At 36.0% G+C, this 57671-nt stretch carries 60 protein-coding genes and 2 pseudogenes (2 of these 62 running past the window's edge); 53 read left to right on the top strand and 9 right to left on the bottom strand.

The window, feature by feature from the left end:
- The 16 genes from F0Q01_RS08925 to F0Q01_RS08850 form a co-directional block, all read left to right on the top strand.
- A protein-coding gene (locus F0Q01_RS08925) for a 5' nucleotidase, NT5C type (RefSeq protein ID WP_090488256.1) crosses the window boundary here: on the top strand, nt 1–91 show its 3' portion. The gene continues 431 nt to the left of window position 1, outside the view; the window shows 91 of its 522 coding nt (coding positions 432–522); its start codon lies off the left edge, out of view; the stop codon is at nt 89–91.
- A gap of 60 nt (nt 92–151) precedes the next feature.
- Nucleotides 152–694 (top strand): rubrerythrin, encoded by a 543-nt coding sequence (rbr, locus tag F0Q01_RS08920; RefSeq protein WP_090488254.1) that lies wholly within the window; start codon nt 152–154, stop codon nt 692–694.
- 90 nt (nt 695–784) lie between these two features.
- A complete protein-coding gene (locus tag F0Q01_RS08915) occupies nt 785–1087 on the top strand; it encodes a Dabb family protein (protein WP_090153152.1) in 303 nt (100 codons plus the stop codon).
- 29 nt (nt 1088–1116) lie between these two features.
- On the top strand, nt 1117–2055 hold the full coding sequence (locus tag F0Q01_RS08910) for a D-2-hydroxyacid dehydrogenase (protein ID WP_090153150.1): 939 nt from the start codon (nt 1117–1119) through the stop codon (nt 2053–2055).
- 47 nt (nt 2056–2102) lie between these two features.
- Nucleotides 2103–2279, top strand: coding sequence for a hypothetical protein (locus tag F0Q01_RS08905; RefSeq protein WP_163927207.1), 177 nt, complete (start codon nt 2103–2105; stop codon nt 2277–2279).
- A gap of 72 nt (nt 2280–2351) precedes the next feature.
- Nucleotides 2352–3263 carry a DMT family transporter gene (locus tag F0Q01_RS08900; protein ID WP_090488252.1) on the top strand — a complete coding sequence of 304 codons (912 nt, stop codon included), beginning with the start codon at nt 2352–2354 and terminating at the stop codon, nt 3261–3263.
- 89 nt (nt 3264–3352) lie between these two features.
- Nucleotides 3353–4735 (top strand): sensor domain-containing diguanylate cyclase, encoded by a 1383-nt coding sequence (locus tag F0Q01_RS08895; protein ID WP_242941854.1) that lies wholly within the window; start codon nt 3353–3355, stop codon nt 4733–4735.
- Between the two features lie 50 nt (nt 4736–4785).
- Nucleotides 4786–5976, top strand: coding sequence for a pyridoxal phosphate-dependent aminotransferase (locus F0Q01_RS08890; RefSeq protein ID WP_090488250.1), 1191 nt, complete (start codon nt 4786–4788; stop codon nt 5974–5976).
- A gap of 21 nt (nt 5977–5997) precedes the next feature.
- Nucleotides 5998–7320 (top strand): ABC transporter substrate-binding protein, encoded by a 1323-nt coding sequence (locus F0Q01_RS08885; RefSeq protein WP_090488248.1) that lies wholly within the window; start codon nt 5998–6000, stop codon nt 7318–7320.
- 15 nt (nt 7321–7335) lie between these two features.
- Entirely contained in the window at nt 7336–8271 is a 936-nt protein-coding gene (locus F0Q01_RS08880; protein ID WP_090153139.1) for an AraC family transcriptional regulator, read from the top strand.
- Between the two features lie 240 nt (nt 8272–8511).
- Entirely contained in the window at nt 8512–9867 is a 1356-nt protein-coding gene (locus F0Q01_RS08875; RefSeq protein WP_090153137.1) for an ABC transporter substrate-binding protein, read from the top strand.
- Nucleotides 9868–9957: 90 nt separating this feature from the next.
- A complete protein-coding gene (locus F0Q01_RS08870) occupies nt 9958–10839 on the top strand; it encodes a carbohydrate ABC transporter permease (RefSeq protein WP_176753723.1) in 882 nt (293 codons plus the stop codon).
- 13 nt (nt 10840–10852) lie between these two features.
- A complete protein-coding gene (locus F0Q01_RS08865) occupies nt 10853–11665 on the top strand; it encodes a carbohydrate ABC transporter permease (RefSeq protein ID WP_090153371.1) in 813 nt (270 codons plus the stop codon).
- A gap of 20 nt (nt 11666–11685) precedes the next feature.
- On the top strand, nt 11686–14703 hold the full coding sequence (locus tag F0Q01_RS08860; RefSeq protein ID WP_090488246.1) for a glycoside hydrolase family 2 TIM barrel-domain containing protein: 3018 nt from the start codon (nt 11686–11688) through the stop codon (nt 14701–14703).
- Nucleotides 14704–14807: 104 nt separating this feature from the next.
- Nucleotides 14808–15332: a DUF6106 family protein gene (locus F0Q01_RS08855; protein ID WP_090488244.1), complete on the top strand. Its 525-nt coding sequence runs from the start codon at nt 14808–14810 to the stop codon at nt 15330–15332.
- Nucleotides 15333–15384: 52 nt separating this feature from the next.
- Nucleotides 15385–16554: a galactokinase gene (locus F0Q01_RS08850; RefSeq protein WP_090488242.1), complete on the top strand. Its 1170-nt coding sequence runs from the start codon at nt 15385–15387 to the stop codon at nt 16552–16554.
- A 75-nt stretch (nt 16555–16629) separates the two neighbouring features.
- Here the strand turns inward: F0Q01_RS08850 and F0Q01_RS14025 are convergent.
- Nucleotides 16630–16875: pseudogene (locus F0Q01_RS14025) on the bottom strand (helix-turn-helix domain-containing protein); the annotation flags it as partial.
- 39 nt (nt 16876–16914) lie between these two features.
- Here F0Q01_RS14025 and F0Q01_RS08840 point away from each other — a divergent pair.
- The 10 genes and pseudogenes from F0Q01_RS08840 to F0Q01_RS13880 all read left to right on the top strand — a co-directional run bounded on the left by F0Q01_RS08840 (nt 16915) and on the right by F0Q01_RS13880 (nt 20984).
- Nucleotides 16915–17268, top strand: coding sequence for a hypothetical protein (locus F0Q01_RS08840; protein WP_242941853.1), 354 nt, complete (start codon nt 16915–16917; stop codon nt 17266–17268).
- Nucleotides 17269–17401: 133 nt separating this feature from the next.
- Nucleotides 17402–17806, top strand: a complete 405-nt coding sequence (locus F0Q01_RS08835; RefSeq protein WP_090488239.1) for a BlaI/MecI/CopY family transcriptional regulator — start codon at nt 17402–17404, stop codon at nt 17804–17806.
- Nucleotides 17803–18972: a M56 family metallopeptidase gene (locus tag F0Q01_RS08830; RefSeq protein WP_090488237.1), complete on the top strand. Its 1170-nt coding sequence runs from the start codon at nt 17803–17805 to the stop codon at nt 18970–18972. The genes F0Q01_RS08835 and F0Q01_RS08830 overlap by 4 nt, the downstream gene beginning before the upstream one ends.
- Nucleotides 18973–19066: 94 nt before the next feature.
- On the top strand, nt 19067–19291 hold the full coding sequence (locus F0Q01_RS08825; protein ID WP_090488235.1) for a hypothetical protein: 225 nt from the start codon (nt 19067–19069) through the stop codon (nt 19289–19291).
- 3 nt (nt 19292–19294) lie between these two features.
- Nucleotides 19295–19780 (top strand): hypothetical protein, encoded by a 486-nt coding sequence (locus tag F0Q01_RS08820; RefSeq protein WP_090488233.1) that lies wholly within the window; start codon nt 19295–19297, stop codon nt 19778–19780.
- On the top strand, nt 19773–19994 hold the full coding sequence (locus F0Q01_RS08815) for a hypothetical protein (RefSeq protein ID WP_090488231.1): 222 nt from the start codon (nt 19773–19775) through the stop codon (nt 19992–19994). The genes F0Q01_RS08820 and F0Q01_RS08815 overlap by 8 nt, the downstream gene beginning before the upstream one ends.
- A 24-nt stretch (nt 19995–20018) precedes the next feature.
- Nucleotides 20019–20258, top strand: coding sequence for a hypothetical protein (locus F0Q01_RS08810; RefSeq protein WP_090488229.1), 240 nt, complete (start codon nt 20019–20021; stop codon nt 20256–20258).
- A 24-nt stretch (nt 20259–20282) separates the two neighbouring features.
- Nucleotides 20283–20543, top strand: a complete 261-nt coding sequence (locus tag F0Q01_RS08805; RefSeq protein WP_090488227.1) for a hypothetical protein — start codon at nt 20283–20285, stop codon at nt 20541–20543.
- A 72-nt stretch (nt 20544–20615) separates the two neighbouring features.
- Nucleotides 20616–20666 (top strand): annotated as a pseudogene (locus F0Q01_RS14020) (hypothetical protein); the annotation flags it as partial.
- A 60-nt stretch (nt 20667–20726) separates the two neighbouring features.
- Nucleotides 20727–20984: a hypothetical protein gene (locus F0Q01_RS13880; protein WP_242941852.1), complete on the top strand. Its 258-nt coding sequence runs from the start codon at nt 20727–20729 to the stop codon at nt 20982–20984.
- 47 nt (nt 20985–21031) lie between these two features.
- On the opposite strand, the gene F0Q01_RS08795 is transcribed toward F0Q01_RS13880, so the two are convergent.
- Together F0Q01_RS08795 and F0Q01_RS08790 are read right to left on the bottom strand one after the other, a co-directional pair.
- Entirely contained in the window at nt 21032–21928 is an 897-nt protein-coding gene (locus F0Q01_RS08795) for a PucR family transcriptional regulator (RefSeq protein WP_090488225.1), read from the bottom strand.
- Nucleotides 21929–22088: 160 nt separating this feature from the next.
- Nucleotides 22089–23195 carry an ABC transporter ATP-binding protein gene (locus F0Q01_RS08790; protein ID WP_090153115.1) on the bottom strand — a complete coding sequence of 369 codons (1107 nt, stop codon included), beginning with the start codon at nt 23193–23195 and terminating at the stop codon, nt 22089–22091.
- A gap of 266 nt (nt 23196–23461) precedes the next feature.
- On the opposite strand from F0Q01_RS08790, the gene F0Q01_RS08785 reads away from it, so the two are divergent.
- From F0Q01_RS08785 to dnaB, 3 genes are read left to right on the top strand one after another with little or no spacing between them, the layout of a single operon-like run.
- Complete coding sequence (locus F0Q01_RS08785) at nt 23462–25516, top strand: DHH family phosphoesterase (protein WP_090153111.1); 2055 nt, start codon at nt 23462–23464, stop codon at nt 25514–25516.
- Nucleotides 25513–25959: a 50S ribosomal protein L9 gene (rplI, locus tag F0Q01_RS08780; protein ID WP_090153109.1), complete on the top strand. Its 447-nt coding sequence runs from the start codon at nt 25513–25515 to the stop codon at nt 25957–25959. Before F0Q01_RS08785 ends, rplI begins: the two co-directional genes overlap by 4 nt.
- A 5-nt stretch (nt 25960–25964) precedes the next feature.
- Nucleotides 25965–27314 (top strand): replicative DNA helicase, encoded by a 1350-nt coding sequence (gene dnaB / locus F0Q01_RS08775; RefSeq protein WP_205467967.1) that lies wholly within the window; start codon nt 25965–25967, stop codon nt 27312–27314.
- A gap of 21 nt (nt 27315–27335) precedes the next feature.
- Here dnaB and F0Q01_RS08770 read toward each other — a convergent pair whose 3' ends face one another.
- From F0Q01_RS08770 to F0Q01_RS08755, 4 genes are read right to left on the bottom strand one after another with little or no spacing between them, the layout of a single operon-like run.
- Nucleotides 27336–27911 carry an accessory gene regulator B family protein gene (locus tag F0Q01_RS08770; protein WP_090488222.1) on the bottom strand — a complete coding sequence of 192 codons (576 nt, stop codon included), beginning with the start codon at nt 27909–27911 and terminating at the stop codon, nt 27336–27338.
- A gap of 14 nt (nt 27912–27925) precedes the next feature.
- Complete coding sequence (locus tag F0Q01_RS08765; RefSeq protein WP_090488220.1) at nt 27926–28663, bottom strand: LytR/AlgR family response regulator transcription factor; 738 nt, start codon at nt 28661–28663, stop codon at nt 27926–27928.
- Nucleotides 28664–28690: 27 nt separating this feature from the next.
- The gene (locus F0Q01_RS08760; RefSeq protein ID WP_090488218.1) at nt 28691–30037 is read right to left on the bottom strand and encodes a sensor histidine kinase; all 1347 of its coding nucleotides are present in this window, start codon (nt 30035–30037) and stop codon (nt 28691–28693) included.
- Between the two features lie 4 nt (nt 30038–30041).
- Nucleotides 30042–30740, bottom strand: a complete 699-nt coding sequence (locus tag F0Q01_RS08755) for a response regulator transcription factor (RefSeq protein ID WP_090488215.1) — start codon at nt 30738–30740, stop codon at nt 30042–30044.
- Nucleotides 30741–30901: 161 nt separating this feature from the next.
- On the opposite strand from F0Q01_RS08755, the gene F0Q01_RS08750 reads away from it, so the two are divergent.
- The 18 genes from F0Q01_RS08750 to F0Q01_RS08665 all read left to right on the top strand — a co-directional run bounded on the left by F0Q01_RS08750 (nt 30902) and on the right by F0Q01_RS08665 (nt 50363).
- Nucleotides 30902–31672 carry an ABC transporter ATP-binding protein gene (locus F0Q01_RS08750; protein WP_090488213.1) on the top strand — a complete coding sequence of 257 codons (771 nt, stop codon included), beginning with the start codon at nt 30902–30904 and terminating at the stop codon, nt 31670–31672.
- The gene (locus F0Q01_RS08745) at nt 31669–32388 is read left to right on the top strand and encodes an ABC transporter permease (RefSeq protein ID WP_090488211.1); all 720 of its coding nucleotides are present in this window, start codon (nt 31669–31671) and stop codon (nt 32386–32388) included. Before F0Q01_RS08750 ends, F0Q01_RS08745 begins: the two co-directional genes overlap by 4 nt.
- Nucleotides 32389–32397: 9 nt before the next feature.
- The gene (locus F0Q01_RS08740) at nt 32398–33147 is read left to right on the top strand and encodes an ABC transporter permease (protein ID WP_090488208.1); all 750 of its coding nucleotides are present in this window, start codon (nt 32398–32400) and stop codon (nt 33145–33147) included.
- A gap of 2 nt (nt 33148–33149) precedes the next feature.
- Nucleotides 33150–33440, top strand: coding sequence for a hypothetical protein (locus tag F0Q01_RS08735; protein WP_090488206.1), 291 nt, complete (start codon nt 33150–33152; stop codon nt 33438–33440).
- 115 nt (nt 33441–33555) lie between these two features.
- A complete protein-coding gene (locus F0Q01_RS08730) occupies nt 33556–33702 on the top strand; it encodes a lacticin 481 family lantibiotic (protein WP_090488203.1) in 147 nt (48 codons plus the stop codon).
- A gap of 160 nt (nt 33703–33862) precedes the next feature.
- On the top strand, nt 33863–36595 hold the full coding sequence (locus F0Q01_RS08725) for a type 2 lanthipeptide synthetase LanM family protein (protein ID WP_143096651.1): 2733 nt from the start codon (nt 33863–33865) through the stop codon (nt 36593–36595).
- Nucleotides 36596–36607: 12 nt separating this feature from the next.
- Nucleotides 36608–38653 carry a cysteine peptidase family C39 domain-containing protein gene (locus F0Q01_RS08720; RefSeq protein WP_090488198.1) on the top strand — a complete coding sequence of 682 codons (2046 nt, stop codon included), beginning with the start codon at nt 36608–36610 and terminating at the stop codon, nt 38651–38653.
- A gap of 10 nt (nt 38654–38663) precedes the next feature.
- Nucleotides 38664–39395 (top strand): LytR/AlgR family response regulator transcription factor, encoded by a 732-nt coding sequence (locus tag F0Q01_RS08715; protein WP_090488409.1) that lies wholly within the window; start codon nt 38664–38666, stop codon nt 39393–39395.
- 229 nt (nt 39396–39624) lie between these two features.
- On the top strand, nt 39625–40710 hold the full coding sequence (locus F0Q01_RS13985) for a sensor histidine kinase (protein WP_163927205.1): 1086 nt from the start codon (nt 39625–39627) through the stop codon (nt 40708–40710).
- Between the two features lie 81 nt (nt 40711–40791).
- Nucleotides 40792–40932, top strand: coding sequence for a cyclic lactone autoinducer peptide (locus F0Q01_RS08705; protein ID WP_090488194.1), 141 nt, complete (start codon nt 40792–40794; stop codon nt 40930–40932).
- A 432-nt stretch (nt 40933–41364) separates the two neighbouring features.
- Nucleotides 41365–42702: an aspartate aminotransferase family protein gene (locus F0Q01_RS08700; protein WP_205467966.1), complete on the top strand. Its 1338-nt coding sequence runs from the start codon at nt 41365–41367 to the stop codon at nt 42700–42702.
- Nucleotides 42703–42779: 77 nt separating this feature from the next.
- Nucleotides 42780–43808: a zinc-dependent alcohol dehydrogenase gene (locus F0Q01_RS08695; RefSeq protein WP_090488192.1), complete on the top strand. Its 1029-nt coding sequence runs from the start codon at nt 42780–42782 to the stop codon at nt 43806–43808.
- 11 nt (nt 43809–43819) lie between these two features.
- On the top strand, nt 43820–45163 hold the full coding sequence (locus F0Q01_RS08690; RefSeq protein WP_090488190.1) for an MATE family efflux transporter: 1344 nt from the start codon (nt 43820–43822) through the stop codon (nt 45161–45163).
- 39 nt (nt 45164–45202) lie between these two features.
- A complete protein-coding gene (locus F0Q01_RS08685; RefSeq protein WP_090488188.1) occupies nt 45203–47146 on the top strand; it encodes a beta-galactosidase in 1944 nt (647 codons plus the stop codon).
- Nucleotides 47147–47157: 11 nt separating this feature from the next.
- Entirely contained in the window at nt 47158–48159 is a 1002-nt protein-coding gene (locus F0Q01_RS08680; protein ID WP_090488186.1) for a glycosyltransferase family 2 protein, read from the top strand.
- An 88-nt stretch (nt 48160–48247) separates the two neighbouring features.
- Nucleotides 48248–49123 (top strand): PHP domain-containing protein, encoded by an 876-nt coding sequence (locus tag F0Q01_RS08675; RefSeq protein WP_090488184.1) that lies wholly within the window; start codon nt 48248–48250, stop codon nt 49121–49123.
- Nucleotides 49124–49127: 4 nt separating this feature from the next.
- Nucleotides 49128–49727, top strand: coding sequence for an AAA family ATPase (locus F0Q01_RS08670; protein WP_090488182.1), 600 nt, complete (start codon nt 49128–49130; stop codon nt 49725–49727).
- Nucleotides 49728–49730: 3 nt separating this feature from the next.
- Nucleotides 49731–50363 carry an HAD family hydrolase gene (locus F0Q01_RS08665; protein ID WP_090488180.1) on the top strand — a complete coding sequence of 211 codons (633 nt, stop codon included), beginning with the start codon at nt 49731–49733 and terminating at the stop codon, nt 50361–50363.
- A 62-nt stretch (nt 50364–50425) separates the two neighbouring features.
- On the opposite strand, the gene F0Q01_RS08660 is transcribed toward F0Q01_RS08665, so the two are convergent.
- The gene (locus F0Q01_RS08660; RefSeq protein WP_090153075.1) at nt 50426–50632 is read right to left on the bottom strand and encodes a DUF1858 domain-containing protein; all 207 of its coding nucleotides are present in this window, start codon (nt 50630–50632) and stop codon (nt 50426–50428) included.
- 327 nt (nt 50633–50959) lie between these two features.
- Between F0Q01_RS08660 and F0Q01_RS08655 the strand changes: the two genes are divergently transcribed.
- Complete coding sequence (locus F0Q01_RS08655; protein WP_090153072.1) at nt 50960–51130, top strand: DUF362 domain-containing protein; 171 nt, start codon at nt 50960–50962, stop codon at nt 51128–51130.
- A 151-nt stretch (nt 51131–51281) separates the two neighbouring features.
- Here the strand turns inward: F0Q01_RS08655 and F0Q01_RS08650 are convergent, their stop codons facing one another.
- Nucleotides 51282–52034: an adaptor protein MecA gene (locus F0Q01_RS08650; RefSeq protein WP_090488178.1), complete on the bottom strand. Its 753-nt coding sequence runs from the start codon at nt 52032–52034 to the stop codon at nt 51282–51284.
- A 221-nt stretch (nt 52035–52255) separates the two neighbouring features.
- Here F0Q01_RS08650 and F0Q01_RS08645 point away from each other — a divergent pair, with 221 nt between their 5' ends.
- The 5 genes from F0Q01_RS08645 to F0Q01_RS08625 all read left to right on the top strand — a co-directional run.
- Nucleotides 52256–53572, top strand: coding sequence for a serine/threonine protein kinase (locus tag F0Q01_RS08645; RefSeq protein WP_090488176.1), 1317 nt, complete (start codon nt 52256–52258; stop codon nt 53570–53572).
- Nucleotides 53553–54173, top strand: a complete 621-nt coding sequence (locus tag F0Q01_RS08640) for a hypothetical protein (RefSeq protein WP_090488174.1) — start codon at nt 53553–53555, stop codon at nt 54171–54173. The genes F0Q01_RS08645 and F0Q01_RS08640 overlap by 20 nt, the downstream gene beginning before the upstream one ends.
- A 229-nt stretch (nt 54174–54402) precedes the next feature.
- Entirely contained in the window at nt 54403–56196 is a 1794-nt protein-coding gene (locus F0Q01_RS08635) for a glycosyl hydrolase family 18 protein (RefSeq protein ID WP_163927204.1), read from the top strand.
- A gap of 102 nt (nt 56197–56298) precedes the next feature.
- On the top strand, nt 56299–57360 hold the full coding sequence (locus tag F0Q01_RS08630) for an L-threonylcarbamoyladenylate synthase (RefSeq protein WP_090488170.1): 1062 nt from the start codon (nt 56299–56301) through the stop codon (nt 57358–57360).
- 26 nt (nt 57361–57386) lie between these two features.
- Nucleotides 57387–57671 carry the 5' portion of a phosphotyrosine protein phosphatase gene (locus F0Q01_RS08625; RefSeq protein WP_090153054.1) on the top strand. 168 nt of this gene lie beyond the right edge of the window, so only the first 285 of its 453 coding nucleotides appear in the window; the start codon lies at nt 57387–57389; the stop codon falls past the right edge of the window.

The raw sequence follows: 57671 nt of genomic DNA, 5'->3' as shown, positions 1-57671 counted from the left end.
TAGCCGTATGAATCCTAATGCAATGTGCACCACTATAAAAGGGATTGTGTCTCAATTAATTGCGCAAAACACACTTGCAAAAAGTGCATAGATTAGCGATAATCAATCTTAAAGGGGAGGAGAGTTTTTTAGTGTAAAAGGAGGATAAAAAATGGCAGAGAACAAATACGCAGGCACTAAGACAGAGAAGAACCTTTGGGAGGCATTTGCTGGCGAATCAATGGCTCGCAACAAATATACATATTTCGCTTCAGTTGCTAAGAAAGCTGGATACGAGCAGATTGCAGCATTATTTTTAAAGACAGCTGACAATGAAAAGGAGCATGCTAAGCTTTGGTTCAAGGCTTTAGGCGGAGTTGGAACTACTCCAGAGAATCTTCTCCATGCAGCAGAGGGTGAGAATGCTGAGTGGACAGACATGTATGATCGCATGGCTAAGGAAGCAGATGAAGAGGGCTTCCCAGAACTTGCAGAACAGTTCAGAGGTGTTGGTGCTATCGAGAAGGCTCACGAGGAGCGCTATCGCAAGCTTCTTAACAACGTAGAGGCTATGGAAGTATTCAAAAAGAGTGGCGTAACTATGTGGGAGTGCCGCAACTGTGGTCACATTGTAGTTGGAACAGAGGCCCCAGAGGTTTGTCCAGTTTGCAAGCATCCAAAGGCATACTTCGAGGTTAGAGAAGAGAATTATTAATTCTTAACACTATGGATTTGTTTTCAGGGTCAATGTTGACAAGCTCAGCATGGCCCTGATTTTATAAGAATTTTTTTAGGAGGATAGTTTATGGTAAAGCACGTTATTTTATGGACTTTAAAGGAAGAGTTTTCCCCAGAGGAGAAGGCTAAAATCAAGGCTGGTATCAAAGAGGGTCTTGAGGCACTTCAGGGCAAGATTCCTGGATTAATTGATATAAAGGTTTACACAGAAGGATTGCCAAGCTCAAATGCAGATTTGATGCTTGATTCTTCTTTTGAGGATGAGGCATCTCTTAAGGGATATGCAGTTCATCCAGAGCATGTTGCTGTAGCAGACGGCAAGGTACGACCATACACAGCATCAAGAGTGTGCCTTGATTTTGAGGTATAGATAATAAGTAATACGAAAAGAGAAGCAAAATGAAGATAGTATTCCTAGACAGAAAAACAATTGGAGAAGACATTGATCTCTCTGGGTTTGAGAGATTTGGAGAGGTGGTTATCTACGACTATTCTACTTCAGAGGAAGTCCCTGAGAGAGTAAAAGATGCAGATATTATCGTACTCAATAAGGTGCTAGTTAACGAGTCAACAATTGGTCAGGCAAAATCCTTGAAGCTTGTGTGTGTCACAGCTACAGGTACCAACAACCTGGACAAGGATTATCTTGCCAGCAGAGGCATAGAATGGAGAAATGTAGCTGGCTATTCTACAGAGGCAGTTGCCCAGCATACACTTGCACTTGCACTTCACCTTTATGAGCACCTAAGCTACTATGATGAGTATGTAAAAAGTGAGCGCTATGTTAATGATAGGATGTTCACTCATTTTGAAAAGCATTTCAATGAAATCAGTGGCAAAACATGGGGCATAATCGGACTTGGCGCAATTGGAAGCAGAGTGGCTGAGATTGCAACATGCCTTGGAGCCAATGTAGTTTATTTTTCTACTACAGGACGTAATCACTCAGATATCTACAAGGAAGTGGATTTTGATACACTTTTATCCACATCGGATATCATCACTATCCACGCACCACTTGATGAAAATACACTTCATTTGATTGATAAGACTGCCCTTGAGAAGATGAAAAACACAGCTATTCTGGTAAATGTGGGAAGAGGTCCTATTATTGTGGAAAAAGACTTAGCTGACGCACTAGAGTGTGGACAAATTGCAGCAGCAGGTCTTGATGTACTTGATGTGGAGCCTATGTCTAGCGACAATCCACTTGTTAGAATCAAGGACAGCACAAAGCTTATTATCACACCTCATATTGCATGGGCGGCTGTAGAGGCAAGACAGCGTCTAATGAAAATTATCGAGGGCCAGATAGAGGACATCATTTCTTCAAAATAATCTGATAAACTGAAGTTCCTAAGTAATTAAAAATGGGGACTTGGCTTATGGATTTTAACTTTCAGGATGAAAACAAGCCATACTCATCTGATGATGCGTATGAAGATTTGGAAAAGATTCGCGATATTTTGCATGATGCTCAAATGAGGATAAATAAGGACAAAATTAATAAGGCAAATATCGATGTTAGTATAAACATAGATTTACCCGACTCAAATAAATAGAAAAGGCTGTAACAACAGTCTTTTCTTTATGTTTTAATAGAGGCAAATTTTAAAAAGAAAGAGAGTAATATTATGTGGTTATTTTTCGCTCTTGCGACTACCTTTATATGGGGTCTAGCAGAACTATTTTATAAGAAGGGTGCAAGGCCTGATGAGAAGTTTGCTCATCTTAAAATATGCGTCTGCGTAGGTTTCATAATGGGCATTCATGCCGTATTTACACTTATAACAGGAGATATTGGATACGACCCTAAAAATCTCATTAATTATCTTCCAGTATCCCTTTGTTATATTATTTCAATGGCATTTTCATTCTTCGGAATGAGATTTATAGAAGAGTCCATCTCAGATCCAATCGAAAACACATCTGGTGCTATTTGCTCCCTTTTAGCAGTTGTAGTTCTAGGTGAGACTATTGCAGCAGGTTCTGCGATAGCCATTGTAGTAATTGTAATTGGTATATTAGGTATTGGATTTCTAGATAATACAGGAGACACTGATAGAAAGAAAAAGCTTGGGAAGAAGATGGCAATTATAGCATTTGCAATGCCATTTTGCTACGCAATCATAGATGCCATAGGAAGTCTTCTTGATATATATTTCCTTGATATTGAAACAAGCCCACTTTCAAATATCACAGAAGCAACAATTGAGGATGTTGCCAATACATCCTATGAGCTTACATTTTTCATTTGCGCAGTAGTTCTTTTGATATTTATGAAAATCAAGGGAGTTAAATTTGAACTTCCTACACAGAGGGATAAGATTTTAGCAGGTGTTTGTGAGACAGCAGGTCAGTTTACATATGTGTATGCCATGAGTGGAGATGGAGCAATTGCAGCCCCTATCATTTCATCGGTATGTGTAGTATCACTTATTCTGTCTAGAATTGTTTTAAAAGAGAAGCTTACTAAGCTTCAGTATTTCTTCCTGTTTTTAGTAATTGCCGGAATTCTAGCCCTTGCAGTGATTGAGGGAGAATAGAATAGATGGTATAATAAACGGAAAGTGTGTAATATTTTGGGGATAGACATTGAAAATATTGGTTTTTACGTGACGTTAGGAGGGGAAGTTTGAGTGAGAAAAACGAAGTAGTAATGTCTACAATTGACTACTCTGATGGGGATATATTAAGGATGCTTAAGGACTTGCCAGATGCATGCTGTGTTTTCCAGGTGGTGACAGATCCATTTGGTACAGTCCGAGACATGCTGTTTCTATTTGCCAATGAAAAATACGCTTCATTAGTTGGCAAACCTTCCGCTGAGTTAATAGGCGCAACCTATTACTCGACGGTATCTAATAGGGACGAGGATTGGATTAGGCTTAGTTATCAAGCTGCAATCATGCGTCAGTCTGTAATTAATCGCACCTATAATACACAATTTAATAAATGGTTTGAATTCTGGGCGGTGCCTGTATTTAAAAAGGGATTTTGTGCCTTTATTATTCATGACGTAACAGCTGAAAAACGCAAGGAAGATACCAAGGAAATAACTACAAAATCCAACAACGTAATTATTGAATGCGCTAAAGCATTGTCTGCAGGTGATTTCAAAAAAGGAATTAAGGCTGCTTTGAAAATCCTCGGAACAACCCTTAAAGCTGACAGGGCTATGATTATAGAAAATAACAAGGGTGAAATAGGAGAAATCGTCGAATGGTCGGACAGAGTAAATGGAACAGGACTGCCATCTAGAAAAGAATTCGAGCAATACGACATTTTTACAATGTGGAACAAGCAGATGTATGGCGAGAATATAATAATTATCGAAGATACATTGCTTGTAAATGTAAAAAACCAACAAGCCTATGCAGGTATGTTATCAGGAAAAGTTTCAAACTACGTGCTAGCTAAATTGACAGATAAAAATACGATTATTGGATATTTGCTGGTTGATAATATCAGTCGAGAAACAGATGTAAATATAAAAGAAGTAGTTGAATCTGTAGCAATTTTTATCTCAGAAGAAGTTAGAAACTATATCCTTCAGTCGGAAATGCTATATATGAGTGAGCACGATATTCTCACAGACGCTGGAAACAGAAAAGCTTTTAACTCTAAAATTGGAATGCTAGAGGGAATGGATATTTCCGTTGGAATATGCTTTGTGGATATAAATGGATTGAAGTCGGTAAATGATGAGATGGGACATGAAGCAGGTGATAATGTAATAAAAGAGGCCTCTGAGGCAATAGCATCCATCTTTAAAAAGAAATATTGCTATCGAATTGGTGGAGATGAATTTGTGGTAGTGATGCCTCAGGTTAGTGAGGAGACTTTTGCCCAGCATGTAGAGAGACTTCGAAAGAAGAGTAAAAAGATTTCAATGGCGATAGGTTCTGTATGGAGCGAAAAATGCTTAGATGTTGAGGATTTAGTTAATATAGCAGATAAAAATATGTATGCTGACAAAACAGAGTTTTATAGCAAAAACGATAGACGAAAGGAGTGATATATAATAAAATAATTTAGCGTACTAAAGTGAAAGAGAGGACGGAAGAAATGGTTATTTCAAAAAGTATGGAAGCCCTAGTTGCTGGAAGTTCTACTATCAGAAAGCTATTTGAAGAGGGCTTACAATTAGCGGCAGAAGTTGGTTCAGAAAATGTTTATGATTTCAGTTTGGGAAATCCAGCGTCACCGGTGCCGGCAAAAGTTACTGAGTCAATCAAAGATATATTAGCTGAAAATCCAGACTCTTACGTCCATGGATATATGAAAAATGCAGGATTTGACGAGGTTAGAGCTAATGTAGCAGTAAATCTTAATAAGAGATTTGACATGGGCTATGATGCAGGAGATATCGTCATGACAGTTGGTGCAGCAGGCGCCATGAACTGCATCTTCAGAGCACTTATCGAGACAGATGATGAAGTTATTGCATTTGCCCCTTATTTTGGAGAGTATCGCAACTATGCAGCTAACTACGGCGGCAAATTAGTTGTTGTCCCACCTGATATGGACAACTTTGATTTAAATATTAATGAATTAGATGCCCTTATCAATCCAAAGACTAAGTGCATTATTATCAATAATCCTAACAATCCATCTGGTAGAATTTTCCCAGAGGAGACAATTAAGCAGCTTGGCGCTATAATTGAAAAAGCAGAAAAAAGAATAGGTCATCCAATTTACGTACTTGCGGATGAGCCATATAGAGAGCTTGTTTATGATAATGAGGTGGTACCTTATATTCCTTCAATTATCAAGAACAGTATTTATATCTATTCATTCTCTAAGACACTTTCTCTTCCAGGTGAGAGAATTGGTTACATGGCTCTTTCTAAGAAAATGGATTGTTATGACGAAATGATAAATGCAATGGCTGTAGCAAATAGATGCTTAGGCTATGTTAATGCACCATCATTATTCCAGTTGGTTGTTTCTAGATGTTTGGATGAGGGAGTAGATCTTGATTTCTACGATAGAAACAGAAAGCTATTATATGACAAGCTTACATCCCTTGGTTTCAAGGTAGTTAAGCCACAGGGCGCATTTTATTTGCTTGTAAAGGCACCTATGGAGGACGAGGAAGAGTTTGTTTCTCTTGCTAAGAAGCATCACATTATTTTGGTATCTACCAAATCCTTCGGTTGCCCAGGATATATTAGAATGGCATATTGCGTAGACTATGAGATGATTAAGCGCTCAATACCAGCATTTGAAGCTTTGGCTAAGGAGTGCGGACTCTAGTTTATACAGGAGGCGATTTATTTGAGAAAGAAATTATTATCTGCAGTTTTAATAGCTGGAATGATGTTATCACTTTCAAGCTGTGCTAAGAAAAGTCAGGAAGTCATTTCAGATATGGCTGGCTCTGATGACACTCTTACCGTGTATGCTTGGGATGACAATTTTAATATTCCAGCCCTTAAGGCAGCTGAAAAGGATTACAAACAGGTTAATCCTAATTTTGAATTGAATATTGTGAATATGGGAAATTCAGATGCCATAGAGGATGCTGTTGAGGATGCCTATAAGGCAAAGGATTTCTCTTCACTACCAGATATAGTTTTATTTCAGGATCACAGTATCCAGAAGTATGTTAAGGCATATTCCGGTTCTTTTATGTCAGTTGAAGATGCCATTGTAGACTGGGATAATCTAGGCTCTGATAAGGTATCATATTCAGTGGTAAATGGAGTTCACTATGGTTTTCCAGTGGATTCAGGTACTACAATTTTTGCATATAGAGTAGATATTTTAAAAGAATGTGGATATACATTAGAGGATGTTACCGATATCACATGGAAAGAGTTCGATGAAATCGGTAAAGACGTATATCAGAAGACAGGAAAGTACCTAATTAGCGCCATTGGTAAGGATAATGATTTAATCTACATGATGCTTCAGGCTGAGGGTGAGTCCCAGTTCAGAAGCGGTAGTCCTTTTATTGTAGGCAATGAGAAGCTAAAAGAGGTAGTAGAGACAATTGTACAATTAGTTAATGATAACGTACTTTATCTTGCAGAGGATTGGGACGATTACGTTGATAATGCTATTGGAAATGATATGGTTGCCGGTGTCTATGATGGCAACTGGATTATTAGCTCTATTCAGCAGGTTAAGGCTAATTCAGGCAAATGGGAAATCACATACGCACCTACATTTACAGGCATTCCAGGCTACGCATCAAATGGTGGATCATCTCTTTGTGTGACTTCTAATTGCAAGAACTCTATGTTAGCCAAGGACTTTTTGGCATATACATTTGGCGGTGGTTCAGCAATAGATGGCAGCTCAATCACTTATGATGATGCTTTACTTAATGCAGGAGTTGTAGGTTCTTGTGTTGCAGCAGCAGGCTCTGATGTATATACTCAGGGTGTTGAGTATTTTAACAATCAGCCAATTTACGCAACAATAGTAGAGTACTCTCAGCTTGTTCCATCGGTAGAACAATCGGATTATCATTATGTATGTAGAAAATACATGTCACAGGCAGTGCTTGATATTATAAAAAATGGCACTGACATTGATGAGGCACTAGCTACAGCTGAGACAGAATATAAAAAGGAGACCGAACCAAAGTATTAGTTTAGGAAATAGGTAATGGCAAAGCAAAAACGTCAGATAGAATACAGGTATTACGAGATTCCATCGGATGAATATGTGCTTGCTCTTTTGGGGGAAAGCTGGGTTCAAAGCTACGGAGCGGAGACAGAGAACCTTTTACATTTTCATAATTATATGGAAATAGGGTATTGCTATTGGGGAAATGGCAAACTTACTATTGAGGAATCCACCGTTAATTATAAAGGTGGAATAATCACTATAATCCCGGAAAATATACCTCATGAGACCAAAAGTCTTAATGATGGCATATGCAAATGGGAATACCTGTTTATCGATATTGATAATTTTATTAGAAAAGAAATGCAGTTTCATAGATTGATACCTGAGGAGGTTATAAAGCGTATTAACAACCAAGGGTACGTCATTCAATGGAACCAAAATAAAAATCTTACAGCTTTAGTTCGTTCTGTAATGGAGGAGTATCGCGAGAAAAAACCTTATTACAGACAGGCTGTTAAGGGTTATCTTAGAGCATTTGTTGCAGAGCTATTGAGGCTCAATGAAGACATGAGCTCATCTCTTACACTTGAAGAGAAGCGACTTAATAGCTATATCGAGCGAAGTGTTAATTACATTGCGGAGCATTTTGCTGAGGAGATTAAAATGTCGGATGTGGCGGACGAATGCGGATTATCTGAGAGTCATTTCAGACGTATATTTGAAGAGAGCATGAGTATGAAGCCTCTTGATTATCTGAATATGATTCGCATTGATAAGGCTTGTGAGCTTATGCAGACCACAGATTACGCCATGGAGGAGATAGGATTTAGAGTAGGCTATCAGACTCCATCTACATTCAATCGCAATTTCAAAAAGCTAACTAGCAAAACTCCATATCAATGGAAAAAGGACAAGAACACTACAGGACTTACAAAAAAGAATTATAAAATCAGCGCTAAGAAGGGCTGGTAGGAAAGAGAATGGCCACAGGTCATTCTTTTTTTTACATATTTTAGACACAATAACAGTGAAAAATAATTATTCTCATAGATTTAAATGAGCGAATATGCAATTTTTTAGAGCAATTATATTTAACAAATAACAATAATTAATTAGTATTATGACCATATGAGGGGCGCATATTGGGAAAGGAATTGTGCATTGTGTACAAGAAAGCGCCAAATATCTAAGAGAGAAGGAGAATGGAGAGAGATGAAGAAAAAATTACTATCAGTAATGCTCGCAGGAGCAATGGTTTCTTCGCTAGTAGCATGTGGAGGTTCTGACGGAACTGGCGCAGAAGGGGGAGCAGCAGGTGCTGACGGTGCAGAGGAAAATGTACAGTCAGAAGATGAGAACACTTTAACAGTGTATGCTTGGGATGAAAACTTTAATATTCCAGCACTTAAGGCAGCAGAGAAGGATTTCCAGGAGGTTAATCCAGATTTCCATCTTGAGATTATTACACAGTCTCAATCATCAGATGTAGAGACAAAAATCACAAATGCAGCAGAAGCTGGAGACTATAGCACATTACCAGATATCGTGCTTTTCCAGGATCATTATATTCAGCAGTACGTAACAAACTATCCTGATGCATGGCAGTCAGCAGAGGATGCAACTTGTGATTGGTCAGGACTTGGAGCTGAGAAGCTTTCATACTCAACAATCAATGGAGTTCACTATGGATTCCCAGTAGATGCAGGAACAGCTATTTTTGCATATAGAACAGATCTCCTTGCTGAAGCAGGTTACACAATTGATGATGTAACAGGCATCACATGGGATGAGTTCGATGAAATCGGCAAAAAGGTATACGAAAAGACAGGTAAGTATTTACTTTGCATGGATGGGGATGGAAACGACTTATTCTACATGATGCTTCAGGCAGAGGGTGTTTCTCAGTTCAAAGATGGCGAGCCATACTTCAAGGATAATGAGACACTTGTAGAAGTATTCAATGTAGTTGTAAAGCTTGCTCAGGATAATGTTCTCTACCTTGCAAATGACTGGTCAGACTACACAGATCAGGCTATCCAGGGTGACTTAGTAGCAGGTGTTTACAATGGTAACTGGATTATTCCTACAATCGAGCAGGTAGCTGACAACTCAGGAAAGTGGGAGATTACAACAGCTCCAACACTTACAGGAAAGCCAGGCTATGCATCAAATGGTGGTTCATCACTTTATATCACAGCAAATTGCCAGAAGAAGGATCTTGCACTTCAGTTCCTTTCATACACATTTGGTGGAGAGTCAGCAGCAGACGGACAGTCAATCACATACGATGAAGCTCTTGTAAATGGTGGTGTAATCGGAACATGTGCAGCAGCTGCAGAGTCAGATGTATATTCACAGGGTGTTCCTTTCTTCAATGACCAGCCAATTTACGCAACAATCGTTGAGTATACACAGCATGTACCTACAGTAGAGCAGTCAGATTATCACTATGCAGCACGTACACAGCTTGGAACAGCTCTTCAGAATGTCCTTACAAATGGCGAGGATCCAGAAGCAGCTATTGCAAATGCAGAAGAGCAGCTTAGATTTGAAATGGAATTAGATTAATAGTTGTAAATGAATTTCTTTGGGAAGTGGCTAGCCCACTTCCCATTTTTAAAGAAGGGGGATGCCAAAGTGGAAAATAAAAGAAAAGGAATGACGCTTGCAAATAAACAATTGGCAGCCGGCTGGGCGTTCTTAACACCAGCAACAGTTCTCATTTTTATAATGAGTTTTTATCCAATTATTCAGGCTTTTATCACATCGTTAAAAAAAGGAAAAGGCGTAAATACAGTTTTCGCTGATCCACTTACATACAATTACACTCGAATGTTTCAGGATGGTATTTTCATTCAGTCAATGAAAAATACATTCTTTTATCTTATAATCGAGGTCCCTATTATGCTTGTGCTTGCAATATTATTAGCACAGCTTCTTAACAATAAGGACCTTAAATTCAAGGGATTATTCAGAACATGTATCTTTTTACCATGTGCAACTTCCCTAGTATCATACTCAATAATTTTCAAATCAATGTTTGCTACACAGGGCCTTGTAAATTCTGTGCTCATGAAACTTGGTTTGATCAGCGAGAATATAAATTTCTTAGGCACACCGGGAACAGCAAAGGCAGTTATCATAATAGCCCTAATCTGGAGATGGACAGGATATAACATGGTATTTTATCTGGCTGGTCTTCAGAATATAGAGTATTCCGTATACGAGGCAGCCAAAATCGATGGAGCCACAGGCTGGAAGACATTTTGGTACGTAACTGTGCCACTTCTAAAACCGACCATTGTTATGACAGCAATAATGTCAATAAATGGTACATTGCAGCTCTTTGATGAGTCAATGAACTTAACAAGTGGTGGTCCTGCAAATTCTACAATCACAATGTCACATTACATTTACAATCAAGCATTTGGACAGGGTGTAGGTGCACTGGGATACACATCGGCAATGGCATTTTTAGTATTTATCATGGTGGCAATACTTGCATTCATCAATTTGAAAGTAGGTGATACTCGTGACTAAGAATAATAAATCAATGGTACAACGTAGGCTTATTCCTACATACATATTTTTAATTATTTGCTCATTAATATCTGTATTTCCACTTTATTGGATGATTGCAGCGGCTACTAACACATCACTTAATGTGGCTAGAGGTTCTATTGCATTTGGAAATCAGCTATTAATCAACTTTGAGCACTTGAGAAACGCAGTACAGGGAACACTTTGGAGTAGTTTGGGAAATTCATTCCTCTATGCTACAGTACAGACTATTTTCACATTGTTTATCTGTTCCTTAGCTGGATACGGATTTGAGCTCTATCATGACAAACACAAGGATAGACTTTTTGGAATAATCCTTCTTGCTATGATGGTTCCAGCAGTGGCAACAATGGTTCCACTTTTTGTACTGATATCAAAGGTTAAGCTTTTGAATTCAGTTTGGGCATTTATTCTTCCAGGAATATCTACTCCATTTATGATTATGATGTTCAGGCAGAATTCCCGTAATTTCCCACCTGACATCATGGAGGCAGCTCGAATTGATGGACTTCCTGAGTGGAAGATTTTCTTCAAAATGTATATGCCAGTTCAGAAATCAATCTATGCAGCAGCTGGTGTTATATCATTTATGAACGCGTGGAATGCATATCTATGGCCAAAGGTAGTAATGACTGATAATAGAGCACAGACAATGCCAATGTTTATCGCAAATATCACTAGCGGATACACAGTAGATTACGGCATGACAATGCTTGGAGTATTGTTCTGTTCTCTTCCAACAATGATTATTTTCTTTATATTGCAAAAACAATTTGCAGAAGGTATTACAGGTTCGGTTAAATAAAAAGATAAAGAGGAAACCACATGTCTGAATTTAAATATTCAATCGTAAAAGACCCAACTATATACATGCAAAACAGATTGAATCCTCATTCTGATCATGAGTTTTATAGCAATGAAGGATATTCTTACGGGGAGCAGTCTGATTTCAAATATTCTCTTAATGGCATCTGGAAGTTTGAATACGCAAAAAACTATGATTGCTGTGACAAGACATTTTTTGAAATGGACCGTAATTGCAAGGGATGGGATGACATTAAAGTGCCAGCCCACATACAGCTAGAAGGTTATGACAAAATAATGTATGTGAATACCCAGTATCCATGGGACGGCCATGAGGAGATAGAGCCAGGAGAGATTCCTACAGAAGAAAACCCAGTTGCAAACTACGTGAAATATTTTGATGTCCCTGATTATATGAAGGATAGACCAGTTTATATTTCATTTCAGGGAGTAGAAAGTGGCTTTGCACTGTGGCTCAATGGAAAATATGTGGGTTATAGCGAGGACTCCTTTACACCGGCAGAATTTGATTTGTCCCCTTTTATAGTGGAAGGGGAAAACAAATTAGCTGTGCAAGTGTTTAAGTGGACTGCAGGCAGCTGGTGTGAGGATCAGGATTTCTTTAGATTCTCAGGTATATTTAGGGATGTGTATCTTTATACGGTGCCACTTACACATATAAGAGATATTCGAATCCAGACTTTACTTGATGATGAATATAAGGACGCAACACTAGTAATTGATATGGAGGTAATTGGGTCAGGAATGGCTCAAATTACTGTTTCTGATGATGAGGAGGAAATCCTTAGCAAGACCCAATTGTCAGAGGGAATGAATCATACTGAGATTCATGTACGTGGACCAAAGCTTTGGAGTGCAGAGCAGCCTAATCTATATGATTTGCAGATAAATGTCTTTGGTGAGACAGGACGTATTAATGAGGTAGTAAAAGAAAAGGTAGGAGTCAGACGATTTGAGATGAAGAACAATATGATGCACATTAATGGAAAGCGCATCGTGTTCAAGGGTGTAAATCGCCATGAATTTTCATCTACAACAGGCCGCGTTCTTTCAGAAGGTGATATTTTAAAGGATATCATCACTATGAAGCAAAACAACATAAATGCAGTGCGCACCAGTCATTATCCTAATCAGACAGCATTCTATAGGCTTTGCGATATATTTGGACTATACGTTATTGATGAGACCAATTTAGAGACCCATGGTACATGGCAGGTTCCTATCCAGATTCTTAAGGCAAGGGATGACAGCTATGCAGTTCCAGGAGATAGACCGGAGTACACTGAAAATGTAATTGATAGAGCCCGTAGTTTGTTTGAACGAGACAAGAACCACCCATGTGTGCTGATCTGGTCTCTTGGAAACGAAAGCTATGGTGGAACCAATCTGCGCAAAATGCAGGATAAGTTCCATGAGTGGGACAATGGTCGACTGGTTCATTACGAGGGAGTGTTCAATGACAGACGTGTAGATATTTCCGACATGGAATCTACAATGTATGCTCCTGTTAAGGATATTAAAAAATGGCTATCAACACATAGAGATAAGCCATACATCAATTGCGAGTATATGCATGCTATGGGAAATAGTTGTGGAGCAATGAGTAAGTACACAGAGCTTGCATATGAAGAACCATTATTCCAGGGTGGTTTTATTTGGGACTATATCGACCAGGCCATAACCACAAAGGACTGCAGAGGTGTGGAATTCGAAGGCTATGGTGGAGATTTTGATGACAGGCCAAATGATGGAAGTTTTTCAGGAGATGGTCTGTGTTATAGCAAGGACAGAAGTCCTAGCCCAAAGATGCAGGAAGTGAAATATAATTACCAGAATATAATGATTTCATTTGCTGGAAATAAAGCGCATATTGAAAACAGAAACCTATTTACTAATACAAATGAATATATAGGAATTCTTACAATAGAATGCCTAGGCGAGCTTGTAGCAGAAGACGAGATAAGGATAGATTGTCCACCTCTTGAAGCAGTTGATTATCCGGTGGAATTGGATTTACCTAATGACAATGAGTATGTGGTGACACTCTCTTTTGTGCTTCCTGAGGATACTTTGTGGGCAAAAGCTGGCCATGAAATAGCCTTTGGCCAGACCACAATAGGTGAATTTAGAGTGCCTATGAAAAAGGCTGGTGATTTAACAATAATAAAGGGATTTCATAATATTGGTGTTAAGGGCCAAGACTTTGAAGTGTTTTTTGACAACCAAAAGGGCTTAACATCATACAAGTACAACGGGAAAGAGCTATTAAAGCGCACTGTACTTCCAAATTTTTGGCGCCCTATGACGGAAAATGATTTGGCAAATCAGCTTCCATTTAGAGCAGGTCAATGGGAGCTTGCAAGCAAATACATATCTACTGCTGTAATGGATGAGAAGATACAGGAAAGGCCAGTGGTGGAGGAGATGGGTAGCAAAATAAAAGTAGCTTATACTTATCACCTTCCTACAAAACCAGCCCATGAGTGCAAGGTTGAATATTTGATAAACCCAGATGGCTTTGTAGATTGTAGATTGATTCTAGATAAATCAGATGATGTAGGTGAACTACCAGAGCTTTCTATGGCATTTACTTTGGATGCATCTCTCGAGAACCTTGAGTGGTATGGCAAGGGACCGATGGAGACATACTTAGACAAGGACCATGCTAAAATAGGTGTCTTTACAAACAAGGTAGCAGACAATATGGCCAAATATTTAGTTCCTCAAGAATGTGGCAATCACCAGAAAGTGAGATATGCAAAGATATCCGATGAAAAGGGTGATGGAATAGTATTTGTTGCAAATAATAATGGACTGTCAGCCCTTCCTTATTCTGTTAATGAAATTGAAGAGGCAAAGCACCATACGGAACTTCCTCCTATACATTTTACCCATGTGAGAATAGGCAAGCAAATGGGTGTCGCAGGTGATGATACATGGGGTGCAAAGACTCATCCAGAATTCATGCTTGATAACAGCAAGAAAATGGAGATTTCCTTTAGTTTTAAGGGTATCTAAGGTATAATAATTGTCGACTGGTTTTTTACTTTATGGGGTATTACCATGTAATCACCTATAAGGAACTACATCTGGTTAGACAGTTATTATATGGAGGGATGAATATGTTTGAATCAAACGATACTTTTGTAGAAGAGGCAGTTAAAGTAGTTGAGTCTGGAGCGATGAAGGCTAAGAAACTTTGCCTTTTAGCAGCTACACTTCTGTTTTGTGTGGCAATGATTTCTACTACGGGAATTATAAAGACTATATTAGCTATTTTGACTATAGTAGCAGGTTTGTCATATTGTTGGATTTTAGGCTATAAGAATATTGAGTATGAATATGATTATACAAACGGCAGTCTTGAGATAGCTAAAATCATCAACAATGAAAAGCGTAAAAAGGTAGTTAGTATTGAGCCAAGCGAGGTAAAGCTAGTTGCAGCAGTTGGAACTAACGAATCTCTTAAATATGACCATGTGAACCTTAAGACTTATGACTGTTCAAGCAATCAGGAAGATGACAAAGTTTACATCTTAGTGGCTCACAGCGAGGCAAAAGGATACGATTTCAAGGTAATATTCAATCCATCTGAGAAGTTGCTTAATGCTATGTCAAAATATAATAAGCATGAGATCTATGCTTAAAACCATCGGGGGATATGGTCGATAGACCAGATGGTATAGAAGGAGAAGAATAATGAATGAGAAAGAATTAAAAAGCATTTTTGTGGAAAAGTTCGGAGCAGGCGGCGATATACGCACTTACTTTGCTCCAGGCCGTGTGAACCTCATTGGAGAGCACACTGACTACAATGGAGGCCATGTATTTCCATGTGCACTTACCATTGGAACATACGCAGTAGCAAGAAAGCGTGATGACAGAGTAATAAAGCTCTATTCTGCAAACATTGAAAATGTTGGTGTAATCGAAAGCAGTCTTGATGACCTTACAAACAAGGACGAATATCACTGGGCAAACTATCCTCTAGGAGTTGTATGGGCTCTAATTGAGAAGGGTTGCGAAATTAAATCAGGCTTTGAAATGTGTGTTTGGGGCAATATTCCCAACGGTTCAGGCCTATCATCGTCAGCTTCATTAGAAGTGCTTACTGGTACTGTTTTAAATGATTTCTTTGGACTAGATAAGTCTAAGGTGGACTTAGCTCTCGTAGGACAGTACTCAGAGAACAATTTTAACGGATGCAATTGTGGTATAATGGACCAATTTGCGGTAGCAATGGGACAAAAAGACCACGCCATTTTCCTTGACTGTGCAGATTTATCCTATAAATTTGCCAGCGTAAAACTTCCAAATGCGAAGATTGTAATCACCAATTCCAAGGTAAAGCATTCACTTGTAGACTCAGCCTATAACGATAGAAGAAATGAAAGCGCTCAGGCACTTGCAGATCTTCAAACAGTTTGTGGCATCAATACACTGGGAGAATTAACTGACCAGGAGTTTGAGAAATACGGCTCAGCCATCAAGGACGAAGTTTGCTACAGAAGAGCTAAGCATGCAGTAGCTGAGAATCAGCGCACTATTAAGGCAGTAGAGGCTCTTAATAATAACGACATCGCCACATTTGGCAAGCTTATGAATGCAAGCCATGTGTCGCTTCGAGATGACTATGAAGTTTCTTGCGAGGAGGTAGATTTCCTTGTGGAGACAGAGTGGTCAGTTCCAGGCGTTATAGGAGCCCGCATTACTGGAGGCGGATTTGGAGGCTGTACAGTAGCCATCGTTGAAAATGACGCAGTTGATAATTTCAAGAATGTAGTAGGTAAGGCCTACAAGGAGAAATACAACCTTGATGCAGAATTCTACGTTGTCGATATAGGCGATGGAGCAAAAAGAATATCTTAGGAGGAATGGTAATGGCCTTTGCATTAGGATATATAGCATTCTATGGTCTATTAATATTTGGAATAGTAAAGCTTGTTAAATATCTGAAGAAGAAATAACATATTTGTCTAATAGCAATAGACTAGTAGGATTCGACAATATATTTTGCGTAGATAGCATAGAGGATTGCTGTACAACTAGTTTTTGATTATCAAAGGAAATTCGATATTCTCTTGATAAACAGTTGTACATTTTCCTAAATGCTTTGTTTAAATATTTTGGATCAGAGAATCCGCAAGAAATACTTATATCAATTAAAGTAAGGTCCGTGGTCAGTAAAAGGCTGCGGGCCTTTTAGAGGCGAACCACGCAACACTTGCTATGTATGAAGTACTCAAATCAGGCGGCCTAACTGGTGGATTTAATTTCGACTCTAAGAATCGTCGCCCAAGCTATACATATGAGGATATGTTCCATGCATTTATTCTTGGTATGGATACATTTGCTCTGGGACTTATAAAAGCAGCTGAGCTTATTGAAGACGGAAGAATTGATAACTTTGTAAAAGAGAAGTATTCAAGCTTCCAGGAGGGAATTGGCAAGAAGATTCGTGATAAGAGCACTACACTTCAAGAATGCTCAGATTACGCACTTAAGATGAAAAAACCAGAGTTACCAGGTTCAGGACGCCAAGAATACTTAGAGGCTGTTCTTAATAATGTATTGTTCAAATAAGTAAAAGGAAAATATACAACAAAAAACCATCCTAACCAAACTGGTGAGGGTGGTTTTTTGTTGTACGAGAAATATAGTAGATATATAATAATTACAACGAATATAAAAATAGGATAATAAAAAAGGGGCAGAAATGAAAAAAAGAAGAGAGCTAAAAACAAGAGAAGAAGCATTAATGAACTTCTTATGGAAAAAAGCAGAACCTATGACTCCAAATGAAATGGCGAGTGAACTGAGTGAGGAAGGATGGAGTAATGTAACTGTATATAAAATTGTACAAGCATTATCGGAAGAAGGATATTTGGAAATTGATAGCTTTGAAAAAGCGGCAAAAACATATGCAAGAAGGCTAGTTCCGAGTATAACAAAAGAAGAGTATTATGCTGGATTATTAATTAATAAGGGGTTTGGCAGTGATGCAATTGCAGAATTAACAGCATCATTTATTGGAGCAAATAAACTAAAGGAAAAGGATAAGAATCAGAAAGTAATATCTAAATTGGAAGAAGTGATAAATCAGCTAAAAGGCGAAAAATGATTACATTATATAGTGTTTCAGTAAATTCAATAATGCAAGCATCTGTTGCATCAACAATCATGATGTGTTTACTATACGTATTTAGAAAAAAAGATAGATTTTTTGATATAATAAATCCTAAAATTTTTCTATTGTTATATTCACTATGTTTATTACGAGTGCTATTTCCTATAGAAATTGAAGGACTTACAAGACCGGTTTCAGGGGGGATTATATGGAATCAAGCAAATAGTTTTTTAAAAAAACATATTATATTTTTTGGTGGATTAAACTATACATTTATAGATATACTAATATGTATTTGGATAATAATAGCAATCATAAAAATAGAAGTATACATAAAAAAATATAATGTAATTCATACTATTTTTTGGAATAATGATGAATATCTTGATGCAAAAAAATATATTGATACTAACTCAAAAAGAATTCATACAAAAATAGTAAAGGTAAATTATATTGATAGTCCGTGCTGTATGGGTGTGTTCAAGAGAATTATTGCTATTCCAAATGTGGCTTACTCGGAGCGAGAATTAGAAATAATTTTAAAGCATGAGTTTGAACACTTAAAAAACAATGATCCACTTATAAAATGTGCAATAAATATTATTTGTAAAATATATTGGTGGAATCCAGTAATCATATTTTTACAAAAAAATATAAATCAAAGCTTAGAAATATGCTGCGATATGAGGGTGATAAAAAATGATATTCATGACAATAGAGTAGAATATTTGGAAACAATATTGCAGGAATATAACAGGAAAAATGAACAGAAACAAGAAATGATGTTGGCACTAGCAGATGGAGAGGCTAATGAATTATATGAGAGATTTAAAGCTATTTCTTCTTTTAAAAGAAAGAAGTCGGTAGGAAATAATATAATTATAGCTATGACTTTTTGTTTGTTCCTGGCCATTTCGTATGGCTTTGTAGTTCAAGCAAAATATAATCCAAGAGAAGAGGATTTTGGATATTATGATGGAGATGTGTTATCGATAAATAGATATAATTCCTATATATTAAAGGATAAGGAGGGTAACTATTCTCTATTCTATAAAGAGTCATTATTTTGTAATGGAAAAAAGCTATTTGATATAAATAAAGATGAATTGACGTACTACACATATAATGGGACACAAATAAAAGAAAAACATAATGTTTAAAAGTAAGAGAGAAATCTCTTACTTTTTTTGTTGACACATTTAACGGTTATACTATAATGATAATCAATAAGAGATAATAGAAAGGGGGATTATTATGAGACGACTAAAACAAGTTGTTATATCTTGCATGTTTGTATTAACCATAACGGCTTCATATCCAATAGTAGGTGAGGTTGAAGAAGTAAATACAGGAGAATGCCATATCACAGTTACAGATATAGTAATAAAGGTCAAATATGTAAACGGGGTCAAATATGTAAGAAGGTGGGATCAAGCCAATAATGTTTGGATTGATGATGAGTGGAAAAGGGTTGGTTAAGAAATGAATATAAGAAAAGAAAATAGTTTAAAACTCATGGTTTATTTACTATTAATAGTTGTTTTAGAGATATTATCATACAGTGAAGCAAAGGTAATTCAAAAACAATATGGAATGCCAATATTTGCACCCGTAATAAATATTATTTTGGTTCCTTATTTAACATTTATTATGGGGAGAGAAATTGGAGGTATATCAGGAATTCGAAATGAAATACTAAAAAGTAAGAATGTATTTGGATTATTATTAAAGTGTTTTCAAATATTATTTTTGATAGTAGCTATATACATAGTATTAATTTCTTCTGGACGAATAATAAATTCTATTACAGGAAGAATGATTATACCTTCAGAGTATTTAAATAATTGCGGCGAACTGTATGTACGTCTCTATGATTATACAAAATCGGAATTAAACACGATTTTGATTCTTATATTTATTTTAGCAGGATATATGGTCTCAATTAAGGGGTTCAACAACTTTGACTGATAGAGAAGTATATTGGGGTGGAACATTGGAAATAACGGCTAAAGGTCAAACTTATCACCCTAACAAAAATGATGTTTCATATGATATAAATTGGGGTTCAGAAAAATATGGACATGGTTCAATTATAGGCTGTAATTCGTCGGCAACTTATAAAGCAACAAATGGATCGTTATCGGGAAAGATTACCGCGAATGTGAGTCATGATTTTGTATAGATATGAAATATAAAAGGAAAGCAAATGATAATTTATAAGGCAATATTAATCATAGTAGGAATTATAGTACTTTTAAGTGTTGTTATATATGCTGCAATACAGTTGATATCTGATATAGATTACAAGCGTCAGATTTCTGGAAAGAGACCAATGAGAGAATACAAGGGAAAAGAACCTTTGAATGAAGCCTATAATGAAGGTCTAGAAATTGAAAAAGCATCCAAGGAAATCTTAACTAAAAATGAAATATCTCACACTTTATAGTGTCGATAATGGGGGAGGATTTCTATGAATCAAGCAATAGTAGCATTAATAGTCATATTTGCTGCACTGATATTAATACCTGTTATTATAAGGATTTATCAAGATGCTGATTATAAGAAGCAACTGGAGGGGAAGATTCCTGAAAGGAAGTTTCATGGGAAAAATCCGCCAAGAGATGTTTCTGATGCAGTTAATTCCGGTGATGGGGATCAGCAAGCGTTCAAGGAGTCTTGCGATGCAGAATTGAGAATGCGAGGAATGCAAAACATAATAGGACCTAAATAAACAAAAAAGAGCTGCCTTTTATGAGGTGGCTCTTATAAGCAAAATCTAACACAGAAACAGTTAGCAGAAAAAATAAACGTAACAGATAAAGCTGTATCAAAATGGGAACGTGGAGAATGCTTTCCTGATATAAATCTTTTTGAGGCTTTATCAAATGTTTTAAATGTACCTATTGATGAATTAATGCTTCAGGGTGAAAGTGAAGAAGAAAAGAAAGCAAGACATAAATCTAAAATGATAAAAACCATAGCATTGGGTTTATGGATACTCTTAGGCTTTATGGTGGTGATAATAGATATGCTGTTATCAGTCGATATTAGGTATTTCATTGGAGTATATATAGGCAGAAGGTACAAATTGCTGCTACTGGTAGCTTACTTAGTAGTTCTATTTGTAATAGCAAGGTATCCAATTAAAAAAAGTAATAAAAAAGAGTCGTAACATGAAAAATCCATCCTCCAGAAATGGTTAGGATGGATTTTTTGATTCTATTTTTGAGTTCTTATGTAGTTATATAGCATTAGAGATATCTTGACTGTTATAGCGTCAGAGAACTTGCGGACGTCATAGCCGGTTAAATCAGCGAATTTATCTAGGCGATAGATGAGTGTGTTACGGTGAATGAACATCTTACGGCTGGTCTCGGCGAGAGAGAGATCATTTGCGAAAAATGAGTCTAAAAGGTTCAAAGTCTCCTCGTCAATTTGAGATAAGAGGTCGATATTGATGTGCTTGTTTAAATAAGCTTCAACTTCTTCCTCTGGAATATTATAAAGTAGACGGCCAAGTCCCAGGTCGTCATAACAGTATATGCGACCATTAGAGTTAAATGTGTTGCCGATGTTCATTGCAAGGATGCTATCCTTGTATGAAGCAGGTAATTCTTTGAAGGTATTTACTGACTTGCTATAGCTAAGCTTGAAGGATGTAAAGGCCTCAGCCTCAAGCATATCTAAATATGAGTTAGCAATTTGTACTATCTCTTCCTTAGAAGGAATAGATTCGTAATTTATTATGATTACGATGTGTTTGTTATCTACCTCAAGGACCACATCTTTGGAATCAGGAAGAAGACTCTTTAGCAGAGATACAGCTTCCTTAGTGTAGTCTGCTTGGCTTTCAAGATAGAAAACCTGGCGTATACCATTTTCTTCAATGTGAAATCTGTGGAGAGAAGAAACAGCGTCAGAGTAGGCAAGCTCCCCTCTAAGATAGAGACGGTATAGTCCGCTCTTAGAATCTACAGCATTAAAATGAATAATCATTTCTTTTAGCTTATTTAAGGTTTCCTCGTCAGATAAACCCGTATCAGAAATCTCAAAATTAATGCCAGTAGCTCTATTTAATTGCTCTAATAGTTTATCTTTTTTTTCTTCGAAGTTCATAAAACAATATTCCCCATAAATAGAAATCTTCTTAAGTAAGTAAACATAATTATAATACAAGGAAAAATCATTTTCATCTGAAAAGGGATAAATGTTGGTCAAATAAAAATGGCCATAAAAAAACTGGATGCGATTTACGCATCCAGCCTTAATATTCTTATTAGTTTGTAATTGTAAGCTCTGTTTCCTTATCGAAGAAGTGAGCCTTTTCCATATCAAGAGCGAACTGAACTGTGTCACCACCTCTTGCAGTTGTACGAGGATCAACTCTAGCTGTAACCTGAGTTCCAGCATAATCAAAGTATAAGTAAACCTCAGCACCGAGAAGCTCGTATACAGAAATCTTTGCTTCGATAACTGAAGAAGACTGTGTAGCAACGAAGATCTGAGAATCGTGAATATCCTCTGGACGGATACCAAGGATAACTTCCTTACCACCGTAGTTCTTCTCGTTAAGAGCCTTAGCCTTAGCTGTAGGAACCTGAAGTGTAGCACCGTTAACCTGGATAGAAGTACAATCATCATTGAGCTTACCATCAAGGAAGTTCATCTGTGGAGAACCGATGAATCCAGCAACGAAGAGGTTGCATGGCTTCTGATAAAGGTTAGCTGGTGTATCGATCTGCTGAACAACACCGTCCTTCATAACTACGATTCTTGTACCAAGTGTCATAGCCTCTGTCTGATCGTGTGTAACGTAAATCATTGTAGCTCCAAGTGAATCATGAAGCTTAGAAATCTCAGTTCTCATCTGAACACGAAGCTTAGCATCGAGGTTTGAAAGAGGCTCATCCATAAGGAATACCTTAGGATTACGAACGATTGCACGACCCATAGCAACACGCTGTCTCTGACCACCTGAAAGAGCCTTTGGCTTTCTATCAAGAAGCTTCTCAAGGTCAAGAATCTTAGCTGCCTCGCGAACCTTTCTATCGATTTCATCCTTTGGTACCTTACGTAACTTAAGACCAAATGCCATGTTATCATAAACTGTCATGTGTGGATAAAGAGCATAGTTCTGGAAAACCATTGCGATATCTCTATCCTTTGGCTCTACGTCGTTCATAAGCTTGCCATCGATGAGAAGCTCACCAGATGTAATCTCCTCAAGACCTGCAATCATACGAAGTGTTGTAGACTTACCACAACCAGAAGGACCTACGAAGATGATGAACTCCTGATCCTGAATCTCGAGATTGAAATCCTTTACAGCATGGAAGCCGTTAGGGTATTTCTTATTAATGTTTTTTAATGAAATGTCTGCCATAATAAAATATCCTCTCTTTTAAATATTGGGTTACCCCTTAACTATCTACGATTATAAAAAATGAAGAAAATGTGAACAATGTTAGAATAACCAAAAATAGAAGGAGCCTTTCGGTATTTTACCAACCCATTGTAAAATGTGCACAAACCAGCATGTATGGAATTAAGCACATATTCTATACTTGGATATAAAAATATATAATTTAGAAATGAATATGATATAATGACAAAAGTGTTAGATTGGAATAACCATCGGGAGAATTATTTATGGAAGCATTAAAATATAGGAATCGTTTAAGGCGATATCTCAGATTTCCTCTATACATGCTTATTATATTTTTAATAGGTTGTATCGTACTTAGTTTCGTAGATACTAAAATAGCAGAGATTATGACTGCATTTGTAGTTATCTATGGCATTCTTTGCTTTATTTATTACAGAGCAAATATCAAATCATTTAAAAACACAATAGTAGAATATGCTATTCACTATGGCACAGTTCAAAAGGAGCTCATTAAGAACTTTAGGCTTCCTTATGTTCTTTTGGATTCCACCGGAAGAGTCATGTGGATGAATGAGGAATTTTGTCAGTTGGTTGACAAGAGCAAGACATACAACAAGTCGATTACCAGCATTTTCTCAGAGATTACTCGTGAGGGAATTGAGCATGCCAAGGAAGACAACTTTGACATTCATGTTGAGTACAATGAGAGAAAGTACCTTGCATGTCTTCAGAGACTTGATGTCAGCGAGCCACTTTCAGGAGCTATGGCTACAGAGATGGATGAGAGTGCTGATGGACTTGTAGCAATCATCCTATTTGACGAGACAGATATCCAGGCTACTAAGGCCAAGATTAACGACCAGGCAATGGTCATGGCTCTATTATATGTAGATAATTATGACGAAGTATTTGATCAGGTTGAAAATGCTAAGCGTTCGATGCTTCTTGCATTATTAGATAGAAAGATTAACAAGTATTTTGGCGAGGCAGAAGCAGTAGTCAGACGTCTTGAGAAGGACAAATACCTTATTATTTTCCAGCACAAGTATTTAGAGATGTTTGAAAATGATAAGTTCTCTATTGTAGAGGATATTACTACTATTAAAATGGGTAACGATAAAGACATCACAGTCAGCCTTGGAATCGGTCTTGGCAGTGATGATTACACTCAAAAGGCTCAGTACGCACACATGGCTATCGACCTTGCTCTTGCAAGAGGTGGTTGCCAGGTAGTAGTTAAAAATGGTCAGAATGTTTCATACTATGGTACTCATGGTAAGGAAGTAGAGCGTACCACACGAGTTAAGGCTAGAGTTAAGGCTCAGGCCCTTCGTGAGCTCATGGAGTCTAGAGATAGAATTATTGTTATGGGTCACAATCTTTCAGATGCTGACTGTCTTGGCGCATCTGTAGGTGTGTTCTGTGCAGGTCGTGAGATTGGCAAGCCGGTTAATATTGTTATAGATACCATTACAGGTGCCATGAGACCTGTAGTTGAAAGCTTTACTAGCAGGGATGAGTATCCGGATGATATGTTCATCACATCGGAGCAGGCTCTTAATATTTGCAACGACAATACACTCATAATGGTAGTTGATACCAATAGACCTAGCTACGTTGAGTGTCCAGGCCTACTATATAAGAATAAAAATATCGTTGTTATCGACCATCATAGACAGGTGGAAGAGATTATTGAGAATCCAATTCTTTCATATATTGAGCCATACGCATCATCAGCCAGTGAGATGATTGCGGAAGTGCTTCAGTATTTTGCAGACAAGATTAATATCAACCCAACAGAGGCTGATTGTATTTATGCTGGTATCTTAATCGATACCAACAACTTCATGACTAAGACTGGTGTACGTACTTTTGAGGCGGCAGCATTCTTAAGACGTAATGGCGCAGAGGTTACTAGAGTTAGAAAGATGCTCCGTGAGAACATGGAGACATACAAAGCAAGAGCTGAGATTGTCAGAAACGCTACCACTTATCACGATGCATTTGCTATCGCAGAGTGTGAGCCAGATGGCAACTTAGAATCGCCTACAGTAGTTGGTGCTCAGGCTGCTAACGAGCTACTTAATATAGTAGGAATCAAGGCATCCTTTGTACTTACAAAATTCATGGACAAGATATTTATCAGCTCCCGTTCAATCGATGAGATTGATGTGCAGAGTATCATGACACGCCTTGGTGGTGGTGGCCATGTGAATATTGCAGGAGCTCAGATTCAGAATAGGACAATCGAAGAGGTTAGAGCAGACCTTGAGGAGACAATTGATAAGATGCTTGAAGAAGGAGAAATAAAGCTATGAAAGTAATTTTACTTGCAGATGTTAAATCCCTTGGCAAAAAGGGAGAGGTAGTTGAGGTAAGTGAAGGCTACGCAAGAAACATGCTTTTCAAGAAAAAGCTTGGTGTAGAAGCTACCAATGCAGCACTTAATGATTTAAAGCTTCAGAATAAGCATGATGAAAAAGTTGCTCAGGAGAATTATGAAGCAGCAGTTGCTTTTGCTAAGGAAATCGAAGAGTGGAAAGTAGAGACTAAAATCAAAACTGGAGAGGGCGGAAGAACATTTGGCTCTGTATCTTCAAAGGAAATAGCTGAGGCAGCTAAGAAGCAATACAATAAAGAAATCGATAAAAAGAAAATCGTGATGGATGACCCAATCAGATCACTTGGAACATACGAGGTAAAGGTTAAGCTTCATCCAAAGGTTACAGCTACACTTAGAGTACACGTGGGAGAACAATAAGGATAATGGAAGATGTTATTCGCAGACAGATGCCTAATTCCATAGAAGCTGAGAAGTCTGTCATTGGTTCTATGATCAGTGACAGAGACACTATCGTAGAGTGCTCTGAGATTCTTCTTAGAGATGACTTTTATCATCAGCAATACGGCGCTTTGTTTGAGGCTATCGTAGAGCTTTACAATGCAGGTGAGCCTGTTGATGAAGTTACTCTACAGAACAAGCTTAGGGAAAAGGGCGTAGGACCAGAGATTGCATCTCTTGAGGCAATACAGGATTTGATTCTTTCTGTTCCTACAACAGTTAATGCTAAAAACTATGCCAACATCGTCAAGGATAAGGCATTACTTAGAAACATAATAAAAGTTAATCAGAATATTGAAAACATGTGCTTTGAGGGTACAGAGGACGTTGATAGTATTTTGAATCAGACAGAAAAGGATATCTTTTCTCTTGTTCAGAATCGCGGTGAGACAGACTATGTTCCAATCAGACAGGTTGTTATGAATGCCATTGCTAAAATCGAGCAGGCTTCAAAACAAAAGGGCGTTGTTACAGGTATTCCTACAGGATTTATTGACCTTGATAGACAGACAGCCGGCCTACAGCCATCTGATTTGATTCTTATTGCAGCCCGTCCTTCAATGGGTAAGACAGCATTTGTTTTGAACTTGGCACAGCACATTACTATTCATGAGCATTTGTGTGCAGCAATATTCTCTCTGGAAATGTCAAAGGAGCAGCTGGTTAACCGTCTCTTCGCACTTGAATCGCGAGTAGATGCCCAAAAGCTCCGTACAGGTAACCTTCAGGAAGCCGATTGGGAGAATCTTGTTGAGGGTGCGGGTAAGATTGGTAATTCCAAGCTGATTATCGACGATACCCCTGGTATTTCCATTAGCCAGATGCGTAGTAAATGTCGTAAATATAAGATGGAGATGGGACTTAACATTATCATCATCGACTACTTACAGTTGATGACAGGTTCTGGTAAGTCAGAGAGTAGACAGCAGGAGATTTCTGAGATTTCACGTTCTCTTAAGGCTCTTGCCCGTGAGCTTAATGTTCCGGTTATCGCACTATCACAGCTTTCTCGAGCAGTAGAGCAGAGACCAGATCATAGACCTATGATGTCTGACTTGCGTGAGTCCGGAGCCATCGAGCAGGATGCGGACGTGGTTATGTTCATCTATCGTGATGATTACTATAACCATGATTCTGAGATGAAGGGTGTATCAGAAATCATCGTAGCTAAGCAGCGTAATGGTCCTATCGGAACCATTGAGCTTACATGGCTTCCAGAATACACTCGTTTCGCTAACAGAGATAGAAGTCAATATGCAAATAGAGAAGAGTAGAGCGCAGGCTCTACTCTTTTTTTACTGTTTATGTACTTGAGGAAAAAGCTTTGGTATTAAAGAGCTGATGATTAAAACAGCAAATGTAATAAACTCAAGGAATAAATATCTGCTTGTTTTGGTCAGATATAGAATAATAGAAAGCAGAATGCAAAGTACTAGGTAGATATTTGTTTTATTTTTAAAAATAGAGTTCTCTTCTTCTGTAACAGGTCTATTTGGATGATTGATAGGTCCAATAATAAAAAGAATTATAGGTAATAGGATACATCCAATAAGAGATATGTAATCTGGAACAGAAAAATACTTAACCAGCAACAGGGATCCTGTCAAAATTAAGCAGGACATTAAATAACAGTGGATGAATTTATTAAGATGAAGTCCACCTGCCAAAGACCTGAGGGGCATAAAAATACAAAAAAACAGGATGCACTCAAAAAACATACCAAGGAATATACCTATAATAAAGCAAGTGATAAAACTGATGCTTATTTCTAAAAAGCAAGTAAATCCATAAAGGTAGATATCATAATCCTCTTCTGAGATGGTGTCCTTTGAAAGAAGATAATCTGTAAGTTTAATAGCAAGTTTTTCCATTGAGCCCTCCTTAATTAAACAGACATCTTATTAGCTGCAAGCTCTAAAACAGCAGCTTTTATAGCCTTTTGACGATCAGCACTTATTTTTAATTCAATATCCTTATCACGAAAACCGAGAGTAATATAATAAAAATTCAGTTTTTTAATATAATGGTAATTTACGTAATAGGATTGGTGAGGTCGCAAGAAAACAAACTTGGAGCCTTCCAATTTTTCCTCAACATCCTTTAGCTTGCCATAAAAATATGTGGTGGTGCCATCATACAAATGAATGTAAATTGTACGATTATTACTTTCAAAATAAACGATGTCTCGCAAAGGACATTTCTTAAGCTCTTTGTTAAATGAGAATTGGAAATATTCTTCATTATCCTGAACTCGTTTGTAGGCCTCATCAAAGTATCTAATCAGCCTATCTTTATCTAGGGGCTTTGAAATAAATCTAAAAGGTTCTACTTCAAATAATTCTTTTAAATAATCATCAAAGCCAGAGATATAGATTATAAGAACAGAAGAGTCAATTTTTCTTATCTCTCTTGCTGTTGCAAGCCCATCAAGTTTTTCCATTTCAATATCGAGAAAAATAATATTGTAAGACATTCCTTGCTTAAATGATTTTAAAAGGTAATACCCGTCAGTGAAAACTTCTATTTCAGCGTTAATTTTTTTCTCGTCACATTGAGATAAGATGATGTCTTCAATTTGAGAAGAAAAGGCAGTATCATCATCGCAAATAGCTATATTTAACATTATTGTATCCTCCCTTACTAAAGAAAACTAAAACGATAAGATGGTTTTATATCCTGTAGATACTTCCGGTGTATCTACAGTGCCACCATGAGCTTCAGTTATTTGTTTAACAATAATCAAGCCAAGTCCATGACGTAAATCAAGTCTTTCATCTAATGCTTCAAAATAATGTGGTTTCTTTTGAGCTTCCGCAAACTCTCTTGAAACACCTACACCATTATCAGTAACTATAATCTGTGGCTTGCCCTTATTTGAATGTAATTCAACAGTAATATCACAGCCATTTGGATTATGTCTAATACTGTTGTTTACAAGGTTGGAAAGAGCTCGTTCTATAAGTCTCTCATTACAATCAAATTCTAATTGCTCAGCCGAAGGATCTATTTCAAGGGAGATAGAATAAGGAGCGTCTAGGCCTTCGTTTATTTTATCAGCCACAAAGGAACGAAGCAATTTTGAAATCCGTATATGCGATAATTCCAGAGGCTGCATATTGTATTCAAGCATTGAGAATAGATTCAAGTCAGCAACTAAATCTTTTATTCGAATAGAATTCTGCCCGATAATATCAGCATATTTTAATATCTCATCATTAACTTGTGGTTGATTTTTAATCTTATCAGAATAGCCAAGTATGAGAGATAGTGGAGTGCGTATATCATGAGAAACACCGGAAATCCAATTTACTCTAGCTTCGTTTTGTCGATTGATGACATAGGAAGCACGATTGACGGATTCAGCCACTTCTGAAAGTTGACCTTTTTCTTCAAGGTTGATAGTCTTGCCAGCGGCTAAAGACTCAATACCTTCAATAATTGGGTTGATCTTTGATATGAACCTATTTTTTGAATGCAAGTATATAAGGATAATTATTGCAAGATCAAATAGTAAAAGAACTAATAAAAAAATAGGAAATCTTTTAATTGCACGTATAGAAAAAAAGTTGGATTGCAACTTAACATAGCTATCCTTTGGGTAGCCAAGAAGCAATAATCCATCATCATTTGTATGTATGAAAACAGGATAATTATTTAAATACCCTTTTGAGATTACTGCTATATCATTTATGGAATATTTATCGGAAATATCACTTGGAGCATGATGGTTCCAGACCACATTACCTTCCAAATCCAGATAGATAGCCCAGATATTATATTTGTTAAGGATATTTTTTGCAGAATCAGAAATACCAGAGACATTACAATCGCTTTGAATAGCTGATAGAACCTGTAAAGGTGAAGACTCGGCATAATCCGTATTTACGATTTTATAGAAACTAGTAATAAAAATAATAATATTTATGACAACTAATGCGCATAAAAGAAGGATTAATCTAGAAAACTGTTTAGAAATATACTTAAGGTAAGGTCTCATATATTTATTCCTTTATAATAAGCCTATAACCTAATCCTTTTACCGTAAGAAGTGAAACAGGTGCAGAAGGATTAGATTCTATTTTCTCTCTAATTCTACGAATATGGGTATTCAAACTGTTTTCATAACCAAATGGATTGTCTCCCCAAAGAGCTTCGCAAATAGAATCCACAGTAACTATTCTTCCGGAATTATCTGCAAGAGTTTTTAGCAAAATGTGTTCCTTTGCTGTAAGAGGGATTATTTCTTCCCCCTTTATAACTTCCGCTCTTTCAAAATCTATTTGACATGCATCTAAAGTAATAACTGGTGAATCGTCCTTATAGGAACGTCTAAGAACTGCGCATATACGAAGTAGCAGCTCCTGTGGCAAAAATGGCTTTACGATATAGTCATCCGCTCCAAGACCAAGACCTGTCAGCCGTGCATCTGTAGCATCCTTTGCCGTTAGAAAAATGATAGGAATCTTTGACATTGCGTTAATCTGGTTAAAAAGTGTAAAACCGTCCCCATCTGGAAGCATAACATCAAGAACAGCCATATCTGGAAACTCTGACTGAAATTTTGCTAGCGCCTCAGCCATTGTTCCTGCTAAAACTATATTCTTAAACCCTGCCTCCTCCAATATGTTCTTAACCATATTAAGTAAGGCAGGTTCATCATCCACTATTAAAATTTTCTTCGAATAAATATACGTATCCATAAAAATGTTACCTTTCGGCTTGGATTATACCATAAATAGTGTTGCTTTATACATAAATTCTAAAAAGTTAGGTAAAAGTAAGGTAGAGAGAAAGGTAATGTAAGGATGGGGGTATATGCTAAAAACATAAAATGACAAAGCAATGGAATGGGAGGTCGAAAATGCTTACAACAAATATGATTAGTACAGTAGGGCTTACAAAAAAATACAACAACTTTGTATCAGTTAACGGAATAAACATTCATATTAGGAGAGGAACTATTTATGGTTTCTTGGGACCAAATGGAGCTGGTAAATCTACAACCATGAAAATGCTCCTTGGAATGGCAAAACCTACATCAGGTAAATTTCATGTAAATGGAAAGGTGATGCCGGAGGATAGAATAGAGATTCTAAAGAATATTGGTTCCTTTATTGAGTCCCCAGCATATTATCCTAATTTAACAGGCCGAGAGAATCTTGAGATTATAAGAAAGATTTTAAACCTGAAAAAAGAAGATGTGGATGATGCACTGGAGCTTGTAGGACTTTCAGAGTTTGGTGACAGACTGGTAAGGAAGTATTCACTTGGAATGAAGCAGAGGTTAGGACTTGCAGGAGCATTGATTGGAAGACCACCAATTCTAATTCTTGATGAGCCTACAAACGGACTTGACCCAGCAGGAATTCATGAGATTAGAAATCTTATCAAGGAATTGCCAAAGATGTACAACTGCACAATTATGATTTCTTCACATATGTTATCTGAAATCGAGTTAATGGCAGATGATATCGGAATTCTAAATCATGGAACACTTTTATTCGAAGGCAGCATGGATGACCTAAGAGCAGAGGCAAAGGTCCAGGGCTACAACGATAACAACCTGGAGGACATGTTCCTTTCAATGATTGAAGCTGATAACAAGCAAAGAAAGCAGAGGGCAGTATTATGATTGCGCTTGAGTTAAAGAAGGAAAAGAGAACAGGACTTGTAGCAATCCTATTTATTACAGGAATAATAGGAGCTCTATATGTGTTGTTGAATTTTAAGATTCGTGGAAACACACTTCTAAATATGCCACTTGATCCTATGGATGTACTTCTGACACAGCTATACGGAATGATAATGGTACTGAATATGTTTGCCATTGTAATCGCAACCAGTATTGCCTACAACATGGAGTTTTCAGGATTTGCAATCAAAAAAATGTATGTGCTTCCTATAAGCATGTGGAAAGTTTTTGTAGCAAAATTTCTCATAATTACAAGCGTATTTTTTATAGCTATAGTGATACAAAATGCAGCATTGATGTGGATAGGTATAAGCAAACTGGGTTCTGATAAATTTGATATGGGAGTGTTTCTGATGTTTGTCTTATATTCATATATTACATCTTTGCCGGTCATAAGCTTTATGTTGATGATAGCATCTTTATTTGAAAACCTATGGGTGACAATTGGTATAGGAGTGGCAGGATTTTTAAGTGCTGTTGCATTACAGGGCGATAATGCGAAATATGTTTTGTCTCATCCATTTATAGTAATGTTCAAACCGGCAATAGCTATGACAGCAAAATCAGATTTGGCTGTAATGTTAATAGCAATATTTGAAACTATAGTATTCTTCGCAATCGGAGTTGTGATAGCCGAAAATAAAAAATCAGAATAGGAGGCAAAAATGTTAGCAATAGAATTTAAAAAGATAAAAAGATCTTGGATTGTTCCACTTATATTTATTGCACCGATTTTGGTGGTGGCATCGGGAATATCAAACTTAAGCCAGTATTTTACACCTGAGTATACAAGCGCTTGGCCAGCAATGTTTATACAAAGCGCACTTGCATATGCATACTATCTGCTACCACTTAGCATGATTGTTGTGTGCGTATTGATATCAGCTAGGGAAACTCAAAACAATGGAATTCTAAAAATGTTGGCCTTGCCAGTAGATAGAGCGAAATTATCCTTGGCAAAATTTGCAGTGGTGCTGACCTTCTTATTCCTTGAAATATTAGTTTTCTTTGTAGTTTTCTTAGTTGCAGGAAAAGTGGCGATTTCAAGCCACAATATTACAGAGGACATTCCTATTCTTTATTTAGTAACTTGCTGCGCGAAATTATTCTTAACAATGATTCCAGCAGTGGCACTGATGTGGGCAATTACAGTGGTTTTTGAAAAGCCAATTGTATCAGTGGGATTAAATATTTTTCTAGTTCTTCCAGGAATTCTAGTTGCAAATACAGGCGCGTGGATTTTATATCCATATTGCTATAGCGGATATTTTATTTCTTGTTCTCTTAGAGATTTTACGACTGAAACTGATAGTACAAGATTTCAGTTGATACCATTTTTACCATGTGCAGTAGCATTGTTTGCACTTGCGTTAGCAATATCAGTATATAGATTTGGAAAAAAGGAGATGGCTTAGTTATGGAAAAAACAAATGTAAAGAAAATTGAAAACATGGGACTTATTGCTTGCCTATTACCAGTACTTACTCTTGTACCTACGATTTTTAAAATTCATCTTGCACCAATGGTACAAAGTGTGTGGGGCGTTGTGAATGTACTTTTTGTAATCGCAGGATTCGTCCTTACAATTACAGCCCTTAGAATGAAAAAAACTAGAAATGCGGTAAACATCATTGCCTCATGTATATGTCTTTTATGGGTGTTAATTCTTCTTGGAATTGCAGTTGTAGTTATTGTGTCCAATATGTAATTCGTTTTCAGAAAATTACATGTAAAAAGGTAATAATTACAAGTGGCAAAAATTGTGAGAAGCAAATGATAAACTCCCAACATAATCCTATTGGAGAAGGAAATTGGAGGTAAATATGAACAAAGATCTTAATGCACTCACAAATCCTATTGATGAGAAGGAGCTCGAGCAGATCCTCGGCGGTGGCGATGGTGTCTTCAGAACAATCAGCCATGAATGCCACATGAACACATGGATGTTCATCTTCACATGCTGTTCTTAATATTTTAGAAGCACATACAAATCTTTTTTTTAAAACTAATAACAGAAACTATAAACTTCACAACATTGTAAACAGTTCTCGGATAGGATTTTTCTAAGCCGCTTGGGGATGTTCCTAAGCGGCTTTGATTTTAAAAGGAAAAGGTAGATTGGTGGTTGGTATGAAAAATAAATTTGGAAAGATTTATGTAGATTATCTTTATGATCATGTTTTAGAAGATGTAAAAAAGGATATAGATGTAAATATTAAGGAGATGCCTGTTATAAAAGAAAAGGTGGAGAATGAGATATTTGTAAAATGCTTTAAATCCTTAATTTATTGCATGAATTTAGAACGAGTAGAAAAGAAGCTTGTAGGGGAAAATCCAGAAGAAAGATATACTTTTTTTTGTGAAAACAAAGATGCAATAATTGGGGGAATGGAAAAAATCTTTCCAGAAATGAAAAATCAAATTAGCGAAGAAATTAGGGGCAAGATTTGCTATTTGATTAAAGTTGTTGATGACTTTATGAATAATTATGAGGAAATCAGCAAGAAATTTTTATTAGAGAATGAACAGATAAAAAATATAAATGTAGGTGGAGATTGGCACAATGATAAAAGTGTAATAATTTTTGAGTTTACTAAGGGAAGTAAAATAGTATTCAAGCCTACGCATGGAAGAAATATAGAGTTCTTAAAAGGATTGTCATCTATATTTTTCGGGAGAGAATATAGTAGTTTGTATGATTCCTTAACAACTCCTGAAGGCACATGGGTGAAATTTATTGAGCACAAACCTATCAAATCACAGGACGAGATAAAACAGTTTTACTATAACTATGGAAAGCTGATTTATATGACCTACATCCTTGGGATTAATGATATGCATTATGAGAATTTACTGGCAAATGGGGTGTATCCAGTAATTACAGATGTGGAGACTATTTTTTCTTCATATTTATTCTTCAACATTCATAAGGCGAATTATGATGCTCAGTATAATGCTACCAAAAAGCTTATATATGGCACTATGGCAACCGGGCTTGTTCCAATTTTTACCATGTCCGACTATTTTGGAGGCGATGTTAGCTGCCTTTCAAATAGGGGTCTGAAGATAATGGTAGAAAAATTGGAGAATGAATACAGGGATGATATGTGCATCAAGGTAGCAGAAGATATGGTAAAGAGCGATTCCCATCTACCTAATAATGATATAGACCCTCTTGATTATGGAAAAGACATCATACAAGGATTCAATGAAGCTGATGAAATTTTTAGAGAAAATAAGCAAAAGATTTACAAATACATTGAAGATAACTTTGACAAGGTAGAGTCAAGAATCATTCTAAATATGACAAAGGCCTACGGTAAAATCCTTAGAATAAAAAATGATGTTAAATATAGAATGAAGCCGGAGTTGTTCAAGGAGTTACTTGGAAAACTCAAGAGAACAAATCAATTTAATGTAAAAGTATATGAGCACGAAATAGCAGAGCTTATGAATGGCAATATACCGAGCTTCTATTGGAGTGCAAAGGAAAAATGTGTATACGGTCCAGTTGATTCTTCAGTAGAAAAGATTATGGATATAAAAGGCTTTAATATAGAAGATGTAAAAGACATAATCGAATATCAAACAGCAGAAAATACAATTGAAGAGCAAAAGAGTTTAATAGAAAACGCAATAATATCAAGCAAAGTACTTAGCATTAATTATATTGAAAAAAGTGGGAAAGATAAGAGCATAAAGGCTAAGCCCGCAACTGAAAAGATGCTTAGAGAAAATATTGATAGAAATATTATTCTAGGCAAAGATAACACAATTGCATGGCTGGGCCTGATGGTTAATGACCAGGAGCAGCTTGAATATGCTATGGTAGATTGGTCATTGTATTCAGGTATTAGCGGAATAGGACTTATGTATTATACCGAGTGGCTGAATACAGGTGACAGGAATGCTGTAGCGGTCATGCAACTTATAGTAAATACCTTAAAGAAAGAATATGATTTAGGAAGATTTGATACCTATGATATTTCTTATTTCTGCGGACTTACAGGTATCTATTCATTCATAAAAAAGGTAGAAAAAATACCGGGAATAGAACTATTTGGCTTGAAAACAGCCTTTGAGAAGTTGATTGAGAAAAATATCGTATACACGAATTGTTATGATTCTCTATCAGGAGTTCATTCAGCGGTGCTCTATTACTATGGGGATTATAAGGAAAACTATTTTAGCAGAAAAATAATAACATCAATCACCTATTATTTCATGGAAAACTTCAACATGCGAATGATGGATGCTACGTTTAGCTTTGCTAGTTTTGCTCATGGGTATACTGGATTGATGACATCCTTGTTATGCATGAACAGAGTGGTAAAAGATGATAGATTTTCTATTCTTATTAAGAAGGCTTGGGAGAAGGAAAAGAAATTAAAAGTTTCTGACTTCAAATGGGTGGATAAGAGAAGAGCTGATGGAAGCAGCTCTCACTACTGGTGCCACGGTTCATGTGGAATCATGCAAGCTCGATTATTGTGGTACAAAGAAGAATTTCTTAAGGATGTAGAAATTGATTATTCAGAAGAGCAATTGCTGAAAGACTTAAGAGGATACAAGGAAATAATAGAGGCAAGTAAGATAAACACCAATAATTACTCTTTATGTCATGGCAATTTTGCTCTCATTGATTATTTGATCTCCTTTGAGAGACTTACTGGTGAGAGGATGAATAAAAAATACATAGAGCAGATGTTTGATGTAGCTCGAGAAGATGGATATAGCTGTATTGGTGCACCAGGTGCGATAAATGCAATCGGTTACATGGTTGGTGAAACAGGAATAAGATATCTTCTAAATAGATATGAGAATAGTCATATCAAATCAATTTTAACTTGCGAAAATCTCTAAGGAGGAGAGTCTGTGAAAGTTGTTTTACAAACAAGTGAATCTGATTGTTTGATAGCCTGTGCCACAATGCTTATGGACAGCTACGGTATAAAAGTTCCTGTGTATAGATTGGCAGAGAAAATTGAACTGTCCCGAGCAGGAAGCAATGTACTGCAGCTTAAAGAGGCATTAAAGGAATATGGATTTGGGGTGGAAGGTTTTAGGGTAGAGGAATTAGAAAATTCGATGCTACCTGGGATTGCCTATGTCAACAACAATCATTTTATAGTAGTCACTAAGGTTACTAAAACCAAAGTCATGGGGATTGATCCTGCGATCGGTCGCATAAGTTATGAAAAAGAAGAATTTTATAAGATCTACAGTAAGGTACTAGTTAAGTTAAATCAAATTGAGAAAACTTTCATACCAAAAGACAGTATAAGCATATTGTCTCGTTTTAAATCAAGTAAAGTCTTAGCAATAATGCTTGGCTTAATGTTGACAGCAGTGGCAACCCAGATTGTAGCTATGAGCTATTCGTATCTGTACAACGAACTCATTTATGGGACTTCCAGCACAAAAGTACTGAGCGTTCTCCTTCTTGCTATCGGTATACTTTGTGTTGGAAGTATAGCTCAGGGCATACTTACAAACAGATTCAATATTATATTTGAGCAGATATATGGAAACAATTTGCTTAACCAAATGGTGGCAAAAAACTATAAGTTCTTCACCTTTAGAAGTAATGGTGATTTACTATATAGAATAAATGCAAGAGGCGCCATAAAGGATTCCACACTTATGAGGATGATTCCATCATTGATTGCTTTTTGCACAATCATCCTAGTTCAGTGGATTGTATTTTCAAAAAGCTTGCTTGTTGGATTCGTATTTACGATAATGATATTTGTGTATCTATTACTTTATATATTAATCGGAGCTAAGATATATTCAGCCAGTAACAAATACACTCAAAAAATAATAAAGCTAAATACGACAAGTGAGAATATTGTCAGAGCCATTCTTACAATAAAAGTCCTCGGCGTAGAGGATAGCTTTACAAAAATGTGGCACAAGGAAAATGAAATACAGACAAAAGAATATGGAGTGCTAGTAATACTTCAGAGTATTCAAAATGTTTTGACCAACATTTTTATGTATATAGTACCAATTGCCACTATCACGATTTCAATTATTATCAGTGGAAACAAGGATTTTGTATCCCAGATAGCTTTGATTCCACTTCTTTATTTGGTAATACAAAATGTTACTACTATAGGACAGGCTTTAAATTCTATTTATCAAGTATTACCTGTTATAGATAAGACAAATGAATTGCTTGATGAAAAGTATATGCAGGATAGGCCAAGACAGTATGCCACAAGCAGTGATAGTTTGATTTCTATCAAGGATATGTCTTATTTTTATGGAAGCAAATGTTGCTTATCAGATGTAAACCTTGAGATAAAAGAGGGAAAAAAATATGCTGTAATAGGAAAATCTGGAAGTGGAAAGTCAACATTTTTAAAAATAGTATCTAATCTGCTATGCGATTATAATGGTCAGGTTTTGTTTAATGATAGTATCAAAGACAAGCCTATATACATGGATCAGGATACTACAATACTTGATGCTTCCATTATGGAAAATATTATTTTTGGACAAAAGGATATTTCCCAGATACGTATAGACGAAGTGGTAAAGGCCATAGGATTAGATAAAATAGTAGAAGCCCAGCCATTAAAATGGTTTACAAATATATCAAAGGGCAAGAATTTATCAAGAGGGCAAGAGCAGAGGATTTGTCTTACTAGATGCTTACTTAAAGATTCTAGTATGTATCTATTAGATGAAGCAACTAGCAATATTGATGTGGTAGATGAAGAACAAATCATTAAAAATTTGCTTGCTCCTGGGGGATTGTTAGAGGAAAAAACGGTATTTGTGTCAACGCATAAGCTCAGCATGGTAGAATACGTGGATGAGGTCCTATATATACAAGATGGCCACATATATAAGGGCAATCATGAAGAATTACTTGCTAAGTTTGCAGAATATAGAGAGATGTTTGAGGTTTAATAGGTGGAGAATGAGAATAGCTATTTGTGATGACGATATAAGTTTTACTTCAAAATTAGAAGACATAATTAGTCGCGAATTTGCCAAAAATGGGAAAAAGACGGAGATAGATGTATTTTTCGATGGGGAAACACTAGTAAAAAGTATTGAAAGTGGTCACCGTTATAGCATGATTTTTCTTGATATAGAAATGAAGAAAATGAATGGTATAACAGCTGCCAGAAGAATACGTCAGCTAGACAGATATACACTGATTATATATATATCTAGTTATGATGATTATTTAAAAGAATTATTTGAAGTAGAGCCTTTCAGATTTGTTTCAAAACCTATTCAACTTGAACAATTGCAGCGCTATTGCGCTGAAGCAATAAAAAAAATAGAAGGTATGAACAACCTATTTGTTTATAGCTATAACAAAGAAGAATATAGTGTACCAATAAAGGAAATAGTGTATTTCGAAAGCAACAAACGATTGGTTGATATTCATATGAATGATGGGACTGTAAGGTCTTTCTATGGAAAACTCAATAATCTAGAAAAAGAAATACAAAAAATAAACAAGCATTTTATACGCATACATCAATCCTTTTTGGTAAACTATTCATACATTAAAAGTATGACCTATTCCGAGGTGGTTCTCGAGTGCAAGGACGAAGAATATGTGCTGAGAATTAGTGAGGACAGGAGGTCAACTGTTAGACAAAAAGTATGTGAGATAGCAGGGGGATCACAATCGTAAAATGACTAATTATGTGGCTTTATTTTCAGGGGTTTTGCTGGCTTTCTGTCAAGTATTGATTGTAAGAAAGTGTATGGGGGTGTTGCTGGGTTCTGAAAAAAAAGACATTGTAAGTAATATTTTGTGGGTGCTTTATTATATTTATGTTGCAACTACAATGAATATTTTCTCATTTCGAGGCACATATTTATTGATAGGAAATATGCTCTTTGTATTTACGATAGCGATTGTGACAAAAAAAGCATCATTACTGATGAAAATATTCTCCGTAATAGTAATTTTCACTATATGGACGACTGTTGAATCTCTTATTGGCATTACTATAGAAAGCATTGGTATTTCCTATATAGTATCTGAAAGAGTTGCAGACTTTTTATCCCAGATGAGTGTACTCTTAATAGTTATTACCATAGAGAAATATAAGAAAGATAGGTTTTCAAAGGATATATCCCTCAAAACATTTATTATGCTTGCCTGGATTCCAGTAGTAAGCATTTATTTTGAGATAGTTAGTGTAGAGGTTTCAAGAAAATATCCAAATTATGATGGATTTGCAGCCATCGCCAGTGTGGTATTGCTTTTAACAAATTATGTGATTTTTGATGCTTATGATTGGGTAAATAGAACTGTACAATTGCGGGCGCAGAATAAGCTTTTTGTGCAGCAGATTCAGCTTTGTAGCAGGCAAACAGCGGAGCAGGAGGCTACATACAAGGAGCTGAGAAGACTACGCCATGATATGAAAAATCATCTTACAAGTCTTTTGGGAATGATTGATTCTGGAAGTACCAATGATGCTCGGGATTACATAGAGAATTTACTTAATGATGGTAAACTTATAAAAACGGGTGATATATCAAGAACTGGAAATATTGTTGTAGATTCACTTATAAATTATAAGTACTCGATGGCTAAGGAGCTTGGAATAGAGTTTACATCAAATGTATTTATTCCTACTGAGCTACCATTTAAAAATGAAAACATAGTCATTATTCTTGGAAATCTACTAGAGAATGCTATAGAGGCGTGTGTTAAGGTAGATAATAATAAATATATTGGACTTGAAATGGGCTATGAAAAGAATATGCTGCAAATTTGCATAAAAAATAGCTTCACGGGAGAAATTAAGAAAAATAGTGCTGGAGATATAGAGACAACAAAAGAAGACAAAGAGAATCATGGAATGGGTATACTTTCCATTAAGATGGCGGCCAAGGAATATGATGGAGATGTACTGATAAAGAATCAAAAGGATGAGTTTACAGTGGTAGTTGTCCTATATGAAAATATGGAAAAATTACATGTAAACTGCTAATTTCAACATGACAAGGTAATAAGACTTTTTAACGGGTATAATCGTTTTATTCGATGTAAGCAGAAAAGGGAGGATTTACAGATGAATATGAAAAAGAATATTTCGGCAAAGATGTTAGAAAAGGTAGCTAGAACTACAGCTAAGGCAACAGCAGATTCTCGTTGTGTATGTATTCTTCATCAACCAAAGATGCCTGCTGATCTCAAAAAATTCAACAAGTAAGATAACCACGATTTGAAATAATCGCCAAAATTATTCCCCGGAGTCGTAGCGAGAGCTGCGGCTCCCTTTTTTGTGCAAAATTTGAAAAAAGAAAGCAGAGAAAAATATAGAAATTCTAGGGCAAAAATTAATAATAAGTCGTTGAAAAAGGAAGGCGAAATAAATTTCCTTCGAAAAATTACATGGAGAGTTATAAATTCAACATGGTCCATGGATAGATATAAAAACCAAGTATAATTTACACATTAAAAAAAGGAGGGTTTTTATATGAAATTATCAGATGTATGAAGGGGAGGTATTTATCGTATTTGTAAATACCTTATATGTGAAAATATAGACCAGTGGAATGTATATCCCTATCATCAAATAAAACTGCCTACTGGAACTATATATTTCATCTAAAAATTACTACACAAGGAGAAAGGGACAATAATGGAAAGTTTTTACGAGGAGATTAATAACAAACATATTTTTACACCAACAGAAGATGTTGTAATGACTAGAGGCAAAGGAATATATCTTTGGGACGAAAAGGGTAAGAGATATATTGATTGCGCAGCGGCTACATTCAATTTAAGTCTGGGATATAGTAACGAAGAAGTACTTGATGCAGTGAGGGAGCAGGCTGAAAAAATGGTGCACATAACATCTAGTTATATGTGCGAACCAGTTGCAAAGCTGGTTGATGAGTTGGTTAAGGTGACACCAAAGGATCTGACAAAAATTCATCTAAAGGTATCTGGAGGGTCTACAGCCAATGAAGGTGCAATAAAGATGGCCAATTTCTACAACAAGAAGTCGGGTGTAATTTCTATGTTTAGATCTCATGTGGGACAAACAATCTATACTATGAATGTTTCTGGTTTAGGATTTAGAAGAGAGCCATTTAGTAATTTGGGTAATGCAAATATTGTACATGTTCCACCAGCATATTGTTATCGTTGTTTTTATAATTCAACAAAAGATAAATGTCAGATGATGTGTGCCACACGCATAGAGGAATTCATTAAATATGCAGCTAATGGAAATGTCTCAGCATTAATTGTAGAGCCTATAATGGGAAATGGAGACAATATTATTCCGCCTAGAGAATATTTTGTAGAGTTAAGAAAGCTGGCAGATAAATATGGCTTTGCATTAATTTTTGATGAAATTCAAACAGGTGTAGGACGTACAGGCAAGATGTTTGCAGCTGATTACTTTGATGTTCAGCCTGATATTATGACAATTGCTAAGGGACTAGGTGGTACAGGATTCCAGATTGCAGCAATTGCTTGTAAAGAAGAGTATTCAAAAATGGAAGGATTCTATCATTCATTTACTTATGGTTCGAATTCTGTATCGGCAGCAGCAGGTGTGAAAACATTGGAAATTATCCAAAGAGATGGATTCTTAGATAATGTAACAAATGTAGGTGAATACTTTGTACAGAGATTAAAAGCATCTCAGCAGAAGTATGACTTCATAGGAGAAGTAAGAGGCGTAGGCCTTATGATTGGCTTTGAAATTATAGATTCTAAGGGAGAAGAGAATCTTGAGTTAACAAAGAAAATAACAAAGATGGCATTTGATAATGGCCTTATTTTAAGAACTTCTCGTTATGGTATCGGAAATGTAATAAAAATCAGACCGGCATTAACAATAACAAAGGCAGAGGCAAAAGAGGTATGTGACATCTTGGATGGCGTCTTCGATATGGTACAAAGAGGAAGCATTAAGGCAGTAGAGAGCGCCATTAAGACAGATGCTTATGCTGAACCTTCTGCATAAAAATTATTAATAAACAAATGAAAAATGTATCTAACTAAATTTACTAATCAAATCAGACAAAATATGAGGAGACTAATATGAAAGCGTTAACAACAGATAAGAATCATAAATTAGTATGGACAGAAATTGCGGAACCACAGGTGGTTGAAAAAACACAGGTTAAAGTGAAAATCTACGGTACCGGTGTGTGTGGTACAGATATAAATGTACTTAGAGGAAAAATGGTAGCTAAAGCTGGTATGGCATTAGGCCACGAAGCAGTTGGAACAGTTGTAGAAGTTGGTGAGAATGTTACAAATTATAAAGTTGGAGACAGAGTAGTAATTGACCCAACACAGTTTTGCGGAAAATGTGATTATTGCCGTCAGGGATTGACTTGTTATTGTGACCATTTTGATGATTATCAATTAGGAATTGGATGTCATGGAACATATACAAAGTATTATGTTGGCGAAGAAAAGTTTATGTATAAGATTCCAGATGGAATGAATTGGGAAACAGCTGCATTAGTTGAGCCATTAGCTTGTGTATTAAATATTATCAAACAGGCTAACATTCAACCTGAGGACAATGTATTAGTGTTAGGATCAGGAACTATTGGAAATCTGTGCCAGATGGTTTGCAAGAGAATTGCAAAAACAACTGTAGGTACAGAAATAAATACTTTTAGAAATGAATTTTCAAAGCAGTTTAATTCTGATGTTTATTATCCAAACGAGTTAACAATGGAAAAAGTATTAGAGTTAACAAATGGAAAGAAATTTAATGTAATTATCGATGCTGTTGGTAATCAATTACATAATGCAGTAGATTTTGCTGCAAAGGGAGCTCGCCTTTTTGCTATTGGCTTCATGAACGATTACGAAATTACAATTAATACATTAGATTATTTGACAAAGGGAATTAGTCTTGTAGGAACTGGTGAAGAACATTTACAGATGGCTCCAGCAATGGATTATATTAGCAGTTTCAAAGATATCGATAAGTTAATTACTACAAAGATTCCTATTTCTGAGTATGAACCAGCAGTAAATAACTTAATTGATGTAGAAAATTGCAAACATATGAAAGTTATGCTCATATCAGAAAATGATGAAAACCTATAAGGAGAAAGCTATTGAAGAAAATAATAAGTGATAATAAATATTGGCCAATAATAATGCTGGCGGTTCCCGCAAGCATTGAGATGGTTTTTCAGCAAGTATTAGGACTGATAGATAATGTATTTATAAGCCATATAAGTGATGAGAAGCTGGCTGCAGTTGGCCTATGTAACCAGATTTATTCATTGATACTGATAATAGTAGCAGCAATAGCTTCTGGAGTAGGAATACTAATTGCACAAAACTATGGAAAACAGGATTTTGAAACAATAAAAAAGATAATCCATGATGTATTAAAGGTAGCAGTATTAGGTGCCATTGGATTGATAGTTATATTTAAGGTTTCAATTAGAAATATTGTTTTATTTATGGGTGCGGAAGATTTAGTCATTCAGTACGTAGAACAGTATTGGAATATAGTTATTTTCTCATTAATGTGCTCCGTAATTAATAGTATTTTAGGAAGTATTTTACGAGCAATGAATAACACCAAAACACCTTTAGTAGCAAACGGAGTTGGCTTGCTAACAAATACCTGCCTAAATTATATTTTAATATTTGTGGCAGGAATGGACATTAAAGGTGCGGCAATTGCTACAATCCTTTCACGACTATTAATACTTGTTTTATTTGTAATTCATTACAGAAGAATTGGATTATTATCTCTTCAAAATATGCTAATGAGCACAGATAGGAAACTTTTGCAGAATATAGCAATGATTAGTATTCCAATTTTTATAGGAGAGCTAGCATGGGCAATTGGAAGCTTTATGTACAATAGCTTTTACACTAGAATAGGAACATTTGCGATAGTTGCCTATCAAATTGTTTTTAGTGTTGAAGAAATATTCATAATGTTTTCATTTGGATTTACTGTAGTAGGATTCTCACTTGTTGCTCAGCACTTAGGAAAAAATGAAGTAGATGAGGCAGTACAAAAATCTAATTTAATCCTAAATGCAGGAAAGATATCAGCAATAATATTTGGAATATTACTTGTGATATTTACATGGACTGGAGTACCTATGATGTACTCAGATACAAGTGCCACAACAGTTGCGGTAGCAAAAATAGCTTTATCTATTAATGCAGGTATACAAATAATAAAAATCATTAATTTTATACTTGGTAACGGCGTATTAAAAAGTGGTGGTAAAACAAAAAATGTCATGCTGGTGGATACTATAGCAACATTTTTAGGATTACTATTTGCTTTTATACTTGCCTTCTATTTCAAGATGGGATTCTGGGGAGTCTTTGCTGGAAAAATAATAGAAGAGCTTATCAGATATTGCTTAATGACTGCATTATTTAAATCAAGAAAATGGATCCAGTCTATGGAGGAAGCATACACATAGGAATGGAGAAGGAAAAAATATTTAGGGGGTAAAATATGGATGAATAATAAAAACAAACTACTGATGTGCGCAGATTATCCATATTATAGAGATTCAGTTGATGATTGGCATGATAAGTTAGAGAAGCTGAAGCAATTAAAAATAAATGTTGTTACATGCTACATACCATGGAGACATCATTTGGTGAATTTAGAATCGAATAAATACGATTTTAAAGGAAATGATAAGCCAAATACAAATTTAATTCGGTTTATAGAAGAATGTGAAAGCTGCGGTTTAAACATGATTATTAAACCAGGACCTTTTATACATGCAGAAGTAAACTACGGTGGCTTACCAGATGAATTAAATAATATTGATTATGAGAAAAAAGAGTCTTTAAATGGTGAGCTATGTAAATACGAAAGGAAAAAAGGATGCTATTATATACCATCATCTTTCTCCAAGAAATTTATAAATTCAGCAGAGAAATGGTATGAAGCTGTAATTAATGCAGTAAGTTCACATTTTTATCCTAATGGATGTATTGTTGGCATTCAATTAATGAATGAAGGAATATTTTCAGACGCAAATAGTTTAATTAAGGATTGGGATTATTCTAAGAGTGCAATAGACGGATTTTCCAATTATTTGAAGAATAAATATAAAACAATCAAATATTTAAACAGCTGCCTCGCAACTGATTATAAGGATTTTAATAATGTTACAAATGAAAAAAAATCTTTAGTATCTGAGAGTATTCGTAAAGAATGGATTGATTATCAATATAAAAGCTTATATGAAACATACAAAAGATTTCAAAAGAAATGCGTAGGTACTGTTCCAGTAATAGCTAATTATAATTTTCCATTGAATTCCCCTGAGGGAGTGTCTACATGGATATCCAAGGTAAGACCAGAATATGGTGCAAACATAATGTATGGATTTACTTCATGGGGTGGAAATATTGTAGAAGATAAAGAAAAATTCTATACATATTTACTTGTTGCAAAAAGAGAAAAAGGAATTCATATGGAATGCAATTGGGGATTTTCGAAATTGTATGAAAAAGAGTATGAATCTTCCATAGTTCCATTCTATGAGGCAGCATTGTCAATCGCAAACGGGGCAAAGGGATACAATATTTATACTGGAGCAGCAACATCAAAATGGGATGAAAATCTAGATAATATTTATGAAAGACCTTACCCAGATTGCAGCCCGATTGATAGTCAGGGTAAGTATAACGAAAAAAAGAGTAATACTATTTATAAATTCAATTCATATTTAGAAAAATATGGAGATGAAATTATTAATAGTGTTCGCAATAATGACTGCGCTTATCTAATCAACCCACAGGATTATTATGATGGATGTTTAAATGCCGGTAAGGAAAATATTGCATTAGATACACTTTATTGGTTCCAACATAATATGAGAGCATATAGCTATGACTATGATTTAATAAGTACCGATAACTTCGAAAAAAGAGAGTCGATAGGATATAAAGTTATATTCATGGCCGAAGGAATTAATTTGTCTAAAGAAGTAAAAGAGAAATTAGATGATTTCCAAAGTAATGGCGGAAAAATCGTATATCTAAACTCAAGTATTAATTATGATATTAATCATTACTCAAATGGGTTTACAAAATTGATTAAAGATATAGATGTATCATTTGATGTGTATAGTGATGATTATGAAACTCAAGCATGGGGAATCCATAATGATGACAAATTAACAAAACACATTTTCATATTCTCTAGATCAAATGAAGAAAAAGAGCATAGTGTAAAGATTAAAAATGATGGGATTGTAAATGAGCTGAAGGTATTATTACCACAAGAATCGGCGGCTATAGTTAGGCTTGTAAACAATGAGGTCAAAGGCTTTTTTATCAAAGGTGAAAACGATCTAGCACAAAAAATGATAAAACCAAAGCTTTCATATGGGGATTATGTTTATGAATCAAATGAATATGGAGATGTACTAAATTTAGCATAGGAGAAAGAAAAATGTATAAAGACTATAAGAACGGAACCGCAACATTTGTGATACCACATTGGAGAACAGAAAATGATCTTAGCAGAAAGCATTTAGATGAAACAATTCAGGGTATCATGAATCAAACAGATGATAACTGGAATATTGTGTTAGTTGATGATGATTCACCTTGTAAAGAAGCCAAGGAATATCTTGAAACAATCAAAGCTCTTAATCCTGAGAAAATCCATGTTATTTACTGTGAGGAAAACAAGGGACCAGGGCATGCAAGAAATTGCGGAATAGAATTTGCATATAAAAACGGATCGCCAATTGTTTTGTTTAATGATGCAGATGATATTTCTAATCCAAAAAGACTAGAGAATGTAAGGAAAAAGTTCATAGATAATGATGATGTAAATGTTGTATATTCAACATTTAAAGTTATTGATGAGAACAGCAATCTAGTTGAGGAAAGTAAATTATCACCAGCAATATATGAAACATTAGAAGGACATACAAGAGATATTGTAGAGGGAGAAAATGCATGGATTGCTATCGCTACTGATAAGAATTATACGAATTTGACATCTGCGACAGCTGTTAGAACTGATTTAGCATATATGGAGCCATTCCCACTTGTAAAAGCATCAGAAGATGCAAATACATGGTTAAGATATGCGGCACATAAGGGTCAATTCATTTATGATGCAACAATTCCTAGTTTGTACAGAATACCTCAAAATACAGAGTGCTCAACAAGAGCAAGATTAAATAATTTTTATGAAGTTAAGGCAAACGTAGATAGTGATGGATTTTTTAAAGCTATGGAAATTGCCTTAGAGAATAAAAATATTGATTACTCACAGTGCAATTCTCTAAAAGTAAAATTCTATGTGAAATTAGCTGAGAGCTTATTAAATGGTAAACAGAAGGAGCTTGCAAAAGAGCAAATCAACAAGGCAATGCTTATTTCAAGAGATGAAACAAGTGAGCTTTTGGGACAAAAAGAAGAGTTAAAGATATTGTGCTAACTAAAAAGGATAGCCCATAGATTTATTTCTATGGGCTATTTGTGATGAAGTATTGGTTTATAATATGATTACATGCAAAGGGAAAAATATGGGAAAAATAGATTTACACATGCATACAAAACATAGTGATGATGGAGAGTTCACACCAAAAGAATTAGTTGATAAATGTTTAGACGCTGGGATAAAAATGATGGCATTTGCTGATCATAATTCTGTTAAAGGCCTTGAAGAAGGGAAAAAATATGCAGAGTTAAATGGAATTAAATTTATCAATGCCACAGAGATAGATTGTAAAATAGGAAATATAAATTTACATGTATTAGGTTATAATCTAAGTAAAAATCTTAATGCTATAGATGAATATGAGCAGAGTATTATTTCACAGGAAATTGAACTTTCAAAGCAAAGAATAGATGCTATTAAAAGTGTTGGGATTGAGCTTGATGAAAATGAGGTTTATAAACTTTCTCCTAATGGCGCAGTGACAGGAGAAATGATTGCTGAAGTTGCTTTAGCCAACAAAAATAATCATGATATATTAAAGGAATATTTAAATGGCGGAAATCGCAGTGATAATCCTTATGTAAATTTCTATTGGGATTATTTTGGAAACGGCGAGTTTTCAAATTTAAAACCTGTTTATATGGATTTAGAAAAGACTGTTGATATGATAGTAGAGGCGGGAGGTATACCTGTACTAGCTCATCCAGGTCAAAATATTTCTGAGGATGAGGAAGTCCTGAAAAAAATAATAGATACAGGAGTAAAAGGAATAGAAGTATTTAGTAGTTACCATACTAAAGAGCAAGTGGATTTTTATCATAGCTTTGCCAAAAGCAACAATTTGCTTGAAACAATAGGAAGCGATTTTCATGGTAAGACAAAACCAAGTATTCACTTAGGACAGAGTATGGCAGACGAAGAAGTAGAAAATAGACTTTTGGAATTTTTTGGAGACGTATAATTTTATGCTAGAAAAAATTAAAGAAAAGCTAACAGACGGAAAGACAGTTATTGTCGGAATTGATGGACTTGGTGGAGCAGGAAAGAGCTCTATATCAGAAGAAATCTATGAGGAGTTATCAGGGGAGAATATTCCTATACAAGTATTTCACATAGATGATTTTATTCATCCCAAGAAGATTAGATACAATGATAACTATGCCGAGTGGGAATGCTACTATAATTTGCAGTGGCGATATGACTATTTGTTGGAAAATGTTATAAATCCAATAAGGAAAAATGGAAAGTTTACTGGCCTTATCGAATTATATGATAAAGATGAGGATAGGTATGAGAAGAAGTCAGTTGATATTAAGGAAGGCAGCGTAGTTTTAATAGAAGGTATTTTTCTTCAAAGGGAAGAATTGTCCCAGGTATTTGACTATATGATTTATATTGATGTTCCAGAATCTGAGAGATTAACGAGAGTTTTAAAGCGAGACGGATATATTGGAACAGCTGATGATATAAAGGAAAAATATGAGAATAGATATTTTCCCGCAGAGAGACATTATGTAAATATGTATTCGCCAAGTAAATTAGCTGATTATGTTATAAAGGGGTAATAGATGGACGTAAAGTGGTTGTTTTTTGATATCGGAAATACGATTTATGATGAGACTGAAGCTGATAAGGATAGAGTTGAGACCTTATTGAGCAATGTAGATTATGATGTAACTGCAGAAATATTTTATGATGATATGATAAAGGCAGCGGCAGCATACGCTAAATCCCCTTTTGCTGCTGTAAGAAATAAATATGGCATAGAAAAGACAATACCATATTACGCAGACAAAGAAAAAGTATATCCAGATGTTATTTCAACACTAGAAAGACTTAGCTTAAAGTATAACATCGGAGTGATTGCCAATCAGCCAAGTGAGACCCAGGATAGATTAGAAAAAGATGGCTTGGATAGATTTTTTGACATCTGTTTACTTTCTGAAGCTGAGGGCTTGGAGAAGCCGGATAGAAAAATATTCTTAAGAGCTCTTGAACAAGCAGATTGCAGGCCAGAAGATGCTGTCATGATAGGTGATAGATTAGACAATGATATTTTTCCAGCAAAAGAAATTGGATTTAAAACTATATGGCTACGTCAAGGGATAAGCTGTGAGCAAGAACCTATTAACAATAATTATGTTCCGGATGTAGAAGTAAGTAGTTTTAAGGAATTGCTAGAGATATTGGATAATGAGTAAAGTTTAGGAGCTTATGCATATAAAAAGAGTATCGCGAATGCGATACTCTTTTGTCTTACTTATTAAGCCTTTGAATCAAGGAATGTGTTAATCTCTTCGATGAGGTCATCAGCGTCGATACCGTGTACCATAGCTGCCTCCTCGATTGTCTCCATCTGAGATGATGGGCATCCAAGGCAGTGCATACCGATATTAAGTAAGATAGGAGCTACATCAGCATCAATCTGAAGAAGCTCGCCGATCATAGTTGACTTAGAAACTCTTGCCATTATATGTTCCTTCCTTTCTTTTTATCTCCTAGTTTCAGATGATAACATGGTTGAAAATATTTATCAACGCCATATATTAATTGTTGTTGATAATATACAATTCTATTGCATACAACTGATAAAATAGTTGTGTACACAATTTGAACTTTTGTTAGCTGATTTCAATCGAAGTTAGTTGAGGCGAACCTGTGTAAGGCAGTAAAACTAAGGGATTTTTAAAAATACAAAAATGTTCTTGATTTAGACACAATTAAGGTGTATAGTAAACACATCAGTTGCGAAATTGATAATTTTTATTAATAACAAATATTAAGGAGGAGTTTAATCATGGCATACGTTATTTCTGATTCATGCGTTTCATGTGGTACATGCGAGCCAGAGTGTCCAGTAGGAGCTATCTCACAGGGCGACTCACAGTTCAATATCGATGCAGGTGCTTGTGTTGATTGCGGTACTTGCGCAGGTGTTTGCCCAACAGGAGCTATTTCACAGGGCTAATAAGAGCAAATTAAAAAAGAGTTTCGCGAAAGCGAAGCTCTTTTTTTGTTTGCCACGACACGCCCTATTTGCGAAGCAAATCTTTCGATGGGCGTGTCTTCCCGCAGTATTCCAAAAAAACAAGCCCAAGATTTCTTGGGCTTGAGGGTTGTTATATCATTGCAAGCTTCTGTACAGCGTTATCCTGAATCATTGTGTCGTAGTGTTCAGACATATACTGTGCTGTACCTACTACATAATTCTGCTGATCACTGTATTCTGAAAGAATGTTGCAAACTTTGTTGTATACCTCTGGTGTATCATCTGTTTTGCTAACTACCAGATAGTACTGACCATCAAATGGACTCCTATAAAGAGAGTTTTTGCCGTTATAGAAGGTAGCCAGGATTGATGAAAGTCTAATGACATCATCAAGATTATCAAATACAAACATCTTAGTGATATCAACTGGCAATCCTTTTTTAGCTGCCTGCTCTGGGAAAGCCTTGGCAGCGTCGGCTGCCTTTTCAAGTAGACTATTGAACATGTTAAGTATGTCACTAGCAGAAGTCTCGTTAAATGGCTTTGTCTTGCTAGCTGTTACATCATCGTCATCATAGTCGTAATCGTCGTCCTCATCCTCTGAGAATCTAGAAAATCTAGTGTCTAACTCGTCAGGATTTTCTACCTTAGTAACAAGTAGAACAATGGACTCAGACGAAAGTGGTACTGCTTCTATCATTAGAGGGATATCCTCTGCTTCAAATCCGTATTGATATGATGCTTGCTCCATAAGCTCTCTGAATAACTCTCTTGCCTTGGCAGAGCCATAAGCAAGCTCAGATAGCTTGATGTGACGGCTAATTAAATCTTCTCTTGAAAGAGTGCATCTGATCTGGTTCTCGTTGATTTTTTCAATCTTCATAAAATCACCTCCCGAATCGAAAAAGATGCTATTACGTTTCTTGTTCGACTATTATATATATATTATATCGGAAAGTAAAGGAAAGAGGCATATAAAAACAGTGAAAAAATCTTAAATTTTTATTAAACCACAACAGTTACAGAAAAGTTGTCAATTAAAAAATATGCTTGCAATATAATTTTTTATGTGATATAAATTTTAGCGCAAGATGCTTTTTCCGGATGGAAGGAGCTGATATATTGATTAATATCAATTTGGATGACAGGTATGAGATTATTAAGACACTGCAACAGTCAGCAGCTACCGCAGTGGTGCTTGTCAGACACAAGAAGATAGGAGCACTCAGGATTCTGAAGGCCATTTCCAAGGCTAGTCCTGATGCACACAGCATCCTATCCGAAGCACATCTTTTACAAGGGTTTAATTCGACCCTATTACCCACCATTTATGAAGTAGAAGAAGATGAAGAAGTCTATTATTTGATTGAAGAATATATAGATGGAATTTCATTGAGGGAGTACTTGCTTGGCAAAGTAATCACGAAAGATGAATTGATAAAGTTTGCAGTAGAGATTTGCTCTATTGTGGAACTTTTGCATAAGGCAGGTAGAGAGCCTGTACTTTATCTTGATATGAAGCCGGATCATTTGATTATTCAGGAGGAAAAGATTCGCCTTATTGATTTTGGTATATCTATGAGAAAATCAGAATGTAGGCAGATGAATCCTCAGGGAACCCCAAATTGGGCGGCTCCAGAGCAATTAAGAGGAGGCTTTCTAGACGAGCGATGCGACATCTATGCCGTAGGCAAAGTGATAGATTTTATGCGAAGCAATAGTTATGCAAAAGATGATTATAAATTAGCCTATTTGATAGAAAAAGCTACAGCTGAAAATGTGGAATTAAGGACTAAAAGCATATCAGTGCTGAAAGAACAGTTGATAGCTTTAATAGGGAGTAAGGGAAATGAAAAATTTGGGAAGAAGCATCTTGATAAAAGAATCGCAGTAGTAGGTTCTGGCACATCAGTAGGTACCACACATATTGCGATATCTTTATGTAAATTTTTCAATAAAAGAAAAATAGATACCTATTACGAGGATTTAAGAAAGAATACTGTTAATGATATTTGGAAATCTGTGAAGAGCGCAAGATTAGAAGAAGGCGTTTTATACCACGATTGCTTTAGAGGCGTCATGAATTATGGAGATGCTATTGAAAAGCACAAGCCTCCTGTTGGTTTGCGTGTTCTTGATTGTGGAAAAGATGCAACGGATATACTGCTATCTGTGGATATTTTAATCTATGTGATAAGCGGCAGTCCTTGGCAACAAAACATGATTTATCCTCCATGGATTAAGGAGAAAAATGTATATATAATCAATAATTTTTCTAACAAAATAACTTCTATTAAAAAAGCCAAGGAACTTAAAAAAAGAGTTTACATGTATCCACTAACTAGAAATTCCATGGATTTATCCAAAGAAGAAGAGAAAGTATTCACAGCGATTTTTAAAAATGAAAAGGATTATATTTAATAAAATAAAAAACAAAAAAGACAACAACAATAAGGGAAAAACCATATGTGTATCTGCAGTGGCACCTAAGTTGGGCTGTACATTTATTTCACTTGCCATAGCTAATTTTATAGGCTCCTGTCTGAGAGAGAATGTGATTTTTATCGAACTGAAAGAGGAAAGTAGTTTGCTTGGAATGGTTGGAGAAAATCAGATATCAATAGGAAGGAGCATAGGCTACAAATACAAGGGTGTTAAATATATTTTGACAAACAGTGTAGAAGAGGCAATAGAATTGCTAGCTAGAGAAAGAGGATATGTGATAGTAGATTTAGGAGTTTTGGGAAATAATACTGCAGCAGTTTTTAACATATGTGAGAACAAAATTATTATAGGTAGTTTTATGCCTTGGCAAAGACGTGATTTCCATGAATTCATACGAAAAAATATTTTTAAAAGATTTGATATGGAAAACATTAAATTTTGCCAACTGGGTAGAGACAAGAAAGCACAACAACTTTTTTATGAATCTTACAGGTGTAGGCTTAATAACTTGCCTAAAATAGATAATCCATTTTCATTAAAGGAAGAGAACTTTGAAGACATTATTAATTTATTATAGGTAGCTGCGGAAAGGAGAAGTATAGATAGGAAAATAATATCGTTATTTATTAGTAGAAAAAGATAATAAGAAGAACAGATAAAAATTGAAGTATTTGGTAACGAATATGATATGAAAAGAGAGTGTAACAAACACTCTCTTTTTTTCTGCCATATAATAAGGCGAAAAGTGGAATTTCACTAGGTGATTTGCTATACTTTTACAGTATATGAGAGAAAGGGAGACGCATATGAATCAAAGTCACCATAACTATAATCGTAATCATAGAAATAACCACTACAATCGTAGGAGAAAAAAGAAAAATTACATCCCAAGAGGATATTACTACATAGGATCAGTTGCACTGTTTCTTACAGTTGTATTAGTAGGTCTTCTTGCATTCAAAAAATATTCATTTACAAATGAGCATGTTGAGCTGACTGAGTGGTATCAGAACACTCATGAAAATGAAGTCTCAGTTGTTTTGAATGGCGAATACAAGAAATCTCAGGACGAAACTGGCGCAGCTTTACCAAATGCCAATGCTATTAAAAATGAGGGTAATGTATATCTTGAGCTTGGCTTTGTAAAGGCCAATATCGACAACGGCTATGTATATGACCCATCAGAGATAACACTTAGATATGCTACTGACAGCGAGGTATATTCTGCGACTTTAGGAAGTGCTGATTATGTAGTTGATAAGAGCAATAATTCCCTTGGTGAGCCAGTAGTAGTTGCACAGGGAGATGCAGTATTTATTGCACTTGATTATCTCCAGATTTTATCTGATTTTAAATACACTCTTTTTGAGAATCCAGACAGAATTGTTATCGAGACAGCTGGATATGAAAAGCAGGTTGCTACAGCAAAAAATGATACTTCAATCAGAATCTCTAACGGCAGAAAGAGCCCTATCTTAGAGGATGTTGAAAAGGATGAAGAATTAAATGTAATCCGTGTTTCTGAGGATAAGGATTGGAGCTTTGTTGTTTCAGCAAAGGGAGTTATGGGATACATTCCTAATAGCAAATTCTCTGAGCCAACAGCTAAGACTGTAGAGTCATCTCTTCCAGAGAGGACTTACAATCATATTTCTATAGGAAGTGATATTTCACTTCTCTGGCATCAGGTTACATCTCAGACATCTAATGCTGATATTGCTACAGTGCTTACTAATTCAGGAAATATTAATGTTATTTCCCCTACATGGTTCCACTTAAATGACAACAAGGGTGGCATAGCATCTCTAGCAAATGCCAATTACGTAAGTGTTTGCCATTCTAATAATGTGCAGGTTTGGGGACTTGTAAGCGATTTTGAGAATCGTGACATTGAGACAACTACAGTATTAAATACAACATCTTCAAGAGATGCGCTTGTTAACAACATTCTTGCACAGGCTATTACTTATGGCTTGGATGGAATCAATATAGATTTCGAAGAGGTATCAAATGAGGCTTCCGATGGATTTATCCAGTTTATCAAGGAGCTTTCTATCAAGTGCGAGAAGAACGACATTATTTTATCAGTAGATAATTACATGCCAAAATATACTCCACATTACAACAGAGCAGAGCAGGCTAAATATGCCGACTATGTGGTAATGATGGGATATGATGAGCACACAAATGGAAGTTCAGAGGCAGGCTCCGTTGCATCTATAGGATTTGTTGAGGAAGGTGTTGCAGCTACTCTTGAAGAGGTGCCAGCAGAGCAGGTTATCCTTGGAATGCCATTCTACTGCAGAGTATGGCAGGTTAATGGAGATGGCGGCATTATCGATAGCAAGGCATACGGATTAGATGCTATACAGTCATTTATTAGAACTAACGGACTGACACCTGAATGGTCAGATGAGGCTGGTCAGTATTATGTGGAGTTTGCAGATGGAGACAAATTCTACAAGATTTGGATTGAGGATGAGAATTCAATCGAGCAGAAGTTAAAAATAATGGATAGCTATGGTCTTGCAGGTGGGGCATTCTGGAAGAAGGGCTTCGATAATTCAGCTACATGGAATGTTATTGCTAAATATTTATAAGACATGTAAGACACAGAAAAATCATAGAATTTCCCCATTTTACAAGGGGTTGCACAATCTAAAAATATTGTGTTCTAAGGGAAAAGTGATATAATTTTGAGTATGATTACTAAGATTATGGATGTTTCTGAGGAGCCAATAAATATGGAGTATATCAGAGAGGCTTCTGAGATATTAAAAAGCGGTGGGCTAGTAGCTTTCCCAACCGAGACGGTTTATGGTTTGGGAGGAGATGCCACCGATAAAGAGGCCTCGCGTAAGATATACGCAGCAAAGGGTCGTCCATCGGATAACCCTTTAATTGTACATATAGCAAAGTTTTCTCAGTTAGAAGATATTACAGAGAATTTACCTAAGACAGCAAAATTACTTGCTGATGCATTTTGGCCAGGACCACTTACCATGGTATGCAATAAAAATCAGGTTATCCCATATGAGACTACTGGTGGACTTGATACAGTAGCAGTGAGGATGCCTAACAATCCAGTGGCCTTAGCACTTATTGAGGAGAGCGGATGTATGATAGCTGCTCCTAGTGCTAATACATCAGGACGACCTAGTCCTACCAAGGCCAGCCATGTATATGAGGATTTGTCTGGCAAGATAGAGGCTATTTTGGATGGTGGAGCAGTTGACATAGGTCTTGAGTCTACAATCGTTGACTTGACCGAGGATGTAGTTACCATTCTTAGACCGGGCTTCATCAATATGGATATGCTTAGGAAAGTAGTTGGTGAGGTTAGGATGGACCCTGGTATTGTTTACAATGACAAGGGAACTACCAGTGGAGCAAAGCCTAAGGCACCGGGTATGAGATACAAGCACTACGCACCAAAGGGTGATTTGACAATCATCTCAGGTGAGGAAGATACAGTAGTTGGCAAGATTAATCAATTGACAAGAGAAGCACTTAAAGAGGGTAAAAAGGTGGGCATTATTGCTACATCTGAGACTGCGGATAGATACCCTGAGGGAGAGGTGCTTGTTATTGGAAATCGTTCAGATGAGAGTAGTATAGCTCACAACCTATACGATATTCTCAGACGATTTGATGAGCTTAGTGTTGACCTAATCTATTCAGAGAGTTTTGCCACTCCAAAGATGGGTCAGGCTATTATGAACAGGTTGCTTAAGGCAGCAGGGCAAAAGACCATCGAGGTCTAGGGAGATTTGTCCAGGAGAATATGAATATGAAAAATATTAATAGAGTTATTTTTGCTTCGGGAAGTGGCACATCCAGAGCACCTATGGCTACAGCTATATTTCATGCTATAGCCCACGATAGGCCCATAATTTGTGAGGCCAGAGGCTTGATTGTCCAGTTCCCAGAACCTTTAAATCAAAAGGTAGAGGCAGTTTTAATAAGTAATGGATGTAAGCTTTCGGATTATTCTTCCAAGCAGCTGATGGACTCGGATTTCTCCGAGAATACACTTGTGATTACCATGGAAGAAAGCCAGAGGCAAAAGATATTA

The sequence above is a fragment of the Pseudobutyrivibrio xylanivorans genome (assembly GCF_010906925.1).
In the GTDB taxonomy this organism is placed as follows: domain Bacteria; phylum Bacillota; class Clostridia; order Lachnospirales; family Lachnospiraceae; genus Pseudobutyrivibrio.
This window is presented reverse-complemented; position numbering and strand designations above follow the sequence as displayed.

What these genes read in the sequence shown, in the direction of transcription:
- rbr (WP_090488254.1), top strand. Translation starts at nt 152, where the DNA reads ATGGCAGAGAACAAATACGCAGGCACTAAGACAGAGAAGAACCTTTGG.
- F0Q01_RS08915 (WP_090153152.1), top strand. Translation starts at nt 785, where the DNA reads ATGGTAAAGCACGTTATTTTATGGACTTTAAAGGAAGAGTTTTCCCCA.
- F0Q01_RS08910 (WP_090153150.1), top strand. Translation starts at nt 1,117, where the DNA reads ATGAAGATAGTATTCCTAGACAGAAAAACAATTGGAGAAGACATTGAT.
- F0Q01_RS08905 (WP_163927207.1), top strand. Translation starts at nt 2,103, where the DNA reads ATGGATTTTAACTTTCAGGATGAAAACAAGCCATACTCATCTGATGAT.
- F0Q01_RS08900 (WP_090488252.1), top strand. Translation starts at nt 2,352, where the DNA reads ATGTGGTTATTTTTCGCTCTTGCGACTACCTTTATATGGGGTCTAGCA.
- F0Q01_RS08890 (WP_090488250.1), top strand. Translation starts at nt 4,786, where the DNA reads ATGGTTATTTCAAAAAGTATGGAAGCCCTAGTTGCTGGAAGTTCTACT.
- F0Q01_RS08880 (WP_090153139.1), top strand. Translation starts at nt 7,336, where the DNA reads ATGGCAAAGCAAAAACGTCAGATAGAATACAGGTATTACGAGATTCCA.
- F0Q01_RS08875 (WP_090153137.1), top strand. Translation starts at nt 8,512, where the DNA reads ATGAAGAAAAAATTACTATCAGTAATGCTCGCAGGAGCAATGGTTTCT.
- F0Q01_RS08870 (WP_176753723.1), top strand. Translation starts at nt 9,958, where the DNA reads ATGACGCTTGCAAATAAACAATTGGCAGCCGGCTGGGCGTTCTTAACA.
- F0Q01_RS08865 (WP_090153371.1), top strand. Translation starts at nt 10,853, where the DNA reads ATGGTACAACGTAGGCTTATTCCTACATACATATTTTTAATTATTTGC.
- F0Q01_RS08860 (WP_090488246.1), top strand. Translation starts at nt 11,686, where the DNA reads ATGTCTGAATTTAAATATTCAATCGTAAAAGACCCAACTATATACATG.
- F0Q01_RS08855 (WP_090488244.1), top strand. Translation starts at nt 14,808, where the DNA reads ATGTTTGAATCAAACGATACTTTTGTAGAAGAGGCAGTTAAAGTAGTT.
- F0Q01_RS08850 (WP_090488242.1), top strand. Translation starts at nt 15,385, where the DNA reads ATGAATGAGAAAGAATTAAAAAGCATTTTTGTGGAAAAGTTCGGAGCA.
- F0Q01_RS08840 (WP_242941853.1), top strand. Translation starts at nt 16,915, where the DNA reads ATGTATGAAGTACTCAAATCAGGCGGCCTAACTGGTGGATTTAATTTC.
- F0Q01_RS08835 (WP_090488239.1), top strand. Translation starts at nt 17,402, where the DNA reads ATGAAAAAAAGAAGAGAGCTAAAAACAAGAGAAGAAGCATTAATGAAC.
- F0Q01_RS08830 (WP_090488237.1), top strand. Translation starts at nt 17,803, where the DNA reads ATGATTACATTATATAGTGTTTCAGTAAATTCAATAATGCAAGCATCT.
- F0Q01_RS08825 (WP_090488235.1), top strand. Translation starts at nt 19,067, where the DNA reads ATGAGACGACTAAAACAAGTTGTTATATCTTGCATGTTTGTATTAACC.
- F0Q01_RS08820 (WP_090488233.1), top strand. Translation starts at nt 19,295, where the DNA reads ATGAATATAAGAAAAGAAAATAGTTTAAAACTCATGGTTTATTTACTA.
- F0Q01_RS08810 (WP_090488229.1), top strand. Translation starts at nt 20,019, where the DNA reads ATGATAATTTATAAGGCAATATTAATCATAGTAGGAATTATAGTACTT.
- F0Q01_RS08805 (WP_090488227.1), top strand. Translation starts at nt 20,283, where the DNA reads ATGAATCAAGCAATAGTAGCATTAATAGTCATATTTGCTGCACTGATA.
- F0Q01_RS13880 (WP_242941852.1), top strand. Translation starts at nt 20,727, where the DNA reads ATGCTTCAGGGTGAAAGTGAAGAAGAAAAGAAAGCAAGACATAAATCT.
- F0Q01_RS08795 (WP_090488225.1), bottom strand. Translation starts at nt 21,928, where the DNA reads ATGAACTTCGAAGAAAAAAAAGATAAACTATTAGAGCAATTAAATAGA.
- F0Q01_RS08790 (WP_090153115.1), bottom strand. Translation starts at nt 23,195, where the DNA reads ATGGCAGACATTTCATTAAAAAACATTAATAAGAAATACCCTAACGGC.
- F0Q01_RS08785 (WP_090153111.1), top strand. Translation starts at nt 23,462, where the DNA reads ATGGAAGCATTAAAATATAGGAATCGTTTAAGGCGATATCTCAGATTT.
- rplI (WP_090153109.1), top strand. Translation starts at nt 25,513, where the DNA reads ATGAAAGTAATTTTACTTGCAGATGTTAAATCCCTTGGCAAAAAGGGA.
- dnaB (WP_205467967.1), top strand. Translation starts at nt 25,965, where the DNA reads ATGGAAGATGTTATTCGCAGACAGATGCCTAATTCCATAGAAGCTGAG.
- F0Q01_RS08770 (WP_090488222.1), bottom strand. Translation starts at nt 27,911, where the DNA reads ATGGAAAAACTTGCTATTAAACTTACAGATTATCTTCTTTCAAAGGAC.
- F0Q01_RS08765 (WP_090488220.1), bottom strand. Translation starts at nt 28,663, where the DNA reads ATGTTAAATATAGCTATTTGCGATGATGATACTGCCTTTTCTTCTCAA.
- F0Q01_RS08760 (WP_090488218.1), bottom strand. Translation starts at nt 30,037, where the DNA reads ATGAGACCTTACCTTAAGTATATTTCTAAACAGTTTTCTAGATTAATC.
- F0Q01_RS08755 (WP_090488215.1), bottom strand. Translation starts at nt 30,740, where the DNA reads ATGGATACGTATATTTATTCGAAGAAAATTTTAATAGTGGATGATGAA.
- F0Q01_RS08750 (WP_090488213.1), top strand. Translation starts at nt 30,902, where the DNA reads ATGCTTACAACAAATATGATTAGTACAGTAGGGCTTACAAAAAAATAC.
- F0Q01_RS08745 (WP_090488211.1), top strand. Translation starts at nt 31,669, where the DNA reads ATGATTGCGCTTGAGTTAAAGAAGGAAAAGAGAACAGGACTTGTAGCA.
- F0Q01_RS08740 (WP_090488208.1), top strand. Translation starts at nt 32,398, where the DNA reads ATGTTAGCAATAGAATTTAAAAAGATAAAAAGATCTTGGATTGTTCCA.
- F0Q01_RS08735 (WP_090488206.1), top strand. Translation starts at nt 33,150, where the DNA reads ATGGAAAAAACAAATGTAAAGAAAATTGAAAACATGGGACTTATTGCT.
- F0Q01_RS08730 (WP_090488203.1), top strand. Translation starts at nt 33,556, where the DNA reads ATGAACAAAGATCTTAATGCACTCACAAATCCTATTGATGAGAAGGAG.
- F0Q01_RS08725 (WP_143096651.1), top strand. Translation starts at nt 33,863, where the DNA reads ATGAAAAATAAATTTGGAAAGATTTATGTAGATTATCTTTATGATCAT.
- F0Q01_RS08715 (WP_090488409.1), top strand. Translation starts at nt 38,664, where the DNA reads ATGAGAATAGCTATTTGTGATGACGATATAAGTTTTACTTCAAAATTA.
- F0Q01_RS08705 (WP_090488194.1), top strand. Translation starts at nt 40,792, where the DNA reads ATGAATATGAAAAAGAATATTTCGGCAAAGATGTTAGAAAAGGTAGCT.
- F0Q01_RS08700 (WP_205467966.1), top strand. Translation starts at nt 41,365, where the DNA reads ATGGAAAGTTTTTACGAGGAGATTAATAACAAACATATTTTTACACCA.
- F0Q01_RS08695 (WP_090488192.1), top strand. Translation starts at nt 42,780, where the DNA reads ATGAAAGCGTTAACAACAGATAAGAATCATAAATTAGTATGGACAGAA.
- F0Q01_RS08685 (WP_090488188.1), top strand. Translation starts at nt 45,203, where the DNA reads ATGAATAATAAAAACAAACTACTGATGTGCGCAGATTATCCATATTAT.
- F0Q01_RS08680 (WP_090488186.1), top strand. Translation starts at nt 47,158, where the DNA reads ATGTATAAAGACTATAAGAACGGAACCGCAACATTTGTGATACCACAT.
- F0Q01_RS08675 (WP_090488184.1), top strand. Translation starts at nt 48,248, where the DNA reads ATGGGAAAAATAGATTTACACATGCATACAAAACATAGTGATGATGGA.
- F0Q01_RS08670 (WP_090488182.1), top strand. Translation starts at nt 49,128, where the DNA reads ATGCTAGAAAAAATTAAAGAAAAGCTAACAGACGGAAAGACAGTTATT.
- F0Q01_RS08665 (WP_090488180.1), top strand. Translation starts at nt 49,731, where the DNA reads ATGGACGTAAAGTGGTTGTTTTTTGATATCGGAAATACGATTTATGAT.
- F0Q01_RS08660 (WP_090153075.1), bottom strand. Translation starts at nt 50,632, where the DNA reads ATGGCAAGAGTTTCTAAGTCAACTATGATCGGCGAGCTTCTTCAGATT.
- F0Q01_RS08655 (WP_090153072.1), top strand. Translation starts at nt 50,960, where the DNA reads ATGGCATACGTTATTTCTGATTCATGCGTTTCATGTGGTACATGCGAG.
- F0Q01_RS08650 (WP_090488178.1), bottom strand. Translation starts at nt 52,034, where the DNA reads ATGAAGATTGAAAAAATCAACGAGAACCAGATCAGATGCACTCTTTCA.
- F0Q01_RS08645 (WP_090488176.1), top strand. Translation starts at nt 52,256, where the DNA reads ATGGAAGGAGCTGATATATTGATTAATATCAATTTGGATGACAGGTAT.
- F0Q01_RS08640 (WP_090488174.1), top strand. Translation starts at nt 53,553, where the DNA reads ATGAAAAGGATTATATTTAATAAAATAAAAAACAAAAAAGACAACAAC.
- F0Q01_RS08635 (WP_163927204.1), top strand. Translation starts at nt 54,403, where the DNA reads ATGAATCAAAGTCACCATAACTATAATCGTAATCATAGAAATAACCAC.
- F0Q01_RS08630 (WP_090488170.1), top strand. Translation starts at nt 56,299, where the DNA reads ATGATTACTAAGATTATGGATGTTTCTGAGGAGCCAATAAATATGGAG.